At 68.2% G+C, this 57,553-nt stretch carries 48 protein-coding genes, 1 tRNA gene, 1 other RNA gene and 1 pseudogene (1 of these 51 cut by a window edge); 17 read left to right on the top strand and 34 right to left on the bottom strand.

From position 1 onward, the window contains the following. The 6 genes from FS845_RS13625 to FS845_RS13605 all read left to right on the top strand — a co-directional run. Nucleotides 1-618: the 3' portion of an amino acid ABC transporter ATP-binding protein gene (locus FS845_RS13625; RefSeq protein WP_144635977.1), read on the top strand. Its footprint begins 111 nt before the window's first position; the window shows 618 of its 729 coding nt (coding positions 112-729); the start codon falls outside the window, past its left edge; it ends in the stop codon at nt 616-618. A gap of 51 nt (nt 619-669) precedes the next feature. Next, nucleotides 670-1,464: a transporter substrate-binding domain-containing protein gene (locus tag FS845_RS13620; RefSeq protein ID WP_144635974.1), complete on the top strand. Its 795-nt coding sequence runs from the start codon at nt 670-672 to the stop codon at nt 1,462-1,464. A gap of 344 nt (nt 1,465-1,808) precedes the next feature. After that, nucleotides 1,809-1,934, top strand: a complete 126-nt coding sequence (locus FS845_RS26830) for a hypothetical protein (protein ID WP_260986297.1) — start codon at nt 1,809-1,811, stop codon at nt 1,932-1,934. Between the two features lie 28 nt (nt 1,935-1,962). Further along, nucleotides 1,963-4,215 carry a phosphocholine-specific phospholipase C gene (locus FS845_RS13615; RefSeq protein ID WP_144635971.1) on the top strand — a complete coding sequence of 751 codons (2,253 nt, stop codon included), beginning with the start codon at nt 1,963-1,965 and terminating at the stop codon, nt 4,213-4,215. 281 nt (nt 4,216-4,496) lie between these two features. Then, a complete protein-coding gene (locus tag FS845_RS13610) occupies nt 4,497-4,820 on the top strand; it encodes a helix-turn-helix domain-containing protein (protein WP_144635968.1) in 324 nt (107 codons plus the stop codon). Then, entirely contained in the window at nt 4,804-6,057 is a 1,254-nt protein-coding gene (locus FS845_RS13605) for a type II toxin-antitoxin system HipA family toxin (RefSeq protein ID WP_260986280.1), read from the top strand. The genes FS845_RS13610 and FS845_RS13605 overlap by 17 nt, the downstream gene beginning before the upstream one ends. Nucleotides 6,058-6,142: 85 nt before the next feature. Here the strand turns inward: FS845_RS13605 and FS845_RS13600 are convergent, their stop codons facing one another. From FS845_RS13600 to mnmC, 8 genes and pseudogenes are all read right to left on the bottom strand, one after another. Then, the gene (locus tag FS845_RS13600; RefSeq protein ID WP_144635965.1) at nt 6,143-6,409 is read right to left on the bottom strand and encodes a DUF883 family protein; all 267 of its coding nucleotides are present in this window, start codon (nt 6,407-6,409) and stop codon (nt 6,143-6,145) included. Nucleotides 6,410-6,579: 170 nt separating this feature from the next. Then, nucleotides 6,580-6,963 carry a DUF1090 domain-containing protein gene (locus FS845_RS13595; RefSeq protein WP_144635962.1) on the bottom strand — a complete coding sequence of 128 codons (384 nt, stop codon included), beginning with the start codon at nt 6,961-6,963 and terminating at the stop codon, nt 6,580-6,582. A 197-nt stretch (nt 6,964-7,160) separates the two neighbouring features. Continuing rightward, nucleotides 7,161-7,236: transfer RNA gene (locus FS845_RS13590), tRNA-Lys, on the bottom strand. Between the two features lie 74 nt (nt 7,237-7,310). Beyond that, nucleotides 7,311-8,108 (bottom strand): MetQ/NlpA family ABC transporter substrate-binding protein, encoded by a 798-nt coding sequence (locus tag FS845_RS13585; protein WP_144635959.1) that lies wholly within the window; start codon nt 8,106-8,108, stop codon nt 7,311-7,313. A gap of 44 nt (nt 8,109-8,152) precedes the next feature. Next, the gene (locus FS845_RS13580; protein WP_144635956.1) at nt 8,153-8,806 is read right to left on the bottom strand and encodes a methionine ABC transporter permease; all 654 of its coding nucleotides are present in this window, start codon (nt 8,804-8,806) and stop codon (nt 8,153-8,155) included. Further along, nucleotides 8,766-9,894, bottom strand: a pseudogene (locus FS845_RS13575) (methionine ABC transporter ATP-binding protein); the annotation flags it as partial. The pseudogene FS845_RS13575 and the gene FS845_RS13580, both read right to left, overlap by 41 nt. A 297-nt stretch (nt 9,895-10,191) precedes the next feature. Further along, nucleotides 10,192-12,417 carry a glycoside hydrolase family 31 protein gene (locus FS845_RS13570; RefSeq protein ID WP_144635950.1) on the bottom strand — a complete coding sequence of 742 codons (2,226 nt, stop codon included), beginning with the start codon at nt 12,415-12,417 and terminating at the stop codon, nt 10,192-10,194. Nucleotides 12,418-12,773: 356 nt separating this feature from the next. Next, nucleotides 12,774-14,639 (bottom strand): FAD-dependent 5-carboxymethylaminomethyl-2-thiouridine(34) oxidoreductase MnmC, encoded by a 1,866-nt coding sequence (mnmC, locus tag FS845_RS13565; RefSeq protein ID WP_144635947.1) that lies wholly within the window; start codon nt 14,637-14,639, stop codon nt 12,774-12,776. A gap of 145 nt (nt 14,640-14,784) precedes the next feature. Between mnmC and FS845_RS13560 the strand changes: the two genes are divergently transcribed. Then, complete coding sequence (locus FS845_RS13560; RefSeq protein ID WP_144635944.1) at nt 14,785-15,675, top strand: inositol monophosphatase family protein; 891 nt, start codon at nt 14,785-14,787, stop codon at nt 15,673-15,675. 5 nt (nt 15,676-15,680) lie between these two features. Here the strand turns inward: FS845_RS13560 and FS845_RS13555 are convergent, their stop codons facing one another. Beyond that, on the bottom strand, nt 15,681-17,375 hold the full coding sequence (locus tag FS845_RS13555; RefSeq protein WP_144635941.1) for an AMP-binding protein: 1,695 nt from the start codon (nt 17,373-17,375) through the stop codon (nt 15,681-15,683). A gap of 74 nt (nt 17,376-17,449) precedes the next feature. Here FS845_RS13555 and FS845_RS13550 point away from each other — a divergent pair, with 74 nt between their 5' ends. Then, nucleotides 17,450-18,649 (top strand): M20 aminoacylase family protein, encoded by a 1,200-nt coding sequence (locus tag FS845_RS13550; protein WP_144635938.1) that lies wholly within the window; start codon nt 17,450-17,452, stop codon nt 18,647-18,649. 75 nt (nt 18,650-18,724) lie between these two features. Here the strand turns inward: FS845_RS13550 and FS845_RS13545 are convergent, their stop codons facing one another. Further along, nucleotides 18,725-19,621 carry a LysR family transcriptional regulator gene (locus FS845_RS13545; protein ID WP_144635935.1) on the bottom strand — a complete coding sequence of 299 codons (897 nt, stop codon included), beginning with the start codon at nt 19,619-19,621 and terminating at the stop codon, nt 18,725-18,727. 128 nt (nt 19,622-19,749) lie between these two features. Here FS845_RS13545 and FS845_RS13540 point away from each other — a divergent pair, with 128 nt between their 5' ends. The 3 genes from FS845_RS13540 (at nt 19,750) to mgtE (ending at nt 22,808) form a co-directional block, all read left to right on the top strand. Beyond that, on the top strand, nt 19,750-20,796 hold the full coding sequence (locus FS845_RS13540; protein WP_144635932.1) for a YeiH family protein: 1,047 nt from the start codon (nt 19,750-19,752) through the stop codon (nt 20,794-20,796). A gap of 121 nt (nt 20,797-20,917) precedes the next feature. Beyond that, nucleotides 20,918-21,328, top strand: a complete 411-nt coding sequence (locus FS845_RS13535; RefSeq protein WP_144635929.1) for an acyl-CoA thioesterase — start codon at nt 20,918-20,920, stop codon at nt 21,326-21,328. A gap of 10 nt (nt 21,329-21,338) precedes the next feature. Continuing rightward, entirely contained in the window at nt 21,339-22,808 is a 1,470-nt protein-coding gene (mgtE, locus tag FS845_RS13530; RefSeq protein WP_144635926.1) for a magnesium transporter, read from the top strand. Between the two features lie 87 nt (nt 22,809-22,895). On the opposite strand, the gene FS845_RS13525 is transcribed toward mgtE, so the two are convergent. Next, a complete protein-coding gene (locus FS845_RS13525) occupies nt 22,896-23,516 on the bottom strand; it encodes a gamma-glutamylcyclotransferase (protein WP_144635923.1) in 621 nt (206 codons plus the stop codon). Between the two features lie 89 nt (nt 23,517-23,605). On the opposite strand from FS845_RS13525, the gene FS845_RS13520 reads away from it, so the two are divergent. Together FS845_RS13520 and FS845_RS13515 are read left to right on the top strand one after the other, a co-directional pair. Further along, the gene (locus FS845_RS13520) at nt 23,606-23,917 is read left to right on the top strand and encodes a hypothetical protein (RefSeq protein WP_144635920.1); all 312 of its coding nucleotides are present in this window, start codon (nt 23,606-23,608) and stop codon (nt 23,915-23,917) included. A 121-nt stretch (nt 23,918-24,038) separates the two neighbouring features. Beyond that, the gene (locus tag FS845_RS13515; protein ID WP_144635917.1) at nt 24,039-25,619 is read left to right on the top strand and encodes a vWA domain-containing protein; all 1,581 of its coding nucleotides are present in this window, start codon (nt 24,039-24,041) and stop codon (nt 25,617-25,619) included. 344 nt (nt 25,620-25,963) lie between these two features. Here the strand turns inward: FS845_RS13515 and FS845_RS13510 are convergent, their stop codons facing one another. After that, nucleotides 25,964-26,422: an Lrp/AsnC family transcriptional regulator gene (locus FS845_RS13510; RefSeq protein ID WP_144635914.1), complete on the bottom strand. Its 459-nt coding sequence runs from the start codon at nt 26,420-26,422 to the stop codon at nt 25,964-25,966. Between the two features lie 360 nt (nt 26,423-26,782). Between FS845_RS13510 and FS845_RS13505 the strand changes: the two genes are divergently transcribed. Next, nucleotides 26,783-27,310: a cysteine dioxygenase family protein gene (locus FS845_RS13505; protein WP_144635910.1), complete on the top strand. Its 528-nt coding sequence runs from the start codon at nt 26,783-26,785 to the stop codon at nt 27,308-27,310. A gap of 1 nt (nt 27,311) precedes the next feature. On the opposite strand, the gene FS845_RS13500 is transcribed toward FS845_RS13505, so the two are convergent. The 3 genes from FS845_RS13500 to FS845_RS13490 all read right to left on the bottom strand — a co-directional run bounded on the left by FS845_RS13500 (nt 27,312) and on the right by FS845_RS13490 (nt 31,963). Continuing rightward, nucleotides 27,312-28,031 (bottom strand): VOC family protein, encoded by a 720-nt coding sequence (locus tag FS845_RS13500; RefSeq protein WP_144635907.1) that lies wholly within the window; start codon nt 28,029-28,031, stop codon nt 27,312-27,314. 14 nt (nt 28,032-28,045) lie between these two features. Beyond that, on the bottom strand, nt 28,046-30,781 hold the full coding sequence (gene secA, locus FS845_RS13495; RefSeq protein WP_144635904.1) for a preprotein translocase subunit SecA: 2,736 nt from the start codon (nt 30,779-30,781) through the stop codon (nt 28,046-28,048). A gap of 177 nt (nt 30,782-30,958) precedes the next feature. Further along, a complete protein-coding gene (locus tag FS845_RS13490) occupies nt 30,959-31,963 on the bottom strand; it encodes a M23 family metallopeptidase (protein ID WP_144636737.1) in 1,005 nt (334 codons plus the stop codon). A gap of 105 nt (nt 31,964-32,068) precedes the next feature. On the opposite strand from FS845_RS13490, the gene FS845_RS13485 reads away from it, so the two are divergent. Continuing rightward, nucleotides 32,069-32,497 carry a flagellar hook-length control protein FliK gene (locus FS845_RS13485; RefSeq protein WP_260986279.1) on the top strand — a complete coding sequence of 143 codons (429 nt, stop codon included), beginning with the start codon at nt 32,069-32,071 and terminating at the stop codon, nt 32,495-32,497. Nucleotides 32,498-32,580: 83 nt separating this feature from the next. On the opposite strand, the gene lpxC is transcribed toward FS845_RS13485, so the two are convergent. From lpxC to rnpB, 16 genes are all read right to left on the bottom strand, one after another. After that, nucleotides 32,581-33,504 carry a UDP-3-O-acyl-N-acetylglucosamine deacetylase gene (gene lpxC / locus FS845_RS13480; RefSeq protein WP_144635899.1) on the bottom strand — a complete coding sequence of 308 codons (924 nt, stop codon included), beginning with the start codon at nt 33,502-33,504 and terminating at the stop codon, nt 32,581-32,583. A gap of 240 nt (nt 33,505-33,744) precedes the next feature. Continuing rightward, entirely contained in the window at nt 33,745-34,938 is a 1,194-nt protein-coding gene (ftsZ, locus tag FS845_RS13475) for a cell division protein FtsZ (RefSeq protein ID WP_144635896.1), read from the bottom strand. Nucleotides 34,939-35,111: 173 nt separating this feature from the next. Next, nucleotides 35,112-36,338, bottom strand: a complete 1,227-nt coding sequence (ftsA, locus tag FS845_RS13470) for a cell division protein FtsA (RefSeq protein ID WP_066123541.1) — start codon at nt 36,336-36,338, stop codon at nt 35,112-35,114. Between the two features lie 4 nt (nt 36,339-36,342). Beyond that, nucleotides 36,343-37,155 carry a cell division protein FtsQ/DivIB gene (locus FS845_RS13465; protein WP_144635893.1) on the bottom strand — a complete coding sequence of 271 codons (813 nt, stop codon included), beginning with the start codon at nt 37,153-37,155 and terminating at the stop codon, nt 36,343-36,345. Between the two features lie 11 nt (nt 37,156-37,166). Continuing rightward, the gene (locus FS845_RS13460) at nt 37,167-38,129 is read right to left on the bottom strand and encodes a D-alanine--D-alanine ligase (RefSeq protein ID WP_144635890.1); all 963 of its coding nucleotides are present in this window, start codon (nt 38,127-38,129) and stop codon (nt 37,167-37,169) included. Continuing rightward, nucleotides 38,126-39,535, bottom strand: a complete 1,410-nt coding sequence (murC, locus tag FS845_RS13455; protein ID WP_144635887.1) for a UDP-N-acetylmuramate--L-alanine ligase — start codon at nt 39,533-39,535, stop codon at nt 38,126-38,128. The genes FS845_RS13460 and murC overlap by 4 nt, the downstream gene beginning before the upstream one ends. Next, entirely contained in the window at nt 39,532-40,584 is a 1,053-nt protein-coding gene (murG, locus tag FS845_RS13450) for an undecaprenyldiphospho-muramoylpentapeptide beta-N-acetylglucosaminyltransferase (protein ID WP_260986295.1), read from the bottom strand. The genes murC and murG overlap by 4 nt, the downstream gene beginning before the upstream one ends. Before the next feature lie 26 nt (nt 40,585-40,610). After that, entirely contained in the window at nt 40,611-41,804 is a 1,194-nt protein-coding gene (gene ftsW, locus FS845_RS13445; protein WP_144635881.1) for a putative lipid II flippase FtsW, read from the bottom strand. Further along, nucleotides 41,801-43,330, bottom strand: coding sequence for a UDP-N-acetylmuramoyl-L-alanine--D-glutamate ligase (murD, locus tag FS845_RS13440; protein WP_144635878.1), 1,530 nt, complete (start codon nt 43,328-43,330; stop codon nt 41,801-41,803). The genes ftsW and murD overlap by 4 nt, the downstream gene beginning before the upstream one ends. Next, a complete protein-coding gene (gene mraY, locus FS845_RS13435; protein WP_144635875.1) occupies nt 43,327-44,496 on the bottom strand; it encodes a phospho-N-acetylmuramoyl-pentapeptide-transferase in 1,170 nt (389 codons plus the stop codon). The genes murD and mraY overlap by 4 nt, the downstream gene beginning before the upstream one ends. Beyond that, the gene (gene murF / locus FS845_RS13430; RefSeq protein WP_144635872.1) at nt 44,486-47,326 is read right to left on the bottom strand and encodes a bifunctional UDP-N-acetylmuramoyl-L-alanyl-D-glutamate--2,6-diaminopimelate ligase MurE/UDP-N-acetylmuramoyl-tripeptide--D-alanyl-D-alanine ligase MurF; all 2,841 of its coding nucleotides are present in this window, start codon (nt 47,324-47,326) and stop codon (nt 44,486-44,488) included. The genes mraY and murF overlap by 11 nt, the downstream gene beginning before the upstream one ends. Beyond that, the gene (locus tag FS845_RS13425; protein ID WP_144635869.1) at nt 47,323-49,056 is read right to left on the bottom strand and encodes a peptidoglycan D,D-transpeptidase FtsI family protein; all 1,734 of its coding nucleotides are present in this window, start codon (nt 49,054-49,056) and stop codon (nt 47,323-47,325) included. Before FS845_RS13425 ends, murF begins: the two co-directional genes overlap by 4 nt. Beyond that, nucleotides 49,053-49,349 carry a cell division protein FtsL gene (gene ftsL / locus FS845_RS13420; RefSeq protein WP_144635866.1) on the bottom strand — a complete coding sequence of 99 codons (297 nt, stop codon included), beginning with the start codon at nt 49,347-49,349 and terminating at the stop codon, nt 49,053-49,055. The genes FS845_RS13425 and ftsL overlap by 4 nt, the downstream gene beginning before the upstream one ends. After that, nucleotides 49,349-50,428 (bottom strand): 16S rRNA (cytosine(1402)-N(4))-methyltransferase RsmH, encoded by a 1,080-nt coding sequence (rsmH, locus tag FS845_RS13415; RefSeq protein WP_144635863.1) that lies wholly within the window; start codon nt 50,426-50,428, stop codon nt 49,349-49,351. The genes ftsL and rsmH overlap by 1 nt, the downstream gene beginning before the upstream one ends. A 7-nt stretch (nt 50,429-50,435) precedes the next feature. Continuing rightward, a complete protein-coding gene (gene mraZ / locus FS845_RS13410; protein ID WP_144635860.1) occupies nt 50,436-50,864 on the bottom strand; it encodes a division/cell wall cluster transcriptional repressor MraZ in 429 nt (142 codons plus the stop codon). A gap of 303 nt (nt 50,865-51,167) precedes the next feature. Further along, nucleotides 51,168-51,590, bottom strand: an RNA gene (gene rnpB / locus FS845_RS13405) — RNase P RNA component class A. A gap of 126 nt (nt 51,591-51,716) precedes the next feature. On the opposite strand from rnpB, the gene FS845_RS13400 reads away from it, so the two are divergent. Further along, entirely contained in the window at nt 51,717-53,555 is a 1,839-nt protein-coding gene (locus FS845_RS13400; RefSeq protein WP_144635857.1) for an ABC-F family ATP-binding cassette domain-containing protein, read from the top strand. A 381-nt stretch (nt 53,556-53,936) separates the two neighbouring features. Here FS845_RS13400 and pyrC read toward each other — a convergent pair whose 3' ends face one another. Both pyrC and FS845_RS13390 read right to left on the bottom strand, forming a co-directional pair. After that, nucleotides 53,937-55,010 carry a dihydroorotase gene (gene pyrC / locus FS845_RS13395; protein WP_409929295.1) on the bottom strand — a complete coding sequence of 358 codons (1,074 nt, stop codon included), beginning with the start codon at nt 55,008-55,010 and terminating at the stop codon, nt 53,937-53,939. A gap of 11 nt (nt 55,011-55,021) precedes the next feature. Further along, a complete protein-coding gene (locus tag FS845_RS13390; protein ID WP_144635851.1) occupies nt 55,022-56,215 on the bottom strand; it encodes a M20 aminoacylase family protein in 1,194 nt (397 codons plus the stop codon). Nucleotides 56,216-56,364: 149 nt separating this feature from the next. On the opposite strand from FS845_RS13390, the gene FS845_RS13385 reads away from it, so the two are divergent. Further along, entirely contained in the window at nt 56,365-56,643 is a 279-nt protein-coding gene (locus tag FS845_RS13385; protein WP_066123589.1) for an SWIB/MDM2 domain-containing protein, read from the top strand. A gap of 168 nt (nt 56,644-56,811) precedes the next feature. Here FS845_RS13385 and FS845_RS13380 read toward each other — a convergent pair whose 3' ends face one another. Beyond that, nucleotides 56,812-57,174, bottom strand: coding sequence for a DUF4870 family protein (locus tag FS845_RS13380; RefSeq protein WP_144635848.1), 363 nt, complete (start codon nt 57,172-57,174; stop codon nt 56,812-56,814). Nucleotides 57,175-57,553: the final 379 nt, after the last annotated feature.

Genomic DNA, 57,553 nt, shown 5'->3' with positions numbered 1-57,553 from the left:
GCCAGCGGCTCGGGCAAGAGCACGGCGCTGCGCTGCATCGACCGCCTGGAAACCATCGACGAAGGCTCGATCGAGGTGTGCGGCATCCGCGTCGAGGATCCCGACATCGACCTGCACAGGCTGCGCCGCGAGGTCGGCATCGTGTTCCAGAGCTACAACCTGTTCCCCCACCTGACCGTGCGCGAGAACATCACGCTGGCGCTGCGCCACGTCAAGGGCATGAAGCGCGGCGAGGCAGACGAGATCGCCCGCAAGGTGCTGGACCAGGTCGGCCTGGGCGACAAGGCCGCCAGCTATCCCGAACAGCTGTCGGGCGGCCAGCAGCAGCGCGTTGCCATCGCGCGCTCGCTGGCCATGTCGCCCAAGGTGATGCTGTTCGACGAGGTCACGTCCGCGCTGGACCCGCAGTTGACCGGCGAGGTGCTGCGCGTGATGGAAGACCTGGCGTCGGGCGGCATGACCATGGTGCTGGTCACGCACGAGATGGCCTTCGCCAGGCGCGTGGCCGACCAGATCATCTACATGCACCAGGGCAAGGTGTGGGAGGTCGGACCGGGCGAGATGCTCGACGCACCCCGCACGCCCGAACTGCGGGCCTTCCTCAGCAACGGCCTCTGACCCGCGGCCGCTCCCCTTCACCCCCACACACAACAGTACACGGAGACAACCATGAAACCCACCCGACTGCTGCTGCGCGCCTGCACCGCCGCCCTGCTGATGGCCGGCCTGGCGCACACGGCCATGGCGGACCAGCTCGACGACATCAAGAAGGCCGGCAAGATCCGCGTGGCCATCGCCATGGGCACGCCGCTGTTCAGCTTCACCGACGCCAACCTGCAGCCCGCCGGGTCGGACGTCGACACCGCCAAGCTGTACGCCAAGGACCTGGGCGTGCAGCTGGAGATCGTGCCGGTGACCAACGCCGCGCGCGTGCCCACGCTGCAGGCCAAGCGCGCGGACGTGGTCATCGCCGACCTGTCCATCACGCCCGAGCGGCAGCAGGTGATCGATTTCTCGGTGCCCTACGCGGTGATCTCCATCATCGTCGGCGGCGTCGCGGACGCCAAGGTGAAGGGCTACGAAGACCTGTCCGGCAAGCGCATCGGCGTCACGCGCGCCACCGTGAACGACTCGCTGACCACGCAGAACGCCAAGGGCGCCGAGATGGTGCGCTACGAGGACGACGCCACGCTGATCACGTCCATGGTCACGGGCCAGATCAACCTGTTCTCCAGCACGCCGTCGAACCTGGCCGAGATGCAGAAGCGCGCGCCCGGCAAGAAGTTCGAACTGAAGTTCGAACAGACCAACTTCGACCTGGGCATCGCGCTGAACAAGGGCGAGCCCAAGCTGAAGGAATGGACCGACCAGTGGGTGAAGACCAACCTGCAGAACGGCACGCTGAACGAGATCTACAAGAAATATCATGGCCGCGACCTGCCGGCGAAACTGACCGGCAAGTGATGGACAGGCGCGCCGGCCCAGGCCGGCCGCCCTTGCAAGCACGTACCAGGGCCGCGCGCGTGCGCGGCTTTTTCGTGTGCGCGGCCGCGCGCGCCGCAATGGCGCCGGGATGTCCTCGCAATGGGGTTATCGGCACATCGGCGTGACAACACTATTGCAATTACCAGCAATATCTTTGCGCCTCACTGCAACAAATTCAGCTAGCTTTCACCCTGCTGTCACCTGCTGTTCTTAGGCTTGCACCGTCCCGATGCCTGTCGCATCCGGCCCGACGCATCCATTCAAGCAAGCCCTATCCCATGCCCATACCTCATTCTGTGCGCGTCCTTGCCGCGGCCCTTGCCATGGCCGCCCTCCTGACTGCCTGTGGCGGCAGCGACGACGACGACAAGCCGTCCACGCCCTCCGATCCCGGCACCGAGCAGCCGTCGAATCCGAAGCCCGAACCCGAACTGCGCTGCGCGCCGTGACCGCCCCACGAACCCGTACAGAACACTCATGACCTCCCGCCGCCAATTTCTGCAGAACACCGCGGGCGCCGGCCTCGCCGCCGCCGTGCTCGCCACCTTCCCGCCCAGCATCCGCCGCGCGCTGGCCATTCCCGCCAACAACAAGACGGGCACCATCAAGGACGTCGAGCACGTCGTCATCCTGATGCAGGAGAACCGTTCGTTCGACCACTACTTCGGCACGTTCAAGGGCGTGCGCGGCTTCGGCGACCGCTTCACCATCCCGATGATCAATGGCCGCAAGGTCTGGCAGCAAGAGCGCAGCAATGGCGCGCTGCTGACGCCCTATCACCTGGACGGCACGGCCAACAACGCGCAACGCGTCGGCGGCACGCCCCACGACTGGGGCGACAGCCAGAGCGCGTGGGACAACGGCCGCATCTCGCAGTGGGCACGCTACAAGACCGACAAGTCCATGGGCTATTTCAAGGAACAGGAAGTGCCGTTCCATTTCGCCCTGGCCGATGCCTTCACGCTGTGCGACGCCTACCACTGCGCCATGCACACCGGCACGGACGCCAACCGCTCGTTCTTCCTGACCGGCACCAACGGCCCCACCGCGCAGAACGTGGCCTTCGTCACGAACGAGTGGGACGCGATCAACGGCGTGGCCGGCGACCAGAACACCGGCTACACCTGGAAGACCTACGCCGAACGCCTGGAACAAGCGGGCGTCAGCTGGATCTGCTACCAGAACATGCCCGACGAATGGGGCGACAACATGCTGGGCGCGTTCCGCCAGTTCCGCGCGGCCAACCTCGCATCGGGCTTCCCGGTGTCCAGCGGCGGCTCGCCGAATGCGCCGTATTCCAACACGGGCCAGCCGCTGCCCTACAAGGCCTATGACGCGGCCACCGACAACCCCGGCAACCCGCTGTACAAGGGCATCGCCAACACGCTGCCCGGCACGACGCCCGACACCTACCTCGACGCCTTCCGCCGCGACGTGATGCAGGGCAACCTGCCGCAGGTGTCGTGGGTCAACGCCCCGTCGATCTATTGCGAGCACCCGGGCCCCTCGAGCCCGGTGCAAGGCGCCTGGTTCATCCAGGAGATCCTGGACGCGCTCACCGCCAATCCCGAGGTTTGGAGCAAGACGGTCCTGCTGATCAACTTCGACGAGAACGACGGGTACTTCGACCACATGCCGTCGCCGTCGGCGCCCTCGCGCAACGCCGACCTCAGCCTGGCGGGCAAGACCACGCTGTCGGACGCGGACATGGCGTACGAGTACTACACGCAGCCCGCGCCGGAAGGCAGCGCCCCGCGCAAGCAGCCCACCCCCGACAATCGCGTGTTCGGTCCGGGACCGCGCGTGCCGATGTTCGTGATCTCGCCGTGGAGCCGCGGCGGCTGGGTGAACTCGCAGGCGTTCGACCACACCTCGGTGCTGCGTTTCCTGGAAGCGCGCTTCGGCGTCGAAGAGCCGCACATCAGCCCGTTCCGCCGCGCCGTGTGCGGCGACCTGACCAGCGCCTTCAACTTCGCCACGCCCAACGACGAGGCGCTGCCGATGCTCAAGGGCCGCCTGACGCGCGCCGACGCCGACCAGCTGCGCAACACGCAGGCGGCCCTGCCCGCCGTGCCGCTGCCCACCGACCTGCAGATGCCGATCCAGGCCAGCGGCACGCGCCCGTCGCGCGCCCTGCCCTACGAGCTGCACACCAGCGCGCGCGCCAACGCCAACGGCCAGGTCCAGCTGCTGTTCTCCAACACCGGCACGCAGGCCGCCGTGTTCCACGTGTATGACCGCCACCACCTGAACCGCCTGCCGCGCCGCTACACCGTGGAAGCCGGCAAGACGCTGGACGACACGTGGAACGCCGGCCTGGACAACCTGGGCCGCTACGACCTGTGGGTGCTGGGCCCCAACGGCTACCACCGCCAGTTCACGGGCGACACCGCGCGCATTGCCGACAGCGGCGCGCAACCCGAGATCCGCGTCTGCTACGACATCGCCAACGGCAACGTCTACGCCGAGCTGATGAATGGCGGCGACAAGGCCTGCACGTTCACGGTCTCGCCGCTGGCCTACCGCGAGGACGGCCCCTGGACCGTCACCGTGGCCGCCGGCAAGCAGGAGTCGCTGCACTGGGAACTGGCCGACAGCGGCCGCTGGTACGACTTCGAGGTCAAGAGCAGCAGCGACGCGCAGTTCGTGCGCCGCTTCGCCGGCCGCGTCGAGACCGGCGAGCACTCGGTCAGCGATCCTGCGATGGGCGGCCAGGGCACGTCGGCCTGATCCTCCCTGCATCGCAGGCAGGGGCCGCGTCACGGTGAACGGTCTTCGACGGTTGGCGATCTGGCCAGCATGCGAGGGCGGTTCATCGGGGCGCGGCCTCTTTTTCATGGCAGATCAGGGCATGGGCCGTATGCGGAAGGATAATGAAGAGTGATCCATAGATGTTGCTTTATGGCCGATAAAGTACTTTCTATTGATCAGTCAGCTCGATATAGATTGCATAAGCTTGATCCATAGATGTATCTTTACCCCCAATAAAGGCTTATCTATAAATCACCGGCATGCCCAGAAAGATCCGATCCTCCGCATCCCTGCCGCCCCCTGTCCTGCACAGGCTGGCCACGTGGGGCCGCGCCGTCCGCGCACAGCGCGTCAACCAGGGCCTGTCCGCCGCCGACCTGTGCGCGCGCATGGACATCTCGCGGGGAACGTTGCAGCGTCTCGAACGCGGCGATCCCGGCGCCGCCATGGGCTCGTACCTGACCGCCTTATGGATACTCGGGCTGCTGGATCAGGCCGCGCCGGCGCTCGACGCTGCTCTCTGGAACACCGATCCGCTGTCCCGCGTGCGTCATCCTTCGGACTCCGATGATGACGATTTCTAAACTGCCCCGATTCTATGTCTACCTTCAGCACCCCCATACCGGCGACTGGGTGACCGTCGGCCGCTGGGAACTGCTCGAGGCCGACACGAGAGGAACCTTCCGTTATGCGCCCAGCTATCTGGCCAGCGGCGCGACCCTCGCCATCGATCCGGTCAATCTGCCCAACGTAGTCGACACGCGATACGTGTCTCACCGTTACCAGGGCCTGCACGACGTGCTGCGCGATGCGAGCCCGGATGCATGGGGCCGGCTGGTCCTGCAGCACAAGCATGGCTTCGTGGACGGAACGCCCGACTACAAGTACCTGCTGGCATCCAGCAATGGCGATCGGTGGGGCGCGCTCGCGGTCGGTACGCAGCCCAAGCCGTCGCCGGCCAACCTCAATAGTCCTCGCCTGCCGCAGCTCGATCTGCTGACCGAGGAATTGCTGGCGATCCACGAGCGGCGGGCGCCCGTCAGCGCATCATTGCGGCGCACCTTGCTCAATAGCGCCGGCCTGGGCGGCGCACGGCCCAAGACCACGCTGCACGATGGCACGACATTCTGGCTGATCAAGCCCCACCTGTCTTCGGATACGCTGGATGTCCCGCGCCTGGAACATGCGGCGATGACCTGGGGCCACGCGGCGGGAATGAACTTCGCGCAGTCCAGGCACCATCAGGTCAAGGGCGGCCTGAGCGTGGTGGCGGTCAAGCGTTTCGATCGTGTCGACACGCGCCGGGTCATGACCCTCAGCGCCGCATCGCTGCTGAGCACGGAGTATCCCAATGGGCACGAGCGCGCACTGTGGAGCTACCCGTTGCTGGCCCAGATGCTGATCCGTATCGGCGCGCCGAAGGAAGACGCGATGGAACTGTTCGACCGCATGGTGTTCAACGCCATCGTGGGCAATGACGACGACCACCCGCGCAACCACGCCGCCATCTACGGCGCGGCGGACAAGCGATGGCGGCTGTCTCCCGCGTTCGACGTCGTGCCGGAGCCGTCGGACGAAACGCCTGGATTCCTGTCCATGCAGCTCTCGCTGGGCCGCTTCGACATCTCGCGCGACGCCGTCCTGGCCAATTGCGAGCAGTTCGGCCACAAGGACAGGCGGGCGGCAGCGGTGCACCTCGATGCGTTGCTGGCACGTATCGAAGCCGCCTTCCCGCGTGAGTTGGACCTGCCCGGAGAGTTGGAGACTTTGCTGCGCAACCGGCTGGCTACTGGCCTGGCCCGGCTTTCGGCGGCGAAATAGCACGACTGCGAGCCGACACCGTCCGCTACCCAATGAAAATGGCCCGCAAGCGCGGGCCACTTCTACACGCGCTCGCGGCCGTGCATCAGCCGCGGATGCGGCCCCACAGATACGCGACCGCGGCAACGGCGGCCACGGCGGTGAAGGGATTCTGGCGGATGAAGTCCTTGGCGCACAGCACCGCGTTCTCGACGGCGTCGCCGCCTTCGTCCAGCGTATTGTCCAGCAAGTCCTGGGCTGCGCGCGTGCCGCGGCGAGCGGAATGGGCCACCTGGTCGATGGCGGACTCGGCCGCGTCAGCGCCGTCGTCGACGAGTTCCTTCGCTTTGTCGCTTGCTTTTTCGATGGCCATGATTCGACTCCTGTTGGGGGTTGAGACTATGTCCTTCGATCTTACCCGCCACAGCGGATCGCGCTGATACGGGAATGTTCTCGAGGTGACGAGGCGTGAATGCGTGCGCGCCGTGTCAGGCGGCATCGGCGCGGATGACTCGCTGAAGGCCCGCGCCCCCCGTGGCGCGATCACCGCACCGCGGTGGCCTCCGCGCGCTCCAGCTCCGCCCGCGCCTCGTCGACCTTGCGTTGCCGGTCGGCAAGCTTCCCGGCGTCGCGGCCTTCGTCCTTGGCCTCCTGCAGTCCGCGCTGGCGCTCGGCCAGCTTCTGCCGGGCCTTGTCGACCTTGTCCTGCGCGTCGCGGCGCAGCGACGCATCCGTGCAGCTGGCCTTGACGTTGGCCAGCGCGCTTTCCAGGCCGCCGACGCGAGCGCGGTTGCCCTGGGCCTTGGCCGCGGCAAGCTGCTGCTCGATTTCCTGGCGTTTCGCTTCGCAGCCCGTGGGCTGCGACCACGCCGGCGAAGACAGTGCCGCCAGGCAGGCCAGCACGCTCGCCTTGTAGAAGATATGCATGTCCCATCTCCTTGAGTCGCCCAGGCAGGGCTGCAGACATCATACCCACAGGCCATGACGGCCCCGGCGCGGGGCATCGGCGCCACGGGCATTCGCCCCCCCGCGCGGCACGCCCGCACATCGACGAAGGCCGCGCACATGCTCGCCGCAAAGAAAAAACGCCACGACGTGCGTCGTGGCGTTTTTCCTGGATTCACTGGTGGGTCGAGCGAGACTCGAACTCGCGACCAACGGATTAAAAGTCCGCTGCTCTACCGACTGAGCTATCGACCCAGAAACCTAAGCCCGCGATTATGGCATAGCCGGCCGAGACCCGTCAACGGGCCTGGCGGCCATCACCGCGACGCTTACCAGGCCGCGATCACCGCGCCCTTGAACTTGCTCAGGATGAAGTCCTTCACGGGCTGGCTGTGATAGATGCCGGCCAGCTTCTGCAGGTCCGCGCGGTCCTTGTCCTTCTCGCGCACCACCAGCACGTTGGCGTACGGCGAATCCGGGGATTCGGTGGCGATGGCGTCCTTGGTGGGATCCAGGCCGCCTTCCAGCGCGAAGTTGGTGTTGATGGCCGAGGCATCGGTGTCGGCCAGCGAACGCGCCAGCTGGGCCGCGTCCAGCTCGATGAAGCGCAGCTTCCTGGGGTTCTCGACCACGTCGATCGGGGTGGCCTTCAGGCCGGCCTCGGGACGCACCTTGATCAGGCCCTTGGCCTGCAGCAGCAGCAGCGCGCGGCCGCCGTTGGTGGGATCGTTGGGCAGGCCGAACTTGGCGCCCTGCGGCAGCGCGTCCAGGCTCTTGATCTTCTTGCTGTAGATACCAATGGGATAGATCACGGTCTTGCCGATGCTGACCAGCTTGTAGCCGCGGTCGGCGTTGGCGTTGTCCAGGTAGGGTTGGTGCTGGTAGCTGTTCATGTCCAGGTCGCCCGAGGCCAGCGCCATGTTCGGCTGCACGTAGTCGCTGAACTCGATGATCTGCACGTTCAGGCCCTGCTTGGCGGCCTCCTGCTTGACCACTTCGAAGATCTGGGCGTGGGGGCCCGCGGTCACGCCGACCTTGATCGGCTTGTCCTGCGCCAGCGCGGGCTGCGCGAAGGCGGCGACGCCCAGGGCCGCCACGGCCAGGGACTTGAGAAACGAGATACGCATGATGGAAAACTTCCGAGGCAGAAAAGAAAAGAAAGGAGCAGCTTTCAACGATGCGACATGCGTCGCACCAGCCAGTCGCCCAGGCTTTGCACGGCCTGGACCAGGACGATCAATACGACCACCACGGCCAGCATCACTTCGGGCAGGAAGCGCTGGTAGCCATAGCGGATGCCCAGGTCGCCCAGGCCGCCGCCGCCGATGGCGCCGGCCATGGCCGAGTAGCCGATCAGGCTGACCAGGGTGACGATGGTGCCCGCCAGCAGGCCGGGCAGCGCCTCGGGCAGCAGCACCTTGCAGATGATCTGCAGGGGCGACCCGCCCATGGCGCGCGCGGCGGTGATCAGGCCGGGATCGACCTCGCGCATCGCGTTCTCGGCAATGCGCGCCATGAACGGAATGGCGGCCACCGACAACGGCACGATGGCCGCGGTGGTGCCGATGGAGGTCTGGGCCACCCAGCGCGTGAATGGGATGATCGCGACCATCAGGATCACGAACGGCACCGAGCGCGTCGCGTTCACGATCAGGCCCAGCACGCGGTTCACGCCCAGGTTCTGCAGCATCGCGCCGCGCGCGGTCACGATCAGCGTGACGCCCAGCGGCACGCCGACCAGCACGGCGATGCCGCCGGACACGCCCACCATCAGCAGCGTCTCCAGCAGCGAGGTGATGAGCAGGTCGATCAGTTGCGGGCTCATTCGGCCACCTCCTTGCTGCGCGCGGCATCCGATCCATCGGACTCGGCGGCGATTTGTTCCACGTTGATGTTGCGGCGGGCCAGGTCGGCCAGCGCGCCTTGCATGGCTTGCGGGGCGCCTTCGGCGAACACGAACAGCGTGCCCACCGCGACGCCCTGGATGTCTTCGACGCGTGCCTGCACCAGGCCCAGCGCCAGCCCGTAGGCGCGCGTCAGGTCGGACAGCAGCGTGTCGGCGCCCCCGCCGGTCAGTTGCAGGCGCAGCAGGCGCACGGCCTGCCCCGGCCGCGCGGCGGCCCGCTCGGCGACGCGCTGGCGCGCGGCGGCCAGCGTGGCCTCGGTCAGCTCGGAGGCCGTGGCGGCCGACACCATGCCGCGGGTGACGTCGTGGCGCGGCGAGGCGAACACGTCCTGCGTGCGGCCCATCTCGATGACCTGGCCGTCGGACAGCACCGCCACGCGGTCGCAGATCTCGCGCACCACTTCCATCTGGTGCGTGATCATCACAACGGTGACGCCGGTCTTGCGGTTGATGTCGCGCAGCAACGCCAGGATGTTGTGCGTGGTCTCGGGGTCCAGCGCCGAGGTGGCCTCGTCGCTGAGCAGCACGTCGGGATCGTTGGCCAGGGCGCGCGCGATACCTACGCGCTGCTTCTGCCCGCCGCTGATCTGGCTGGGATAGCGGTCCCGCAGATGCTGCAGGCCCACCAGCGCGAGAAGGCGCTCGACCTTGGCCGGGATCTCGGACGACGGCACGCCGGCGATCTCCAGCGGCAGCGCCACGTTGGCGTACACCGTGCGGCGCGACAGCAGGTTGAAGCCCTGGAACACCATGCCGATGCGGCGGCGCTGGTCGCGCAGCTGCGACTCGGACAAGCCCGTCAGCACCTGGCCATTCAGGGTGATGCTGCCCCGGTCGGGACGTTCCAGCAGGTTGATGCACTGGACCAGCGTACTCTTGCCCGCACCGCTCGGCCCGATGATGCCGAAGACCTCGCCCTGCTCTATCCGCAGGTCGATGCCCTTCAGCGCCTCGAACCGGCCGTGCGGCGTGGCGTACGTCTTGTATAGATTTTCGATATGAATCATGGCGGTGGATTTTCTAACGCCGCTCTTCTGATGAGAACGACTGTTTATTCCGTCTTTAATGACTTTTGGAAATATAAAGGCGGGACGTGCTGGCCGGATCCGACCCGGGCTTGCCACCGGAGTCCACCTGTCCGCCGGGCCCTTCGTTCCGGGCCGCGAGATCGCGTCGGAACAACGGCCGGCGGCGGGCGTCGCCGGTTCCGGGCAAGGGGATGCGGCAGGCATGCGGCGGCACGGACCGGGCCGCCGGAGTGCAGGCCAGCCGCCGCGTACGCCGCGGCCGGCCCGATGGTGCGGTCAGCGCGCGCGGGAGATGCGTACCTCGGCGCCGCGACGCTTGACCTCGAGCCCTTCGGACGGAAGGATGCGCAGCCCTTCCAGGCCCTTGATGTAGCTGGACCCCTGCATCTGCATGACGCGGATCTTGTTGCGCATGACCACCGGGTTGTGCATCGGCATGCCGAACATCCAGACTTCGTCCAGGATGCGGGCCGAGTTGAACTCGCCGGCGTGCTGGGCCATGGGACCCAGGCACAGCATGTGGCCCTCGCGGCCGAACACCGGGAACTGGTCCAGGCCGCAGGTCAGAGTCCAGGTGGTACCGCCTTCGTAGCGGTGGCCGGTGGCCAGGTCCCACCAGGCCTCGCCCTTGGGCAGGTACACGCGCGCCTCGCTGCCCGGCTGGGTGATGGGCGCCACCAGCAGGGCCGGGCCCAGCAGGTATTGCGTATCCCAGGCATGGGCCTCGACGTCGCCGGGGAACGCAAGGGCCATCGAACGCTGCACCGGCAGGCCGGTGCGCACCGAGTCTTCGATGGCGCCCAGCACATACGGGATCAGGCGATAGCGCCAGTTCATCCAGGTGCGCACGTGGCCCAGCGTTTCATCGCCGAAGGCCCACGGCAGCAGCCCGGGCGCGCCCTGGAAAGTAAGGTTGGCGGAGAACACCGAGGCCGCCAGCCAGCGCACGTACAGCTCGGCATCCATCGCGTCCAGGGGCGCGTCGATGTTGCCCAGGTTGTGCGTCTGCACCGGCACGCCGCTGGCGCCGATGGACAGCGCGGTGCGCAGGCTGTGCTGCAGGCCGGCCCAGTCGTTGGTGACGCGCGGGCCCGCCTGCCACGGCAGGCGCTGGGCGGCCGGGAACAGGTCGGTGCTGGGCACCACGCCCTCGGGCGGCACCTTGTGCCCGGCGACCGCGTCGAACAGCGCGCGACGGGCCAGCAGCGGGTACATGCTGCGCAGCGCCGGGCCGGTTTCGCCGTTGCGGGCGCTGACGCCGTCGGGAATGTCCAGCTGCGCGTCGCACGCCGGCGCGTCCAGGCCGTCGTCGACCAGTTGGCGGTGGCGCTCGACCCACAGGTTGTAGGCGTCGCGGTAGGTCAGGTCGAGCAGGCCGAAAGGCTGGCCGCTGGTGGCAGGCGTGCCGTCGAACACCTGCGCGCTGCCGTCGTCGCGGGTCAGCAGCCAGCCGCGGTCTTCCAGTTCCTCGAACAGCGGGCTGGACTTCAGCACGCCGGGAAAGCCGGTGCCGCAGACGTGCACGTTGTGCTTGTGGAACAGGGCCAGCATCTGGCGCGCGTCGGGAAAGCGGCTGGCGTCCCACTCGAGCGCGGGCTTGTCCGCCTGGAAGCCCCAAGCTGCCGGCAGCGCCAACGACACGGCGTCCAGCGGAATCTGGGCCTGGCGCATCTGCTCGACCAGCGCGACCGTCTGGGTGGGCATCTCGCCCGCGGCCTGCTGCAGCCAGGCCCCCATGGCCCACAGGACGGGCTGGCCGGCGCGGCCGGTGAGCGCGGTGTATTGGTTCAGGATCTCACCCGGTTCTCCGGCGAACAGGAACAGATCGAGCACCGAATCGTCGATGGTCAACACGTAGGCGCCGTCCGCCGGCTCGATGCCGGGCGCATGCTGCACGCGGCGCATGGTGTTGGCATAGATGCCCCACCCGCGCGGGCTCCAGGCCAGCGGCAGGGCGCGATGCTCGGGATCGTCGGACACGACCTCTTCGCCCCGGCGGTTCAGGTCTCCGGGGGTTTCGCCCAGGCCGTAGATGCCTTCATTGCCCTCGAGCGCGAAGCCGGCCGTCCAGACGGCATGGTCGGGTTCGTCCAGCGCGTTGTGGCCGAACGCGGCCGTATGCTGCGAGACTTCGGAGGACAGCACCGGCTGCTCGCCCCGGTAGAGCACGATGCGGACCGGATCGGTCAGCACCTCGATGGCGATGTCGCCCTGCGCGATGCGCCAGCCGTCGGCGGCGTCGCGCGGCGCGATGGTGGCTTCCCCGACCGCCTCCTGGCGCGCCAGCAGCATCTCGGCCACGGCACGCGCGCGGCTGCTGGTCTTTTCATCGGTAAGCAGGCCGGGCTCGCCGCAGCGCAGGCGGAACACCCCCGGCGCATGAGCCTCGACCACCAGGTGCAGCCCATCGCCCACGTCGAAGTCGATACGGCTGGGACGTGACGTCAGCAGCTCGACCGTATCGAGCGGATTGGTATGGGCAAAGTCGAACTTCGGCGGCACAGAGCATCCCCCGGCTTAGCGGTATAAGCCAAAAATGCATCAAAAGACGCTATTTTGACGGATTTGGCGTTTGAAATAAACTCGGGCCCCTTTCGACCGGCCGGGAGCCCCGAAAGCGGGGCTTCAACGAGGGCGCGGCGTGCGGCGAAGCGGCCACTTACTCAAGGGCTCCGCGCGCCGCGAAGCCGCGCCAGCCATGGCGCGGCGGGCAGCGCGCCGTGCCGCGGCTGGGCCCGCGTGGCGCGTCGATGGCCGCGACGGGGCCCGGTTGGCCGATGACGCGAAGGCGCCTGCGCGCTGCCTGGCCTCGCCTGCGGCGCGCCATCGCCAGGCCGGAAAAGCGCCCCGCCCTCGCATCACCGGGGCGCCAGTTGTCCGATCAGGTCCTTCTCCAGGGGCAGCGGCTCGCCGCACATCTGCGCGGCGATCAGGTCGCCGGCCAGCGCCGACCAACTGAGCCCGCGCGAGGCGTATCCCGTCGCCACCCACAGGCCCGGCGCCCGCGGCAGCGCCCCCACCGCCGGCAGCCGGCCCGGCAGCACCGCACGCCAGCCCGCCCAGCCCGGCAGGGAGCCCGGCTGCAGCGCCTGCAACGCCTCGTCGCCGCCGGCCAGCAGGCCCGCCGCCTTGTCCAGGTTGACGCGCTGTCCCGCTACGCCCACCCGGCTCTCGGCCGCGCCATGCACATAGGTGCTGCCCGCGACGCACCAGCCGTCCACGGCCGGCAGCAGATAGCCCTCGCCGCCCACCACGCAGCGCGGCCCGCCGCCCAGCGCCTGCGCGGGCAGCAAGGTCACCTCGCCGGCCAGGGCATGCATCTGGGCCATGCGCGGCAAGCCCTCCAGCAGCCCGCAGGCCCGCAGCAAGGCGGGCGTGCCCGCGGCATTGGCCAGCACGACCTGCGGCGCCTCGCCCAGCAAGGCGCCGTCCGCAGCGCGCGCCTGCCAGGCGTCTGCCACCCGGACCAGGCCGGCCACGTGTCCCGCCGATCGCGCGATGCCGGGGGCGGCCAGCAGGGCTTCGACCAGCAGCTCGGGCCGCACCCGCATGCCGTCCGCGAAGAAGACACCGCCGCGCGCCACCGCCAGCCCCGCCAGGCGCGCCGCTTCGGCCGGATCGACGGCGCGCACCCAGTCCGACGGAAAACCCAGCGCGGCGATCGTCTCGGCCAGTACGACCGCCCGGCCCGCGTCGCGCTCCAGCTGCAGCGTGCCGCAGCGCCAGGCGACGGCCTCGCCCAGCGCGGTCCAGCGCCGCAACGCGCGCTGGCTGCCGGCCCGGGACAGCCGCGCGCGCGGGTTGTCGTCGCGCGCGATCACGGGCGTCAATGCGGCGGCCACGTGGCCCATGTGCCCGCTGCCGGACGCCGCGGGGTCGATCACCGTCACCCGCCGGCCCCGCAGCGCCAGCGCATGCGCCGCGCCCGCGCCTGCCAGGCCCGCGCCGATCACCAGCACCGGCGCGCCGTCGTCGTCCGGCAATTCGGGCCCCGGGCCGGCCTGCGGCACGCGGACGCCTTCGATGCGATGCCACTTGCCGCCATAGCCCGGCTCACGCCGCACGGCGAAGCCTGCGTCGGCCAGCGCGCGGCGCACGTGCCCCGCGCTGGCCCACGTGGCCAGCGTGGCATCGGGCGCGGCCAGGCGCGCCAGGCTGGCGAACAGCCCGGGCGTCCACATGCCGGGATTGCGATCGGGCGCGAAGCCGTCCAGGAAAAACGCATCGACCCGCGCCGACAGGCGCGGCGCCATCGTTTCGGCGGGCCCGAAGCCCAGCGTCAGCGTGACCGCGCCGTCCTCGAATTCCAGCCGGTGCAGGCCGGGCAACAGCGCGGGCCACTGGTCCGCCAACTGTTCGGCGAGGGACCGCAACGCGGCCGGCGCGTGGCCGCGCAACACCTGGCGCAGCACCTCGCGCTCGAAGGGATGGCCTTCGATGGATACCACGTGCAGGCGCTGCGGCCGCTGCGCATCGTCGCGCCACGCCTGCCACAGCGCCAGGAAATTCAGCCCCATGCCGAAGCCGGTCTCGCACACCGTGAATCGGTCGCGCCCGCGCCAGCGCCGCGGCAGGCCGTTGCCGCGCAGGAAGACCTCGTGCACCTGCCCCAGCGCGTCCTCGACGGGAGAGTGATAGACGTCGCCGTAGATCGCGCTGTAGAGCCTGCCGCTGTCGTCCAGCGCGAACGGGGCGGGCTGCAAAGGCGTGGGAAATGAAGACATGAAGAATGTAGAGGCGGCGATTGGCCGCAAACTTAACAGAAGTCTGAAAGATGACGGGGCGCGGCCGTTGGCCGCGCGCCACGGCGGCGTGCGCGATCGTGACCGATCCGTCACCCCGCGCGGGACACGGGCTTACACTGAAGCCATGCAGACCGCCGACCCCCGCCCCGCAGCCTTGCCCATCGACCTGGGCGCCGCCATCGACGTCGCCGTGAGCGCGGCGCACGCAGGCGCCGCCCTGTTGCAATCCTACGCCCACAACCGGGACGATCTCGTCATCGACCGCAAGGCGCGCAACGACCTCGTGTCGCAGGCCGACCGCGAGGCCGAGCAGGCCATCCTGGCCGTGCTGCGCGCCCGCACGCCCGAGTTCGGCATCGTGGCCGAAGAGACCGGCGGCGCCGCGTCGGGCCCGGCCACCTGGTACATCGATCCCCTGGACGGCACCACCAATTTCCTGCACGGCATCCCGCACTATGCCGTGTCGATCGCGCTGGTCGCGCATCTGGGCACCCGCCTGAAGCTGCCGGGCGACCAGGGCATCACCGAGGACACGCCCGTCATCGGCGTGGTCTACGACCCCAGCCGCGAAGAACTGTTCACCGCGGTGCATGGCATCGGCTCGTGGCTCAACGGCCGCCGCATCTCGTGCTCGCGCACCGAGACGCTGGACGACGCGGTGGTGGCCACCGGCTTCCCGTTCCGCGACTTCTCCTTCGCCTCGCAGTACATGCCCATGCTGCACGACGCCATCAGCCGTACGCGCGGCGTGCGCCGCATGGGCGCGGCCGCGCTCGACCTGGCCTGGACGGCCTGCGGCCGCTACGACGGCTATTGGGAAATGGGCCTGGCGCCCTGGGACGTGGCCGCGGGCACGGTCATCCTGCGCGAGGCCGGCGGCGTGTGCACCGACATGCACCTGCGCGACGCCTGGCCCGTCGGCGGCCGCCTGGTGGCGGGCAATCGCAAGATCCACCAGGCGCTGCGGGACATGGTGACGCCGCACCTGGGCGGCGCGCCGCCACCCGCCGCCTGATACGCCTAGGCCGCCACCGCCTGCTTCGGCTCTTCGGGCCGCAGCTCGCGACGCAGGATCTTGCCCACGTTGCTCTTGGGCAGTTCGTTGCGGAACTCGACGTGGCGCGGCCGCTTGTAGCCGGTCAGCTTGTCCTGGCACCACTGCAGCAGCTCGGCCTCAGTCAGCGAGGCATCGCGGCGCACCACGAACGCCTTGACCGACTCGCCCGAATGTCCGTCGGGTATGCCGACCACCGCGCATTCCAGCACGCCCGGATGCGAGGACAGCACGGCCTCGACTTCGTTCGGATAGACCTTGAAGCCCGACACCGCGATCATGTCCTTCTTGCGATCGACGATGCGTGTGTAGCCGTCCGCATCCATGATGCCGATGTCGCCCGTGCGGAAGAATCCGTCCTGCGTCATCACGGCGCGCGTTTCCTCGGGCTTCTGCCAATACCCCAGCATGACCTGCGGCCCGCGGATGCAGACCTCGCCGCGCTCGCCCAGCGGCACTTCCGCGCCCGCCTCGTCCAGGATGGCCACGTCGGTGGACGGCAGCGGCAGCCCGATCGAGCCCGTGTAGTCGGTGGCGTCGGTGCGGTTCACGGTGGCCACCGGCGAGGTCTCGGACAGTCCATAGCCCTCGATCAGGGGACGCCGCGTCAGCTTCAGCCAGCGCTCGGCCACCGACGGCTGCACGGCCATGCCGCCGCCCAGGGTCAGGCGCAAGCCGGAGAAATCCAGCTTGGCGAACTCGTCGTTGTTGGCCAGCGCGTTGAACAGCGTGTTGACGCCCGGGAACACATTGACCGGCACCTTGCGCCACGCCTGGATCAACGCGGCCTGGTCGCGCGGGTTGATGATCAGAAGGTTGCGCATGCCCGCATGCATGCCGAACAATCCGCACACCGTCATCGCGAACACGTGGTACAGCGGCAGCGCGCTGATGATGGTCAGCGGCGGGCCGGACAGGTCGCCCAGCGCGGGCCGGGCCACCTCCTGCACCTGCAGCACGTTGCTGACCAGGTTGCCGTGCGACAGCATCGCGCCCTTGGGCGTGCCGGTGGTGCCGCCCGTGTACTGCAGCACCGCCAGGTCGCTCATGCCCTGCGTGACGTGCGCATACGTCTCGCGCGCCCCTTCGATCAGCACTTGCGGCAGGCGCACGGCGCCCTCGATGTGCCAGGCCGGAATCATGCGCTTGACGTAGCGCGCCGCGAAATTGATCAGCGGCGCCTTCAGGCCGCCCAGCAGGTCGCCGGGCGCGGCGATCACCACGTGGCGCAGCGAGCCGCGCTCGCGCACGTTTTGCAGCGTGTGCGCGAAATTCTCGAAGATGACGATGACTTCGGCGCCGCTGTCGCGCAACTGGTGGCCCAGTTCGTCGGGCTTGTACAGCGGGTTGACGTTGACCACCACCATGCCCGCGCGCAGCGTTCCCAGCATGGCGACCAGGTAGGCCGGAACGTTGGGCATCATCAGCGCCACGCGCGCGCCACGTCCCAGGCCCAATGACTGCAGCCATGCGGCGAAGGCGCGCGCGTGCGTGTCGATCTCGGAATAGCTGATGTCGCTGCCCATCGAGGTGCAGGCAATGCGGTCGGCGTGATGCCGGCAGGCTTGATCGAGCAGGTCGGTCAGCGACGTGTACCCCTTCAGGGAAACTTCCGCGGAAACCCCTTCCGGATAGTGGTCGAGCCAGGGACGCGATGACATGATGTTTGCCTCCGTTCTTGTAGGGTTTTGATTGATGATACCCTTGACTCGACCCTCCCTTCCATGAGTCCGTCATGAACCTGCTCGAGCCCATCGTCACCTGGCAGCAGGATCTCGCCGTGCTGCGCCGCGACATCCATGCCCATCCCGAACTGTCGTTCGAAGAGTTCCGCACCGCCGACCTGGTGGCGGCCAAGCTACAGGAATGGGGCATCGAGATCGACCGCGGCCTGGGCGGCACCGGCGTGATCGGCATCATCCGCGGCAACCGGCCGGGCAAGGGCACGGTGGGCCTGCGCGCCGACATGGACGCGCTGCCCATGCAGGAGATCAACACCTTCGACCACGCCAGCCGGCACGCGGGCAAAATGCACGCATGCGGCCACGATGGCCACACCGCCATGCTGCTGGGCGCGGCGCGATACCTCTCGCAGCACCGCGATTTCGCGGGCACCGCATACGTGATCTTCCAGCCCGCCGAAGAAGGCGGCGGCGGCGCCAAGCGCATGATCGACGACGGCCTGTTCCGCCGCTTCCCGATGCAGGCCGTGTTCGGCATGCACAACTGGCCCGGCGTGCCGGCCGGGCACTTCGGGCTCACGTCCGGTCCCATCATGGCGTCGGCCAACGAGTTCCGCATCGTCATCCGCGGCAAGGGCGCGCATGCCGGCATGCCGCACCTGGGCGTCGACCCGGTGATGACGGCCGTGCAGCTGGCGCAGTCGCTGCAGACCATCATCACGCGCAACCGCGACCCGCAGGACGCCGCCGTGCTCAGCATCACGCAGATCCACACGGGCAGCGCCGACAACGTGGTGCCCGACGACGCCGAGATGCGCGGCACGGTGCGCACCTTCACGCTGGAAACGCTGGACCTGATCGAGCGCCGCATGCGCGAGATCGCGCAGCACACCTGCGCCGCGATGGATTGCGAGATGGAGTTCGAGTTCGAACGCAACTATCCGCCCACCATCAATCACCCGGCCGAGTCGGCCTTCTGCGCCGAGGTCATCCGCGACATCGTCGGCGCCGCCAACCTGGACGACAACGTCACGCCCACCATGGGCGCCGAAGACTTCGCGTTCATGCTGCAGGAACTGCCCGGCTGCTACGTGTGGATCGGCAACGGCGACGGCTCGCATCGCACCCAGGGCCACGGCATGGGGCCATGCATGCTGCACAACGGCAGCTACGATTTCAACGACGACCTGCTGCCGCTGGGCGCCACGTACTGGGTGCAGCTGGCCACGCGCTGGCTGGCGCGCGAGGGCTGACGGCATCGGCGTCGCGGCACCTGCATACGAGTTCATCGAACATGCGCGTCGCGTGCCGGTGGCCCCGATCGGGCATCACGCCCACGTGTCCTGCTCGTCCAGCGCCAGGCAGCTGTCCAGGAACTGCCGCGCCGCGCGCGCGGCGGTATCGGCATGCGGCACCAGGATGCTGAGCCGACGCGTCAGCGCGCGCGGCGCCACGCGCACCACGGCCAGCGTGCCGTCCTCGTGGCGCATCGACATCACCGACACGAAACCCACGCCCAGTCCCGCGCGCACGGCCTGCTTCACGCCCTCGACCCCGGCCAGTTCCAGCGCGGCCTCCGGCGCCAGGTCCGCTGCCGCGAAGGCGCGCTCCACCAGCTGGCGCACGCCCGAGCCCGGCTCGCGCATCACCAGCGGCCAGGCCGCCAGGTCGTGCAGCGTGGCCGCCGCCTGCCGCGCCAGCGCATGGTCCGCGCGCACCACCGCCACCACTTCGTCCTCGCGCCACGCGTGCACGGCCGTGCCGTCGGCCAGCCCCGCGGGCACGTCGCCCTCGATGAAGGCCAGGTCCAGTTCGGGCAGCCGCTCGACGATCTGGCGGGTATTGCCATCCGACAGGTGCAGCCCCACCGCGGGAAAGCGCTGGTGAAAGCGCGCCACCAGCCCCGGCAGCAGATAGCTGGCGGGCGTGGTGCTCGCGCCCAGCCGCAGCACGCCCGCGTCCAGGCCGCGCCACGCATCCCGCTCGGCCTGGGCGCGCAGGTAGATCTGGCGCAGCAGCCGGGCCTGCTCGGCCAGGCGTTCGCCGGCCGCAGTCAGCGCGATGCCGTGGCCCTGGCGGCGATACAGCGGCTCGCCGAACCAGTCCTGCAGCGCCCGCAACTGCCCCGACACGGCGGGTTGCGACAGATGCAGCAGCCCGGCCGCCCGGCTGATGTTGCCGGTATCGGCCACGCAGGCGAAGGTCAGCAGTTGGTCTGGGGTCATGGAGGACGACGGTGAACGACGGATCTATCAATATTTCGGATAGTAGCTATCTGGAATAACCATTTTTCAGATAGTACCCAGGACTTTAATATTTCCACAAGTAATTTGGATATACGCAAAACAAGTCCATGGAAGCCTCGCTCCCCCTCTCCACCCCCACCCCCTGGCGCGACAAACTCAATGGGGTGCTGTTCGTCGCCCTGATGGCCGGCGCGGTCGTGCAATTGGCCGACCTGCCCGCCATCCGCGCGCTGGGTTTCTCGCCGCTGGTCGTGGGCATCGTCTGCGGCATGCTGTACGGCAACTTCCTGCGCGGCACGATGCCGGCCGAATGGGGCGTGGGCGTCAACTTCACCGCGCGTCGCCTGCTGCGCATCGCCGTGGCGTTCTATGGTTTGAACATCAGCATCCAGCAGATCATGGCCGTCGGCCTGCCCGGCCTGGCCGTGTCGGTCGCGGTGGTGCTGGGCACGCTGGCGCTGGGCGCATTCGTGGGTCAGCGCCTGCTGGGCCTGGACCGCGACACCGCCGTGCTGACCGCGGCCGGCAGCGCCATCTGCGGCGCCGCCGCCGTGCTGGCCTTCGAGCCCACGCTGCGGGCCGCGCCGCACAAGAGCGCCGTCGCGGTGGCCACCGTGGTGCTGTTCGGCACCCTGTCCATGTTCCTCTACCCGGTGTTCTATCACGCCGGCTGGCTGCAGTTCGACACCCAGGCGCTGGGCATCTACATCGGCGGCACCGTGCACGAAGTGGCGCAGGTCGTGGGCGCCGCCAGCAACATCGACCCGGCCACCACCGAGGTCGCCACCATCGTGAAGATGACGCGCGTGGCGCTGCTGGTGCCCGTGCTGCTGGCGCTGGGCCTGTGGCTGCGCAGCCGCGTCGCCAGCCCGGACGAACAGGGCGAGCGCAAGGGCAAGCTGCCCATTCCCTGGTTCGCCGTGGGCTTCCTGGCGCTGGCCATCGTCAACTCGCTGAACGTGCTGCCGCCCGACGTCGTCACCGCGGTCCGCAAGCTCGACGTGTTCGCCCTGACCATGGCCATGACCGCGCTGGGCATCGAGACCCGCTTCGCGCAGATCCGCAAGGCGGGCCCCCGCGTGCTGGCGCTGGGCGCGGTGCTGTATGCCTGGCTGCTGTTCGGCGGCTACGCCATCGTCAAGATGGCGGCCTGAACGGCGCCGCGGCGCCTGCCGCGACGCCGACGCGGACGGCACGAAAACGCGGTGTGCACTGCCGCACCGCCTTCACGTTTTTCCTGCATAATCGACCGGTTCCCGCTCCGGAGCCGGCCGCATGACGTCCCCCGCACAAGTTTCCTCGATCCGGCTGCCGGAAGGCCGCGACCCCGTCCTGCGGGTCATGCCGATGCCCGCCGACGCCAACATCCACGGCGACGTGTTCGGCGGCTGGATCATGTCCCAGGTAGACATCGCCGGCTCGGTGCCCGCCGCGCGCCGCGCCGCCGGCCGGGTAGCCACCGTGGCCGTCAACGCCTTCCAGTTCAAGCAGCCCGTCTTCGTCGGCGACCTGCTCAGTTTCTACGCCACCATCGTCAAGACCGGCGCCACCTCCATCACGGTCTCGGTCGAGGTCTACGCCGAACGCCAGCGCCTGGACGCCGAAGTCGTCAAGGTGACCGAAGCCACGCTCACCTACGTCGCCACCGACGAAGCCCGCCGCAGCCGCCCCCTGCCCACGATCTGAAGCAACCAGCATGACCGACACCGTCGCGCAGAAAACGGCCGCCGCCCCCCGCCGGCTCGATCCCGAAGACGCCCAGCACGCGCTGGCCGCGGTGCAGGAATGCCTGCGCCGCCAGATGCTGGTCGAGAACCTGGTGCACCGCCAGGAACAGGGCGACGCCAAGGCCACGCTGGTCGAAGACCTGGTGCACCGCCAGCACACGGCCGAACTGAAGGCGCTGGTCGATGACCTGCATCCGGCCGACATCGCGTTCATCCTGGAATCGCTGCCCAAGGAAGAGCGCCAGCTGGTCTGGAACCTGGTCAGCTCCGAGCACGACGCCGACGTGCTGCTCGAGGTCGAGGACTGGGTCCGGGAATCGCTGATCGAGGCAATGGACCGGCAGGACCTGGTCAAGGCCACCGGCAACATGGACGCCGACGAGCTGGCCGACCTGGCGCCCGACCTGCCGCCCGACGTGGTGGCCGAGGTGCAGAAGGGCCTGACCGAGGAAGAGCGCGCGCAGTTGCTCGAGGCCATGGGCTACCCCGAGGACAGCGTCGGCGCCATCATGGACTTCGAAATGGTCCGGGTGCGCGAGGACGTCACGCTCGAAGTGGTGCTGCGCTACCTGCGCCGCCTGCACGAGCTGCCCGACCACACCGACCAGATCTTCGTGGTCGACCGCCAGGACAAGCTGCAGGGCGTGCTGCCCATTTCGGTATTGCTGGTCAGCGAACCCGACTCCGAGGTGCACGGGGTCATGAACACCGACTTCCTCACGCTCAACCCGCTGGATTCCGACGCCGACGCGGCCGGCGCGTTCGAACGCTACGATCTGGTGTCGGCGCCCGTCATCGACGACCAGGGCCGCCTCATCGGCCGCGTCACCATCGCGGACGTGGTGGACGTGATGCGCGAAGACTCGCAGGAACAGGCCCTGTCGCGCGCCGGCCTGCAGGAAGAGGACATCTTCGCCCCCATGCTCAGCGCGCTGCGCAACCGCGCGCCCTGGCTGCTGTTCAACATCTGTACGGCGGCCACGGCCTCGTTCGTCGCCTCGCAGTTCGAGGCCACCGTCAGCCACATCGTGGTGCTGGCCTTCCTGATGTCCATCGTCGCCGGCATCGGCGGCAACTCGGGCAACCAGACCATGACGATGATCATCCGGGCCCTGGCCATGGGGCGCATCACCGGCCGCAACCTGTGGCCGCTGGTCAAGCGCGAAATGACCATCACCCTGATGGTCGGCCTGTGCGGCAGCCTGATGGCGGCGCTGTTCGCATGGATCATCTCGCGGTCGTTCGCGGTGGCCTTCGTGATGATGGCCGCCATGATCTGCAACATGCTGGTGGGCGCCGGCATCGGCGTGCTGGTGCCGATGCTGCGCGCGCGCTTCGGCCGCGACCCCGCCATCGGCTCGTCGGTGCTGCTGACCTTCGCCACCGACTCGCTGGGGTTCTTCATCTTCCTGGGCCTGGCTACGGTATTCCTGCTGTAGGCCCGGCGCGCCTGCCGGCAAGGCCTGGCGCCTGAAGAACCAAGGGCCTGCGATCCGCAGGCCCTTGGCTTTTGAAAGCCGGCTCGATCAGGCCGCGGCCGGCTGCAGCGCCATGCCCAGCTTGCGCACCAGCGCCCCCAGGCGGCCGTCGTCGATGCCGCAGGCCCGCAGCGCCCGGTCGGTCTCGATCACGTAATCCAGGCAGGCGCCCGACTGTCCCACGGCGCGGCGCACCGAGGCCATCAGGTGATCCTCGCTGATCTCTCCCGCGTAATGGCTGCATCCCCGGTTGAGCAGGAACACCAGTCCACGCACCGGCCCGGCCTCGGTCGAACAGGCCAGCCAGCGCGGCACGTACGCGCCATTGGGCATTTCGCGCTGCCATAGCGCGTGGAAGACGGGGACGACGTCGGCCGCGGCCACGCGGAACGCTACGCCGCGGCAACAGCCGCCACGATCCAGGCCGAACACCAGGCCCGGCGCGTCGGGCGACCCGCGGTGGTCATGCGACCACAGGCAAAGCGAACGGTGATAGCCGCGCACGGTGGCCAGGCGGCGTTCCTGCCAGGCGAAGGCGGGACGCCAGATCAGGGACCCGTAGCCGAAGACCCAGATGTCGTCGATGCCGTTCCAATCCGCCAGCAACGCCTCGACCGACGACGGGGGCCATGCTGCGCCGCTGCATGCGGCCGTTACTTCCGACGACATGATCCTGCCTGGACCTCGTACCAGAAAACAATGTCGATAATGCTACGCCTGTGGGCCGGGAAAAATATTGCGCGATGAGGCCATGTGGCGTGGACCCGACGCAAGCGGCGACGCATTCCTCCCGACAAACCGGGAAAAATTTTCCGGAATGTGCGCTGCATCATTACTTTGAAAAAAGTTCCTCTGAATCAGCCGTTTCCAACAAAACCTTTCCAAATTCACATTTGTGCAGCAGGGCCGGCAAGGAATGCATCTCCAACTGGCCAAAAAGCTTTTTTATTGCAATAGCTTGGCGTCGCCGTGACGCCATGGCCATTCTGTGCATATCAGATACATTTGTCACATCAACCATGGATTTGACGGCCGATCCCCGGAAATCGCCCTCAATTACACAAATTTGAAATCTTTCAGACACAACTCTTTGGAATCCTTCGGCCCCGGCATCGCACCCGTATCGCGAATCATTGCCGAGCCGGCCGCACAGAGGGGCGCCGGCCTTCTTCCATTCCAACGAGAATCAACATGCAGAAGATGATGAAATTGCGTGGCCTGGCCGTGGCATTGCTGATCGCGGGCATCCTGACCGGATGCGGCGGCAGCGATGACGACGACGATGACAATCCCAGCGAGACCCCCACCCAGCCGGGCAACGGCGGCGGCAATGGCAACGGCGGCACGGATCCCGGCCAGCCCAGCACCGGCACGCGGTCCTTGTCCGGCACCCTGGTCGTGCCCGAGTCCGCCCGCGCGCAGACCGCCAGCGTGATGTCCGCCCGCAGCAGCCTGCGCGCCAGTTCGCTGGCCGCCGCGGTGACCTGCGACGCCGTGCCCACCAGCTATCAGCCGCTGGCCCAGGCCACCATTTCGTTCACCGACGCCGGCGGCAATCCGGTCAACGCCACCCTGACCACCGACGATTGCGGTGCGTTTTCGGGCACGGTGCCCGACACCGCCGCCTTCGCCATTGCCAAGGGCGCCGGCTACCGCGACCTGACCGTGCCGGTGGCCTCGTTCGACGCCAACTCCGCCGATCCCACCAACCTGACGTCGCTGCTGCCCGACGTCGCAGGCGCGACCTACCGCGTCGCGTCGGTGCAGTGGACGGGCGCCGACCTCTCCTTCACCGTGGTCGATTCCGTCACGGGCAAGGCCGTGCTGGGCATCCCGAAAAGCGCGGTGCAATACACGGTGGCGGGCGGCAATGCCACCGACCTGTCATCGCTGGTGTATGCCGCCGCGCAGGCCGGCGCGGCCAGCGTCGTGCTGGCCCTGGACGCGAGCGGTTCGATGGACAGCCCCGTCTACGACAGCACCGGCACGCCGGTGAAGGACGCCAATGGCCTGACGATGACCCTGACGCGCATGGCCGGCCTGGCCTCGCACGTCTTCATCGACGGCAAGAATGCCGACGATGAAGTCGGCATCGTGGTGTTCGACGACCGCACGGACTGGATCGACAAGACGTATTTCGACGGCGCCGGGCTGAAGAGCGCGGGCGGCGCGTACGACGCGGGCTATCCGGCGGATGGCTTCTCGAAGGATCCCAACGTGCTGCGGCTGCCCGTGGACTACTACAACGACCGATCGCAGATCTGGGGCGACAGCGCGCCGGACGCCCTGCACGCGCCGCTGCCCGCCGACCTGCGCGCCACCGGTTCCTACCCGTGGGGCGGCACCACCGCAATCTATGACGCCGGCAAGCTCGCCCTGGACCACATGGACGGCCGCAGCAACCCGCGCAAGGTCGCTGTGCTGATGACCGACGGTTCCGACAACGACAGCAGCATCAGCGCTGCCACCCTGGTCCAGGAATACCAGGCGAAGAACATTCCCCTGTGGACGGTGTCGTTCGGCCTGGGCGCCAGCACGACCGTGCTGCAGGAACTGGCTGACCAGACCGGCGGCAACTACGTCTCGTCCACCGACGCCAGCCAACTGGCCGCCGCCTTCGCGGGCATCCAGACCGGCATCGTGTTCCAGTACACCGGCGACCTGGGCCTGAGCGACGCGGACTTCAACGCGGCGCGCGGCAAGGAGCTGACGCTGTCCGTGACCTACAGCGGCCTGGCCGCCGCGCGCACCGTGCAGGTGCCGCTGCAGTAAGCAACCCGGGCGGCGCTCGCGACGAGCGCCGCCCGCCGGCCCGGCGGGCTGATGAGGAAGCCTTCATGCTGCGCACTCCGGCATCGCCCTTGGGGCGGCCCGGCGGGCTGATGAGGAAGCCTTCGTGCTGCGCACTCCGCCATCGCCCTTGGGGCGGCCCGGCGGGCTGATAGGTAAGCCTTCATGCTGCGCACTCCGGCATCGCCCTTGGGCCGGCCCGGCGGGCTGATAGGTAAGCCTTCATGCTGCGCACTCCGGCATCGCCCTTGGGCCGGCCCGGCGGGCTGATGAGGAAGCCTTCATGCTGCGCACTCCGGCGTCGCCCTTGGGGCGGCCCGGCGGGCTCAAGCCGCGTTCAGCGGCAGCTCGGTGGTGCTCTTGATGATTTCCATCGAGAAGCTGGCGCTGACGTCCAGCAGGTCCACCGTCTCGATCAGGCGCCGGTAGAACCGGTCGTACGCCGCCATGTCCTCGACCACGACTTTCAGCAAGTAGTCGATGTCGCCCGCCATGCGATGGAACTCGACCACGTTGGGCAAGGCCGTCACGGCGCCGACCAGGCTCTGCGTCCATTTGGCGTTGTGCTGGCTGGTCTTGATCGATACGAAGACGGTCAGGTTCAGGCCCAGCGCCTTCGGGTCCAGCAGCACCGTCTGGCGCGCGATGACACCGTCGTCCTTGAGCTTCTGGATACGACGCCAGCACGGCGTGACGGAAAGATTCACCTGCTCGGCGATGTCCGCGACCGAACACGTGGCGTCCTTCTGCAGCAGCCTGAGTATTTTGATGTCCGTCTGATCCACAGTTTTCCCCTGGAAGGCAACGCCCGGTATGCGCCGGCGGATTGGCGGCGACGGCCCTGCCGCGAGACTGCGGTCCGTGCGGGCGTCATCTTGCCCTTTCCACGAAGCGGCGTCCACCAGTGCGCCATCGCGTTGCGCGCGACGACCACGGAATCCGCGCGCCGCGGCTTCTTCTCCACCAGCAAGCGTTTATCCTGGATTGCAGACGTTTGGGCATGCCCGCACCGTGGCAAACCGCCCATGACGAAAATTTTTTCTAATCCGCCAGTCGACCACCCCGGATTGCGCAAAGCCATTCCGCCCGTGGGGACATAGCATGGACGTATCGACACACGCCGCGATCCGCCCTGCCCCGTACCCATGCCTCTGTCCGCCACCCCGGCCCCGCTGCAAGCCCTATGCGCCTCCGTCGAGCACGCGCAACGCAAGGCCGCCCAGGCCCTGCTGCACGAGTTGAATGCCAGCGTGGCGGATGCCGGGGCGGACGCGCTGGCGGGCCTGCCGCCGGCATTGCGGCAGGGCTGCCCCGAACGCTACACGCGCCACGTGGCATATGCCGATCCGCACGGCAGCTTCACCATCGTCTACCTGATCTGGCGCCCCGGCCAGTTCAGCCCGGTGCATGGCCACAAGACCTGGTGCACGTACCGCGTGCTGCAGGGCGAGCTGACGGAAACGCATTACCGGTGGCATCCCGCGAGCCGGCAGGCCGAGGCCTGCGGCCAGGCGCTGCGCCGCGCGGGCGACATCGTCACCGCGGCGCCCGGGTTGCAGCAGATCCACCGCCTGGGCAACGCCGGCGACGGGATCGCGATCTCATTGCATATCTATGGAGTGGCCGAGGCGGACATCGCCAGCGGCGTGAACCACCTGGTGCAGACCGCCTGAGCTACAGGCCGGTGTCCAGCGTGTAATGCGCGCCGCTGCGGTTTTCCAGCGTCAGCGTGGACAGCGCGGGCGTGAGGGCGGCGGCGTCCCGCGCCACATGCAGCTTGAGGTTGCCCAGCGCCAGGTCCCAGCCGTCGCCCGCCGCTTCGGCCGGCACGTCCACCACCTGCGCCAGGCGCTTGGCGACGTCCTCGGCCTGCGCCGCACGGGCGTCGATGCGAAGAATGGATTGCGCGCCGTTGGGATGGTCCATCAAGGACGGCACCCACACGCACTCGGGCGTGAGATGGCGGCAGAAATACATGCGGATGCCGGGAATCGGCTGTTGCGCGAAGCGCACGGTATGGAAGCGCGCCTGCACCGTCTGGCCATCGACCTGCGCGGGGCGCGTGAGCTCCTGCACCGGATTGACGGCGAAACCCGCCGCCAGCAGGCGCTGGTAGGTGGCCTCGGCGTCGTAGGTGCGGAACACCAGGGCCTCGAGCCCGAATGGCGAGTCGGCGATTTCCTTGCGCGCCGGCGGCGCGCCCGGTGGCCAGCCCAGCAGCTCGACGTAGGTGCCGTCCAGCGCGATCAGACGGTTGCACGACCCCAGGTTGTGCACCGAGAGGTCGCTGAGCAGGAAGCCCTGGCGCTCGAAGTGCGGCGCCAGTTCTTCCAGGCGGTCACGCACCATGATGACGGCATGATCGAATTCGGTTCGTCCCACGGCGTGCAGCATGGCGTCGTCTCCGGTCAGGTCAGTTGGCCGTGGCACTGCTTGTACTTCTTGCCGCTGCCGCACGGGCACGGATCGTTGCGGCCCACCTTCGGGACCACGTTGCGCAAGGGCTCGGCGGCCGGCGCGTCGGCATTGGCGGCCGCCAGCGCCTCGTCGTAGTCGGAGTGGTGGTACTGCACGTTCTGCACGTGCGATTGCTCGGCCTCGGTCACCTGCTCGACCTGCTCGGGCGATTGCACCCGGACGGTCATCAGCACGCGCACGACGTCGGCGCGGATGCGGTCCAGCATGCCCGAGAACAGTTCGAAGGCCTCGCGCTTGTATTCCTGCTTGGGATTCTTTTGCGCGTAGCCGCGCAGATGGATGCCCTGGCGCAGGTAATCCAGCGACGACAGGTGCTCGCGCCAGTGCGTGTCGATGGACTGCAGCATGATCGAGCGCTCGAACTGGCCCCAGGACTCGGCGCCCACCAGCGCGACCTTCGCGGCGTACGCGGCGCGCGCGGCTTCGATCACGCGCTCCAGCAGTTCCTCGTCGGTCAGGTTGGGTTCCTTCTCGACCATGTCCAGCAGCGGCATCTCGAGGTTCCAGTCGCCGGCCAGCGCCTGCTGCAGGCCCGCCACGTCCCATTGCTCTTCGACCGACTCGGCCGGGATGTAGGTGCGGAACAGCTCGGTGGCGGCGCCGTCGATCAGGCTCTCGACCGTGGAGCCGATGGCCGAGGCCTCCAGCACGTCGTTGCGCTGGCTGTACAGCACCTTGCGCTGGTCGTTGGCGACGTCGTCGTATTCGAGCAGCTGCTTGCGGATGTCGAAGTTGCGGCCTTCGACCTTGCGCTGCGCGGTCTCGATGGAGCGCGTGACCATGCCTGCCTCGATGGGCTCGCCCTCGGGCAGCTTCAGGCGCTCCATGATGCCGCGCACGCGGTCGCCGGCGAAGATGCGCATCAGCGAATCTTCAAGCGACAGGTAGAAGCGCGACGAACCCGGATCGCCCTGGCGGCCGGCACGGCCGCGCAGCTGGTTGTCGATACGCCGCGATTCGTGGCGCTCGGTGCCGATGATCCGCAGGCCGCCGGCGGCCTTGACCTGTTCGTTCAGGGGTTTCCAGTCGCCGCGCACCTTCTCCACGCGGGCCTCGCGCTCGGCCTCGGACAGGGACTGGTCGGCGCGGATCAGCGCGACCTGCTTGTCGACGCTGCCGCCCAGCACGATGTCGGTGCCGCGGCCCGCCATGTTGGTGGCGATGGTGATGTGGCCCGGCTTGCCGGCCTCGGCCACGATCTCGGCCTCGCGGGCGTGCTGCTTGGCGTTCAGCACTTCGTGCGGCAGGCGCGCCTGGGTCAGCAGGCCGGCCAGCAGTTCGGAGTTCTCGATGCTGGTGGTACCCACCAGCACGGGTTGGCCGCGCTTGTGGCAGTCGCGGATGTCCTCGAGGATCGCGTTGTACTTCTCTTGCGTCGTCTTGAAGACCTGGTCGTTCTGGTCCTTGCGGACCATGGGACGGTTGGTCGGGATCAGCACGGTCTCCAGGCTGTAGATTTCCTGGAATTCGTAGGCTTCGGTGTCGGCCGTCCCCGTCATGCCCGACAACTTGTCGTACATGCGGAAGTAGTTCTGGAAGGTGATCGAGGCCAGCGTCTGGTTCTCGTGCTGGATCTTCACGCCTTCCTTGGCCTCGACGGCCTGGTGCAGGCCGTCGGACCAGCGGCGGCCCACCATCAGGCGGCCCGTGAATTCGTCGACGATGACCACTTCACCGTCCTGCACCACGTACTGCTGGTCGCGGAAGAACAGCGTGTGGGCACGCAGCGCCACCATCAGGTGGTGCATCAGCGCGATGTGGCGCGGGTCGTACAGCGATTCGCCCTCGGGCAGCAGGCCGACGCGGGTCAGGATCTGCTCGGCGTGCTCGTGACCGGCCTCGGACATGTGCACCTGCTGGCTCTTCTCGTCGACCCAGTAGTCGCCCTCGGGTTCGGGCTCGTGCGGCTTGGGTTCGGATTCCATGCGCTTGAGCAGCGGCGGCACCGTGTTCATGCGGATGTACTGCTCGGTGTGGTCTTCCGCCTGGCCCGAGATGATCAGCGGCGTGCGCGCCTCGTCGATCAGGATGGAGTCGACCTCGTCGACGATGGCGTACGACAGGCCGCGCTGGCGACGGTCCTCGACCCGGTACTCCATGTTGTCACGGAGATAGTCGAAGCCGAACTCGTTGTTGGTGCCGTAGGTGATGTCGGCCTTGTAGGCCGCGATCTTCTCTTCGTTGGCCTGCTGCGGCACGACCACGCCCGTGGTCAGCCCCAGGAAGCCGTACAGGCGTCCCATCCATTCGGCGTCGCGGCGGGCCAGGTAGTCGTTGACCGTGACCACGTGCACGCCGCGGCCGGACACCGCGTTCAGGTACACCGGCAGCGTGGCCATCAGCGTCTTGCCTTCGCCCGTGCGCATTTCGGCGATCTTGCCGTTGTGCAGCGCGATGCCGCCCAGCATCTGGACGTCGAAATGCCGCATGCCGAACACGCGCTTGCCGGCCTCGCGCACCACGGCGAAGGCCTCGGGCAACAGGTCGTCCAGCGACGTGCCCTGCTGATGGCGGTTGCGGAACTCCTGCGTCTTGGCGGACAGCGCCTCGTCGGAGAGGGCCGAGATCTGCGGCTCCAGGCCGTTGATCTGGTTGACCAGCTTGCGGTACTGCTTGAGCAACCGGTCGTTGCGGCTGCCTATGAGCTTTTTGAGCAGAGAAACCATGCTTGTCGTAGTCGGCAGGAGCGCCGGCCGCGCAAGGCGCCGGCCGTCGCCCCATGTCTTATATGAGCGTGCGGTTGAGCGGGAAGGGTCCGCCGGGAAACGATCGAGTGTAACGCACCTGGGGGTCGATGACCTGCAACAGACCCGCCCGGGAACGGCCGTGCGGCCGCGTGCGCGTCAGTGCGCGCCGGCGCCGGCAGGCGGGGCGGTGGACGAGGCCGAGCCCGAGGCGGTGGTCTGGGCCACCGCGGGAGGAACTTCACGGGGGGCGCCCAGGAACAGGCGCGGGTCCAGCGGCTGGCCGGCCAGCCGCACCTCGAAATGCAGGTGCGAGCCGGTGGAGCGGCCGGTGGAGCCGACGCGCGCCACTTCCTGGCCGCGCTCGACCAGATCGCCCTGCCGCACCGTCAGGCTGGAGGCATGGGCGTAGCGGGTGATCAAGCCATCGCCATGATCGATCTCGACCATGTTGCCGTAGCCCTGCTGGAACTTGGACTCCAGCACGACGCCTCCGGCCGCGGCCAGGATGGGCGTGCCGGTGGGCGCGGCGAAATCCAGGCCTTCGTGCATGGCGTAGCGGCCGGTGAAGGGGTCGCTGCGCCAGCCGTAGGAAGAACTGAGATAGGGATAGTCGACCACCGGCGAGGTGGTCGGCAGGCGGGCCTGGTCGGCCGAACGGCGCGTCAGCGCCACGTCGAGCAGGCGCAGCGTGTCCGACTGCTGGGTCATGCGGGCCTGCAGTTCGTCCAACTGGCGGCCCAGGGCCTCGGCCGACTCGACGCTGGGCGGCTGGCGGTCGGTGAACAGTTCGTCCATGACCTCGGTGGCCTGGTCATGCTTGGGCACGGCGGCAACGGCCAGCTCGGGATCGGAATACGCCACGCCGGCCACTTCCGCCACGCGCTTGCCCATGCCATCCAGGCTGGCCAGGCGGGCCTGCAGGGTGCCGACCTTGGCGGCCAGCATGTTGACGGTCTCGCGCAGGAAGGCGGCTTCGCGCTCGGGATGCGGCGTGCCGGCATAATCGGGCATGCCGTCGGTGGTGACCGTGGTGGACTGCGCCAGGTAGCGCTGCAGCGAGGCCCCGAAGACCGCGGCGGCGACCAGCAGCACACCCAGGATGGCGGCCAGACGGACGCCTTCCAGGATGAGGTGCCCGTTGTGTTCGCCCCGGGCGTGCATAATCACGATCTTCAAGGTTTATATCCTGTAATTCGAGCCGGCATGGTAAGACCTGCCCCACCCTCTTCGCGTTCCCGACCCAGCCGCCGCGCCGGCGAAACCGCCATGGGCTGGCTGGGCTCGGACACGCGCGGCGCGGGCGTGCTGGCCACGGCGCGCGTGCATCTGCAGATCCAGCATGCCGTGGCGGCGATCCTGCCGCCCGGGCTGGGCGCGGTGTGCGTGGTGGCCAAGCTGGAAAGCCAGCGCCTGTACCTGGCCGTTCCCGGCCCGGCGCATGCCGCCAAGCTGCGTCAACTGGCCCCGCGCATCGCGCAAACCCTGTCCGCACAAGGCTGGAACCTTAACGAAATAAACGTGAAGGTTCAAGCCGGCATGCCGCGTCCCGGCGCCAAGGCGCCCCGTCCGCCGAAGCTTGCGCAACCGCTGGCGTCGTCGGCGCTGGACGCCTTCGAGGAACTGGGACAGAACGTGCGCCCGGGGCCGCTGGCCGACGCCATCGCCCGCCTGCTGCGGCATCACAAGGAAAAATAGCGCGGCGTCCGGTGACGGAAGTTCCGGACCTTTTTACCGCCGCCGATGCCGGACGAAACGTGCCGGCTGCCGCCCGACGTGCGTCAGGCGAGCTGCCACTCGTGGCGGAAGGCCTGCGGCGCCTCGTCCTGGGATTCGTAGGTGACCAGTTCCCAGGCGTCCTGCTGGGCCAGCAGCGCGCGCGCCAACTGGTTGTTCAGGGCGTGGCCCGACTTGGAGGCCACGTAGCGCGCCACCAGCGGCTTGCCCACAAGATACAGGTCGCCGATGGCGTCCAGGATCTTGTGCTTGACGAACTCGTCGTCGTAACGCAAGCCGTCGCTGTTCAGGACGCGGTATTCGTCCATGACGATGGCGTTGTCCAGGCTGCCACCGCGGGCCAGGCCCATGGAACGCAGCGCCTCGACTTCGTTGACGAAGCCGAAGGTACGGGCGCGAGCGATCTCGCGCACGTAGGAATGCGTGGCGAAGTCGATTTCGGCGAAATTGGCCGTGGAATCGATCGCGGGATGGCGGAAATCGATGGAGAACGCCAGCGCGTAGCCTTCATGCGGCTCCAGGCGCGCCCACTTCTCGTTGCGGCCCTCGCCTTCGCGGATCTCGACGGGCTTGAGCACCCGGATGAAGCGCTTGGGCGCGTTCTGTTCGACGATGCCGGCCGAGCGCAGCAGATAGACGAACGTGGCCGCGCTGCCGTCCATGATGGGAACTTCTTCGGCCGTGAGGTCGATGTGCAGGTTGTCGATGCCCAGGCCGGCCAGCGCCGACATCAGGTGTTCGACGGTGGACACGCGCACGTTGCCCTGCTGCAGCACCGACGCCATGCGCGTGTCGCCGACCGCGTCGGCACGGGCCGGAAGGTCGACGACTTCGGGCAGGTCGACACGATGGAAGACGATGCCGGTGTTGGCTTCGGCAGGACGCAGGGTGAGCTCGACCCGGCGACCCGAGTGGACGCCCACACCGGTCGTGCGAACGAGATTCTGGATGCTGCGCTGTCGGAACATGTCGTATGGAATCAACTGAGCTCGCGGCCCGCAATACAGCAGGTTCGCCAGCAAGAGTCAAACATTGTAACCCGGGTGGAACATGGCTGCCATTTCTCCGTAATACGACGAAATGGTTTCAACGGATGCGGCCCCGTTTTTCATCGCGCGGACAGCTCCGCGTCCGGCCCGCCACGGGAAGGCGGGCCGGAGCTGAGGGAGTTACTACTTTAGCCCGTCAGGGCCTCGGCGTGGAGCCGGTCAGTCGGCTTGCTTGCGCAGGAACGCCGGGATGTCGAAATGGTCCATGCCCGAGCTTTCCAGCGCACGCACCTGGGCAGACGCCTGGCTGCGCGGGTTGCGCATGACCGAGGGCATGTCCAGGTTGCGGTAGTCGCCGCCCTGCTGCCCGGCGGCGGCCATCATGCCTGCCAGCGGCAGGTTGTCGGTGCCGGTGCGCAGCGCTTCTTCCGTGCTCTGCACCAGCTGCGGACGCGCGACGGCGCGGCCCAGGCCGGTGGCGACCACGGTCACGCGCAGCGATTCGCCCATGGTTTCATCGTAGGCGGTGCCGAAGATCACGGTGGCGTCATCCGAAGCATAGCTGCGGATGGTTTCCATGATTTCGCGCGTTTCGCGCATCTTCAGCGAGCGGCTGGCGGTGATGTTGACCAGCACGCCGCGCGCGCCGTTCAGGTCCACGCCTTCCAGCAGCGGGCATGCGATGGCCTTTTCGGCGGCCACGCGGGCGCGGTCGGCGCCCGAGGCGGTCGCCGTGCCCATCATGGCCTGGCCCTGCTCGCCCATGATCGTCTTGACGTCTTCGAAGTCGACGTTGACGTTGCCTTCGACGTTGATGATCTCGGCGATGCCCGCGCACGCGTTGTGCAGGATATCGTCGGCGGACTTGAAGCAGTCTTCCTGCGTCGCGTCCTCGTCCATCAGCTCGTACAGGTTCTCGTTGAGCACCACGATCAGCGAGTGGACGTGCTTGCCCAGTTCGCCGATGCCGTCCTCGGCCATCTTCAGGCGCTTGTTGCCTTCGAAGGTGAAGGGCTTGGTGACCACGCCCACCGTCAGGATGCCCAGTTCCTTGGCCACTTCCGCGACCACGGGACCGGCGCCCGTACCCGTACCGCCGCCCATGCCGGCGGTGATGAACACCATGTGAGCGCCGTTCAGGGCCGAACGGATCTCCTCGCGCGCCGTCTCGGCGGCGGCACGGCCCTGCTCGGGCTTGGCGCCGGCGCCCAGGCCGGTGCGGCCCAGACGGATCTGCACGGGCGCGTTGGTCGCGGCCAGTGCCTGCGCATCGGTGTTGGCGCAGATGAAATCCACGCCGCTCACGCCGCTGCGAATCATGTGCGCCACGGCGTTGCCGCCGGCGCCGCCCACACCAACGACCTTTATCACGGTCCCTTTGGTGTTGTTCTCAAGCATCTCGAAATTCATCATGATGACTCCCTCACAAGTCAGAATTGCAAATCACAAAATTCCCGATTACTGCCTATTTTTGTGAATCGCCTCAAAGCAGAAGCCGACCGGGTTGTCCGCTACGGGTTTGAAGCGCCTCCTTCGGGCCTGCCTTCGTGGGCAGGCCTCCGGCGGGCCGCAAGGCCTACCGTTCCCTAATTCATGAACCATTCCTTCATGCGCTGCAGCAGCGACTTGAAGTTGCCGGTCTGCGCGGCCACCTTGCGGCCGCGCAGGCGCTGCATGCGCGCCTCCTGCAGCAAGCCCATCACGGTGGAGAAGCGCGGATTGCGCATCACGTCGGCCAGGCTGCCCTCGTATTCGGGCACGGCCACGCGCACCGGCTTCAGGAAGACGTCCTCGGCCAACTCGATCATGCCGGGCATCTGGGCGGTGCCGCCCGTCAGCACCACGCCGGAGGCCAGCAGGTCTTCGTAGCCCGAATCGCGCACCACCTGCTGCACCAGGCCGAACAGCTCTTCCACGCGCGGCTCGATCACGGCGCCCAGCGCCTGGCGCTTGACCTGGCGCGGGCCGCGGTCGCCCAGGCCGGGCACTTCCACGGCCTCCTCGGGACGCGCCAGCACCTGCTTGGCCACGCCGTAGCGCAGCTTGATCTCTTCGGCGTCCGGCGTCGGGGTGCGCAGCATGGCCGCGATGTCGTTGGTGATCTGGTCGCCGGCGATCGGGATCACGGCGGTGTGGCGGATCGCACCGCCGGTGAAGATCGCCACGTCGGTGGTGCCGCCGCCGATGTCGACCAGCACCACGCCCAGTTCCTTCTCGTCCGAAGTCAGGCAAGCCAGGCTGGAGGCCAGCGGCTGCAGGATCAGGTCCTGCACTTCCAGGCCGCAGCGGCGCACGCACTTGACGATGTTCTGCGCGGCGCTGACGGCGCCGGTGACGATGTGCACGCGTACTTCCAGGCGCAGGCCGCTCATGCCGATGGGCTCGCGGATGTCTTCCTGGCCGTCGACGATGAATTCCTGCGTCAGCACGTGCAGCACCTGCTGGTCGGTCGGGATGTTGACGGCCTTGGCGGTCTCGATCACGCGCGCCACGTCGGTGGCGGTCACTTCCTTGTCCTTGACCGCGACCATGCCGCTGGAGTTGAAGCTGCGGATGTGGCTGCCCGCGATGCCCGTGTAGACGTCGCGGATCTTGCAGTCGGCCATCAGCTCGGCCTCCTCCAGCGCGCGCTGGATGGAGTTGACGGTGGTCTCGATGTTGACGACCACGCCCTTGCGCATGCCGCGCGATTCGTGCTGGCCCAGGCCGAGCACTTCGAAACGGCCTTCGGGCAGGATTTCGGCGACGACCGCGACCACCTTGCTGGTGCCGATGTCGAGCGCGACGATGAGGTCCTTGATGTCACGGGTCATGGCGTTATCGTTTCTTCGGTGGTTTCGTATGAGGTTGCGGTTCGGGCAGCGGAGCCAGCGCCAGCGCGAAGCCGTTCGGATAGCGCAGGTCGGCCTGCGTCACCGTGCGGCCTTCCAGGCGCGTGGTGACGGCCGGCCAGGCCTGCACGAAGCGTTGAATGCGAGCGGCGAACGGCAGCGCGCCAGGCAGGCCCAGTGGGTCGGGCGCGTCGGCAGCCGGATCGCGCCCCAGGTCCAGCAGCAGCTCGTTGGACAGCTTGGCACGCCACGCATAGCGCGGGCTCAGTTCCAGTTCCTTCACGCGCAGGTCCAGCGGCGCGAACCAGCGCGCCAGCTCGGCGTAGCGCTGCACCACCAGTTCCTGGCTGCCTTCCGGCCCGGAGAACTGCGGCAGGTCCGCGTCGTCGTCCAGCTCGCCCGTGTTGGCCGTGAACGCCTCGCCCCAGGTGTTGATCATCTGGTTCTCGTTCCACAGCGCCAGCGGCTGCTGTTCCTCGATGCGCACGCGCAGCGTGTTCGGCCAGATGCGCCGGATCGTGGCGTGCCGCACCCACGGCACCGACTCGAACACCTCGCGGGCCTCGTCCAGGTCCATCGTGAAGAAGTTGCCCCGGAAGCGGCCGGCGATCGAGGCCCGCACCGAGCCCGGCGACACGTAGTGCAGCTGGCTGTCCGGCATGGGTTCCAGTTCGATGGCCGCCAGCGTGAAGTACGGACGCTGCGCCACCCATGCCACCCCGCAGGCGAGCATGACCGCAACCGCCAGCACGGCCAGCGTGTTGGCGATCAGGTTGATGGTGCGCGCGTCGTTCCACACGGAGTGTCCTGTCAGTCCTTGCGAGCCGGGCTGCGCACCTTGCAGGTGGCGCCGGCCAGAATCGTCACGCACAGGTCGGCATAGCTCATGCCGACCGCCTGCGCGGCCATGGGCACCAGCGAATGGCTGGTCATGCCCGGTGAAGTATTCATTTCCAGCAGCCAGGGCCTGCCCTGGCGGTCAAGCATGAAGTCGGCGCGCCCCCAGCCCTCGCAGCCCAGGGCGCGATAGGCCAGCACCGCCAGCTCGCCCATGTGCCGTGCCAGCTCGGCCGGCACGTCCGCGGGGCAGAAGTACTGGGTCTCGTCCGAGTAGTACTTGTGTTCGAAGTCGTAGTTGCCGCCGGGGGCCGCGATCTCGATCACCGGCAGGGCGCGGGCTTCCGTGCCGCTGCCCAGCACCGCCACCGTCATTTCGCGGCCGGTGATGAAGGCTTCGGCCAGCACCGTGCTGTCCAGGCGCGCGGCCTCGGCGTAGGCGGACTTCATGTCCGAATAGCCCACCACCTTGGTGATGCCCACCGACGAGCCCTCATGCGGCGGCTTCAGGATCAGGGGCAGCTGCAGGCGGTCGGGCACCAGGCGGAGGTCCGTCGTGGCGTCCAGCACCTCGAAGGCCGGCGTGGGCAGGCCATGCTGCTGCCACACGCGCTTGGTCATGATCTTGTCCATGGCCAGCGCCGACGCCATCGGGCCGCTGCCCGTGTACGGAATCTCCAGCAGCTCCAGCGCGCCCTGGATCGTGCCGTCCTCGCCATAGCGGCCATGCAGCGCGATGAAGACGCGGTCGAAACCTTCTTGCGCCAGGTCGGCCAGGGTGCGCTCGCCGGTGTCGAACAAGTGGGCGTCCACGCCGGCCGACAGCAGCGCCTGGTGCACGCCGTTGCCGGACATCAGCGAGACCTCGCGCTCGGCGGAACGGCCGCCATACAGCACGCCGACCTTGCCGAAGGATCTGGTGTCGATGGGCGTCATGCCTTTCCTCCCAGCTGAGCCGGCACGCGGCTGATGGAGCCCGCGCCCATCACGATGACCACGTCGCCGTCGCGCACGAAATCTCGCACGGCCTGGGGCAGTTCCTTCACGTCTTCCACGAACACCGGCTCGACCTTGCCGGCCACGCGCAGCGCGCGCATCAGCGCGCGGCCATCGGCGGCCACCAGGGGCGACTCGCCGGCCGAGTACACCTCGGTCAGCACCACGCCGTCGGCGGTGCCCAGCACGCGCACGAAGTCCTCGAAGCAGTCACGGGTACGGGTGTAGCGATGCGGCTGGAAGGCCAGCACGATGCGGCGCTCCGGCCAGGCGCCGCGCGCGGCGGCCAGCGTGGCGGCCATCTCGACCGGATGGTGGCCGTAGTCGTCGATCAACGTGAACGTGCCGCCGCCGTGCTGGGCAGGCACCTCGATCTCGCCCCATTGCGTGAAGCGGCGGCCCACGCCCTTGAAGGCGGCCAGGGCCTCGGCGATGGCGGCGTCGGGCACGCCCAGTTCGGTGGCGATGGCGATCGCGGCCAGGGCATTGCGCACGTTGTGCAGGCCCGGCAGGTTCAGCGTGATGGCCAGTTCGGGCAGCTGGACCTGGTCGCGGTCCAGGCGCTGCACGCGGAAGTGCATGCGCGTGCCGTCGGGCTGCACGTCCAGGGCGCGCACCTGCGCCTCGGGATTCAGGCCGTAGGTGGTGATGGGACGCGACACGAACGGCATGATCTCGCGCACGTTGGCGTCGTCCACGCACAGCACGGCGCTGCCGTAGAACGGCAGGCGCTGGGTGAATTCGATGAAGGCGCTCTTCAGGCGCGCGACGTCATGGCCATAGGTATCCATGTGGTCGGCGTCGATGTTGGTGACGATCGCCATCACCGGCAGCAGGTTCAGGAACGAGGCGTCCGACTCGTCGGCCTCGACCACGATGTACTCGCCCTGCCCCAGCTGGGCGTTGGCGCCGGCGGAGTTCAGGCGGCCGCCGATCACGAAGGTCGGATCCATCCCGCCGGCGGCCAGTACGCTGGCCACCAGGCTGGTCGTGGTGGTCTTGCCGTGCGTGCCGGCCACGGCGATGCCGCGCTTCAGGCGCATCAGTTCGGCCAGCATCACGGCCCGCGGCACCACGGGAATGCGCGCGGCGCGGGCGGCGATCACCTCGGGGTTGTCGCCCGCCACCGCGGTGGAGGTGACGATGGCGTCGGCGTCGGCCACGTTGGCCGCGTCATGGCCGATGGCCACGCGCATGCCCAGGCTGGCCAGGCGGCGCGTGACGGCGGAATCGTTCAGGTCCGAGCCGCTGACCTGGTAACCCAGGTTCAGCAGCACCTCGGCGATGCCGCTCATGCCCGAGCCGCCTACGCCGACGAAATGGATGTGTTGGATGCGGTGTTTCATTGTTTTTGCCTGGACGCCAGTTGTTCGCAGACGTCGGCGATATGGGCGGCGGCCTGGGGACGCGCATGCGTGCGCGCCAGCTCGGCCACGGCCTGGAGTTCTTCTCGGTTGCGCTGGCCCAGCCACTGCGCCAGCCATTCGGGCGTCAGGCCCGGCTGCGGCTGCAGCCAGGCGGCCTGGCCGTCGGCCAGGAAGCGCGCATTGGCGGTCTGGTGGTCGTCGATGGCATGCGGGAACGGCACGAACAGCGCGGCGATGCCCGCGGCCGCGACCTCGGACACCGTCATCGCGCCCGCGCGGCACACCATCAGGTCGGCCTGCGCCATGGCGCCCGCCATGTCTTCGATGAAGGCACGGCAGTCGGCCCGCACGCCCGCCTCGGCGTAGGCACGCGCCAACGCCTGGATGTGCTGCTCGCCCGCCTGATGCACGACCTGCGGACGCTGCTCGGCGGGCAGTTGCGCCAGCGCGCGCGGCAGCGTCTCGTTCAAGGCCTGCGCCCCCAGGCTGCCGCCCACCACCAGCAGGCGCAGCGGGCCGGTGCGGCCGGCATAGCGTTGCGCCGGTTCGGGCAGCGCGCAAAGATCGGCGCGCACCGGGTTGCCCAGCGCATCGCCGCCCGGCAGCACGCCGGGAAAACCACTGAGGACGCGGCGCGACAGCCGCGCCAGCCAGCGGTTGGCCGTGCCGGCCACGGCGTTCTGTTCATGCACCACCAGCGGCATGCCGCGCAGCGCGGCAACCACGCCGCCCGGGAAGGCGACGTAGCCGCCCATGCCCAGCACCACGTCGGGCCGCACGGCGGACAGGCGGCTCCAGGCCTGGCCCAGCGCGCTGGCCAGCAGGAACGGCAGGCGCAGCATCGCGCCCGCGCCGCGGCCGCGCAGGCCCGCGAAGCGCAGCGGCACCAGGTCGAAGCCGCGCGACGGCACCAGGCGGCCTTCCATCTTCTCGGGGTTGCCCAGCCACATCACGCGCCAGCCGCGCTGGCGCAGCACGTCGGCCACCGCGAGGCCGGGCATGATGTGCCCGCCGGTGCCGCCGGCCATGATCAGGATGGTCTTGGCGGACGCGTTCACACTCGCCCTCCGCGCATCATCACCCGGTTCTCGATGTCCACGCGCAGCATCAACGCCAGCGCGCACAGGTTCATCACGATGCCCGAACCGCCGTAGCTCATCAGCGGCAGCGTCAGGCCCTTGGTGGGCAGGAGGCCCAGGCACACGCCCATGTTGATGAAGGCCTGCACGCCGAACCACATGGCCACGCCATGCGCCACCAGGCCCGCGAAGGTGCGTTCCATGGCGATGGCCTGGCGGCCGATGTCGAAACCGCGCTGGACCACGATGGCGAACAGGCCGATCACCAGCATCACGCCGGCGAAGCCCAGCTCCTCGCCCACCACGGCCATCAGGAAGTCGGTGTGCGCCTCGGGCAGGTAATGCAGTTTCTCGACGCTGGCGCCCAGGCCCACGCCCAGCCATTCGCCGCGGCCCAACGCGATCAGCGAGTGCGACAGCTGGTAGGCGCTGCCGTAGGCATTGGCCTCGTTCCAGGGATCCAGATACGCGAACAGGCGGGCGCGGCGCCACGGCGACGCCCAGATCAGCAGCAGGAACATGCCCAGCAGCACGGCCAGCAGACTGCTGAAGTACTTGCCGTTGATGCCGCCCAGGAACAGGATGCCGATGGCGATCGCCACGATCACCATGAAGGCGCCCAGGTCGGGCTCCAGCAGCAGCAGCATGCCCACCCCGCCCAGCGCGGCCGCCATCGGCAGGAAGCCGCGCGCGAAGGCCTGCATGTGTTCCTGCTTGCGCACCGTGTAGTCGGCGGCATACACCACGGCCGCCAGCTTCATCAGCTCGGACGGCTGGAAGTTGATCGGGCCCAGCGGAATCCAGCGGTGCGCGCCGTTGACCTCGCGGCCGATGCCCGGCACCAGCACCGCGGCCAGCATGACCAGCGACACCATGAACAGCGGCACGGCCAGGCGCTGCCAGACACGCACGGGAATCGTCAGCACGATCAGCGCCGCCACCACGCCGGTGGCCATGAAGATGCCGTGGCGCAGGATGAAGTAGTAGCGGCCGTACGACGCGTAGCGCGGACCGTCGGCCAGGCCGATCGAGGCCGAATAGACCATCAGCAGGCCCAGCAGCAGCAGCGTCGACGCGGCCACGATGAGGGCCATGTCGCAATTGCGCATGCGGGTGCGGCCCGGCGGGACGGCGTTGACGCTGGCGGTCAGGTCGGCGAAAAGGCTCATATTTCACCTTTGTCCAAAGCCAGCTCCGCCACTTCGTCGGCGAACACCTGGCCGCGGTGCGGATAGTTGCGGAACATGTCCAGGCTGGCGCAGGCGGGCGACAGCAGCACGGCGTCGCCGGGCTGCGCCAGATCGGCCGCGGCGCGCACGGCGCCACGCATGTCGGACGCGCGCTGCAGCGTCACGCCGGTCGGTTCCAGCACGCGGGCGATCTCGTCGGCGTCGGCGCCGATCAGCACCACGGCGCGCGCGTAGCGCGACACCACGGGCACCAGCGGCGAGAAATCCTGGCCCTTGCCCACGCCGCCGGCGATCAGCACCGCCTGCTGTCCCAGGCCTTCCAGCGCGGCCACGGTGGCGCCCACGTTGGTGCCCTTGCTGTCGTTGATGTAGTCCACGCCGCCGATGCTGCGCACGAAGGCAGCACGATGCGGCTCGCCCGCGTAGTCGCGCAGCGCGCGCAGCATCGCGCCCCAGCCCAGGTCCAGCGTGCGCGCCAGCTGCAGCGCGGCCAGCGCGTTCATCGCGTTGTGCATGCCGCGGATGCGCAAGGCGTCCACGGGCATCAGGCGGCTCAGACGGCCGGCCGGCCGCACGGGCGGCGGCGCGTCCTTCTTGCGGCGCGTCGTCGCGGGAGGCGGTTCGTAGAAATCGTTGGGCTCGCACGCGGCCAGCCAGGCCACACCCTGGCCCTGCTCCAGGCCCATGTCGCCCACCAGTTCGGGCATGTCGCGGCCGAAGCTGCGCACGCGCTCGGCCTGCAGCGTGTCGACCATGCGCATGGTGAGCGGATCGTCGCGGTTGACGATGGCGATGCGGGCCATCGGCAGCAGGCGCGCCTTGGATTGCGCGTAGGCATCCATGCCGCCGTGCCAGTCCAGGTGGTCCTGCGTCACGTTCAGCACCACCGCGGCGTCGGCAGACAAGGTGCGCGTGGTTTCCAGCTGGAAGCTGGACAGCTCCAGGACCCACACCTGCGGCAGGTCGTCGGCGTCCAGCGCGTCCATCAGCGCGGTCAGCGCGGCCGGGCTGATGTTGCCCGCGGCGCGCGCGGTCAGGCCGCTGGCCTCGACCAGCTGGCGCGTCATCGCGGTGACGGTGGTCTTGCCGTTGGTGCCGGTGATGGCCAGCACGCGCGGCCGATATTCGCGCACCTGGGCCAGTCCGGCCAGGGCGCGCGCAAACAGTTCGATCTCGCCCACGACTTCGATGCCCAGCACGGCGGCCTCGGTCAGCAGGTCCAGCGCGGGCGCCTGTCCCGGCGCCAGGCCGGGGCTCAGCACCACCTGGCCGACGCCGTCCAGCAGGCCGGCGTCGAAGGCATTGCCGCAGCCAAGGCGATATTGCACGTCCGCCTGTGCCAGCGACTGCTTCAGCACTTCCAGCCCGGCAGGCTCGGCGCGCGTGTCCGCGATGCGCAGCGGCGCCCCCTGCCGGGCGCACCAGCGCGCGGCAGCCACGCCCGTCTCTCCCAATCCGAGGATCAGGATGCGGCGGGCATCGGGGGAGGCATCGATCGCGTTCATCGCAGTTTCAAGGTGGACAGGCCAATCAGCACCAGCATCATCGTGATGATCCAGAAGCGCACCACGACCTGGGTTTCCTTCCAGCCGCCCACCTCGAAGTGGTGGTGCAGCGGCGCCATGCGGAAGATGCGCCTGCCTTCGCCGTAGCGGCGCTTGGTGTACTTGAACCAGGTGACCTGCACCATGACCGACAGCGTCTCGACCACGAACACGCCGCCCATGATGAACAGCACGATTTCCTGCCGCACGATGACGGCGATGGTGCCCAGCGCGCCGCCCAGCGCCAGCGCGCCGACGTCGCCCATGAACACCTGCGCCGGATAGGCGTTGAACCAGAGGAAGGCCAGCCCCGCCCCGCCGATGGCCGCGCACAGCACCATCAGTTCGGACGCGCCGGGAATGTAGGGGAACAGCAGGTACTTCGAGTAGTCGACCCGGCCCACCACGTAGGCGAAGATGCCCAGCGCGGCGCCCACCATCACGGTCGGCATGATGGCCAGGCCATCCAGGCCGTCGGTCAGGTTCACCGCGTTGCTGGTGCCCACGATCACGGCCCAGGTCAGGCCCACGAAGCCCACCACGCCCAGCGGATAGCTGACGCTCTTGAAGAACGGCACGATCAGGTCGGCGCGGGTCGGCAGCGGCATGATGAAGCCGCTGGTCACCCAGGCCTTGAACAGCGGCCACAGTTCGGCGTTGGCCGGCGCCGACACGGCGAAGGCCAGGTACACGGCGGCGATCATGCCGATGGTGGCCTGCCAGAAGAACTTCTGGCGCGCCGGCATGCCCTCGGGATCGCGGTGCACCACCTTCTTGTAGTCGTCTATCCAGCCGATCCAGCCGAAGCCGAACGTGACCAGCAGCACCACCCACACGAAGCGGTTGGTCCAGTCGGCCCAGAACAGCGTGCTGATGGCGATGGAGATCAGGATCAGCGCGCCGCCCATCGTTGGCGTGCCGGTCTTGACCAGGTGGGTCTGCGGACCGTACGAACGCACGGCCTGGCCGATCTTCATTTCGGTCAGCTTGCGGATCACGCGCGGACCGGCAACCAGGCCGATGATCAGCGCGGTCGCGCAGGCCAGCACCGCGCGCAGCGTGATGTATTCGAACACGCCGATGACGCGGACGTCATCGGACAGCCAACGGGCGATCTCAAGCAGCATGCCGGTCTCCTGCCCCTTCGGGCATATTGTTGTTATTGGAAGAAAAACCCTGCACCACCCGCTCCATGCGCATGAAGCGCGAACCCTTCACCAATACACTGGCGGGCGCCGCCTTGCGCAGCGCCGCCACCACTTCTTCCACCGAGCCGCAGGCCTGCGCCCCCGGACCGAATGCCTGCGCGGCCAGCGTGCTGGCCTCGCCCAGCGTCACCAGCAGGTCGATGCCGCGCTCGCGCGCATAGGCGCCCACTTCCTGGTGCATCGCCGGGCCGTTGCCGCCCACCTCGCCCATGTCGCCCAGCGCCAGCGCGCGCGGGCCGGGCAGCTGCGCCAGCACGTCGATCGCCGCGCGCACCGAATCCGGATTGGCGTTGTAGGTGTCGTCGATCAGCAGCGTGCCGTCGGCCATGGGCTTGCGCTGCATGCGCCCGGCCACCGCGCTGAAACCCGCCAGCGCGCGCAGCGCGGTGTCCAGCGGCGCTCCCGCGGCCAGGCCGCAGGCGATGGCGGCCAGGGCGTTGCGCAGGTTGTGCGTGCCCGGCACCGGCAGATCCAGCCGCGCGCACCCGGCCGGCGTCACCACGCGGCAGCGCGTGCCGGTCACGTCGGCATCGATCTGCTCGGCATAGACGTCCAGCCCCGGCTGCAGGCCGAAGCGCAGCACGCGGCGCGCGCCGGCCAGCGCTTCCCAGATGGGCGCGTAGGGCTCGTCGCCGGGATACACGGCCACGCCGTCGGCGGGCAAGGCCGCCAGGGCCGCGCCGTTCTCGCGCGCCACGGCCTCGACCGTATGCATGAACTCCTGGTGCTCGCGCTGCGCGTTGGTCACCACGGCCACGCTGGGCGCGGCCAGCGCCGCCAGATAGGCGATCTCGCCGGGATGGTTCATGCCCAGCTCGAGCACGGCGGCACGATGCGCCGGCCGCAGCCGCAGCAATGTCAGCGGCACGCCGATGTCGTTGTTGAAATTGCCGGCCGTGGCCAGGCGGTGCGCCTCGCCCTGCCAGCCCGCCAGGATGGCGGAAATCATTTCCTTGGTAGTGGTCTTGCCGTTGCTGCCGGCGACGCCCACCAGTGGCAACGCATGGCGCGCGCGCCAGGCGGCGCCGATGCGGCCCAGCGCCAGACGCGTATCGCCCAGCACCAGTTGCGGCAGGCTGCACGAATCCACCCGATGCGCCACCACGGCCGCGCACGCGCCGCTGGCCTGGGCCTGCTGCAGGTAGTCGTGGCCGTCGAAGTTGTCGCCGGACAGCGCCAGGAACAGTTCGTCCGCGCCGATGCGGCGCGTGTCGGTGGACAGCGCCGGCACGTGCGGCAGCAGCAGCGCCAGACGCGCCCATTCGCGATCGTCGAACGGCAGCTTGGCGCCGGCAATTTCCTGATAGGTCTCGTGGCCCTTTCCGGCCAGCAGCACCACGTCATCGGGCGCGCTGCGCCAGATTTCACGCATGATGGCCAGCGCGCGGTCGGGCTGCACGTCGGCGCGCGCGCTGCGCGGCATGCCGGCCAGAATCTGCGCGATGATGGCTTGCGGATCTTCGCCGCGCGGGTTGTCGCTGGTGACCAGCACGCGGTCGGCGTGCTCGGCCGCGATGCGGCCCATCTCGGGCCGCTTGCCCGGATCTCGCTCGCCGCCGCAGCCGAATACGCAGGCCAGGCGGCCGCCACGCGCCTGGGCCACGGGCCGCAGCGCGGCCAGGGCGCGCTCCAGCGCATCGGGCGTGTGCGAATAATCGACCACCACCAGCGGGCCGCGCGCCGCGCCGCTCAGGTTGCTCGAAGGCAGCGCCGTCACGGCCTGCATGCGGCCGTCCACCGGCTGGGCCGCCGCCAGTTCGCGGGCGACGTCGGACAAGGCATAGCCCAGCCTGTCCAGCACGCCGGCCACCAGCAGCAGGTTGGCGATGTTGTGCAGGCCGAGCAGGCGCGTGACGATCTGCGCTTCGGCGCCGCGCGAGGCCAGCGTGAACACCTGCCCGTGGGCGGTGACTTGCAAGTCGCGAGCCTGGATGTCGGCCGCGGCGCCGCCCAGCGAATACGACAGCGCCACGCCCGCCGGCAGGCTGGCCAGCAGGCGCTGCCCGGCCGGGTCGTCGGCGTTGATCACGGCACCGCCCAGCTCGGCGCGGCGGAACAGCAGGGCCTTGGCCGCTTCGTACCGTTCCATCGTGCCGTGGTAATCCAGATGATCGCGCGTCAGGTTGGAGTAGCCGGCCACGGCGATGCGCACGCCATCCAGCCGGCCCTGCTCCAGGCCGATCGACGAGGCCTCCAGCGCCACCGCCGCGGCGCCCGCCGCGCGCATGGCCGCCAGGGTGCGATGCATGGACAGCACGTCGGGCGTGGTCAGCACGCCGCCCAGTTCGCTGCCGTCGGGCAGTTGCGCGCCCAGCGTGCCGATGGCGCCGCAGGGCCGCTGCAGGCGCGTCAACGCGCCGGCCAACCATTGCACGGTGGAAGTCTTGCCATTGGTGCCGGTGACGGCCACCACCGTCAGCGCCGCGGACGGCTTGCCGTACCACTGGTCCGCCAGTCCGCCCAGCATGGCGCGCAGGCCGCGCACCGCCAGCACGGCGGCGCCAGCCGGCACCTGCGGGGCGCCGTCGGCTTCGTACAGCACCGCGCCCGCGCCCCGGGCCAGCGCCTGCTCGATATAAAGGCGGCCATCGGAACGATGGCCGGGGCATGCCACGAACACATCGCCCGTGGCCAGCGCGCGCGAATCCAGATGCAGATGGGCGCCGGACGCGGCGTGCGCGCGCAACCACTCCAGCACCTGCGTGCAATCGGCGTGCGGCGTGGGCGGGGTGGCGGCGCGCATGTTCATCGACCCAGTTCCGGGTTGCCGGCCACGATGGTCGACTCGAACGGCGCGTCGGGCTGCACGCCCATCAGGCGCAGCGAACCGCTGACCACGCGCGAGAACACCGGCGCGGCGATCGCGCCGCCGTAATAGCCGCCGACCTTGGGCTCGTCGATGGAAACCGCCACCACGATCTTGGGATTGGACACCGGCGCGAAGCCCACGAACGAGCTGCGATAGCGTTGCGTGCTGTACTTGCCGTCCACGATCTTGCGCGCCGTGCCGCTCTTGCCGGCCACCCGATAGCCTTGCACCATGGCGGCCTTGGCGCCGTCGGGGCCCGCGGCGCCCTCGAGCATGCCGCGCACCATCTGGGCAATCTTGGGCGGATAGACGCGAACGCTGGTGGGATCGCTGTCGCGCTTGACCAGCGTCAACGACACCATGTCGCCATCGCGCGCGAACACGGTATACGCGCGCGCCACCTGCAGCAACGACACCGACAGGCCGTAGCCGTAGGCCATCGTGGCCTTCTCGATCAGGCGCCACCGGTCCCACGGACGCAGGCGACCCGGCGCGGCGCCGGGAAAACCCAGTTGCGGCGCCTGCCCCAGGCCCAGTTCGGTGAAGCGGTCCCACATCTCGCGCGCTTCCAGGCGCTCGGAGATCATGGTCATGCCGATATTGCTGGAGCGCAGCAGGATGCCCGCCACGTTCAGCGTGCCGTTGTGGCGGCTGACGTCGGTAATGGTGCTGCCCTGGTACTGGAACCGGCCGTTGCCGGTGTCGAACATGGTGCTGGGCGTGATGCGGCCCAGGTCCAGCGCCAGCGCGGCGGTGAACGGCTTCATGATCGAGCCGGGCTCGAAGGTGTCGGTGATGGCCTGGTTGCGCAACTGCGAGACCTGGAAGGTCTCGCGATGATTCGGATCGTAGGTCGGCAAGCTGGCCATGGCCAGGATCTCGCCGCTCTGCACGTCCAGCACCACCGCCGTGGCGGCGCGGGCCTCGTGCTTCTGCATGGCTTCCTGCAATTCCTTGTACAGCAGGTACTGCACGCGGGTGTCGATCGACAGGCGCAGGTCGCGGCCGTCGACGGGCATCGTCACCGCCTGCACGTCCTCGATGACGCGGCCCAGGCGGTCCTTGATGACCCGGCGGCTGCCGGCGCGGCCGGACAGCAGTTCGTTGAAGGCCAGCTCGACGCCTTCCTGACCCTTGTCCTCGACGTTGTTGAAGCCCACCACGTGGGCCGTCACTTCGCCTTCAGGGTAATAGCGCAGCGATTCGGGCTGCTGATGGATGCCCGACAGGTTCAGCTGCTTGATCTTGTCCGCCACGTCCATCGGCACCTGGCGCTTCAGGTAGACGAAGTTGCGGTCCTCGTCGGCCAGGCGGCGGCGCAGGTCGGCCATCGGCATGCCCAGCAGATCGGCCAGGGCCGCGAGCTGGCTGTTGTCGGACTGCTTGGCATCTTCGGGAATCGCCCAGATGGCGCGAGCGGGCACGCTGGACGCCAGCACCACACCATTGCGGTCCAGGATCTTGCCGCGGGTGGCCGACAGCGTCAGGGTGCGCTCGTAGCGGCGCTCGCCCTGCTGCTGCAGGAACTCAGTGGACAGGCCCTGCAGGAACAGCGCCCGGCCGGCCAGCACGACGAAGCCGCCGAACAGCAGGATCAGCACCAGCCGCGCGCGCCACATGGGCAGCTGGCCGCGCAACACGGGATTGTCGAAGAAGGGCAGACGCTTCATTGCGTGCCTCCCGCTGACGGCTGGACGATGGGAGCCTGGTTCAGGTAGATCGTGCGGTCAGGCACGATGGGAATCATCTTCAGGTCGCCGCGGGCGGCCTGGTCGACGCGCGCATTGCGCGCCAGTTCGGCGCGCTCGAGCTGCAGGCGGCGCCAGTCGGTATCCAGATCGCGAGCCTGCGCCTGGCCGCGCCCCAGCTCGATGAAAAGCTGGCGCGACTGATAGCGGGCGGTGACCAGCGACACCGCGGCCAGCATCAGCAGGGCCGCCACGACCAGGCTCACGCGGGCCATCAGTGCGCCCTCCGCCTGCCTGCGGGACGGCGCGCCTGCGCGCCCGGCACGCCGGGAACGAAATCGCCGCCGCCCGGGGGCAGCGGCTCGGCGGTGCGCTCGGCCACGCGCAGCACCGCGGAACGCGCGCGCGGATTGCCCGCGACCTCCTCATCCTCGGCCAGCACGCGGCCCAGGGACTTCAGGATGGGCTGGGGCATCTCGCTTTCGCGCAGGGGCAGGCGCGAGTACGCAGCGGCCGGCCGGGCAGCCGCCGCGATGCACTGCTTGACCATGCGGTCTTCGAGCGAATGAAAGCTGATCACCGCCAACCTTCCCCCTGGCGCAAGCAGGCCTAGAGCTGACGCGAGGGCGCCAGCGAGCTCTTCGAGTTCCCGATTGAGGTAAATCCGTAGAGCCTGAAAGGTGCGTGTGGCCGGATGCTGCCCCTTTTCGCGCGTGCGGACGGCGCTGGCGACGCACTCGGCAAGCTCGAGCGTGGTGCACAGCGGCCGTGTTGCGCGGCGAGCAGCAATCGCCTTTGCAACCTGAAAAGCAAACCGTTCTTCGCCATAATCCGCAATGACCTCCCGCATTTCATCCACGCTGGCTTCCGCCAGCCATTCCGCAGCCGTCGGACCGCGGGTGGTATCCATCCGCATGTCCAGCGGGCCTTCCCGCATGAACGAGAAACCTCGTTCGGCATCATCGATCTGGGGCGACGACACGCCCAGATCCAGCATCAGGCCATCGATCTGCCCGATGCCCAATGCCTCCAATTCCTGCCCCACGGTGACGAAGCCGCCGTGGACCACCGTCACCCGGGCATCCGCCGCGGCCAGCTCGCGCGCCACGGCGATGGCCTGCGGATCCTTGTCGAACACCACGAGCCTGGCCTCGCGCCCCAACCGGGACAGCAGTTCGCGGCTGTGACCGCCGCGGCCGAAGGTGCCGTCGACGTAGATGCCGCGCTGCACCCGCTGCTGCGGTTCGGCGTCGTCCGCCGCCGCCGACCGGTCCGCGCGCTTGTCGCCGAATCGCGGCAACACCAACGCGTCCACCGTCGGCGCCAGCAGCACGGGCCGATGCTCGAGGTTCATAGAGATTTCAGAAAGAAAACTGGTTCAACACGTCCGGCATCCCCTGAGCCAGGTCCGCCTCTTCACGGCGGGCCAGGGAAGCGGCATCCCACAGCTCGAAGTGCGTGCCCATGCCCAGCAGCATCACATCTCGCGTCATACCGGCGGCGTTGCGCAGTTCAGGGGCGATGAGGACCCGGCCGGAACCGTCGATCTCCACATCCTGGGCGTTACCCAACAGCAAGCGCTGCAGACCCCGGGCGGCCATGGGGAAGCTGGCGATCTGCTCGCGCTTCTTTTCCCACTCGGGCCTCGGGTACATCAGCAGGCAGCCATCGGGGTGGCGGGTCAGTGTCAGGCAACCGTCAGCCTGAACCGCGAGCGCGTCCCGATGCCGGGTCGGAATCGAGATCCGTCCCTTGGCATCCATCGTCAGCGCGCTGCTTCCCTGGAACACCCTTTCGCCCCACTTAGTTGCACAAAATCCTACTTTTTCCCACTCTACGGTAATGGGCAAACCCGGTCAAGCGAGCGGTTGCAATTTTTTCAATCAAACCAAGGACTTAGGGCAATTGCTACAACGGGCCATAAAAAAACCCCCTGAAAAATCAGGGGGTTGGTGAGGCATCTCAAAGTCTTTCTTCAGAAAAAGCCCGGAAAGTACGCTGGTTCAGCGTGTTATGTCCCTATGAAACACCCCGTACTTTTTGTTACTATTCGGTAACAGGCCACGGCACCACCCGTGGCCGTGCGGAATTCAAGGCAGGACAGATCTATAGGCCGGATTCTGTACGCCGGGTCGCCCCGGCGGGCAATCATTCCTCTGCGCCGGCCATTGCTGGACGGCTGTAGCCACCTACCCGCATGCTCGAACGGAGCCGCCCTTCCCGGCCCGAAGGCCGTGCGCATGCCTATTTGATGTTGCTCCGGATAGAGGTTGCCGCGTTTCACCCTGCCGCGCCGCCCGCCGTTGCCGGTGGACGAAGCACGGAGATGGCCGTGCCTGTGCGCGCCGAAGCGCGCCCGCGCCGCAGACTCGTCTCTGTGGCCCTGTTCCTCGAATGAACAAGGCGGGGCAATGCCCCGCCTGCATCCGGACGGCCGTTAGCCGCTATCCTGCCCTGTGGAGTCCGGACCTTCCTCGAGGCGCCCGAAGACGCTCCGCGATTGCCCGATCTGTCCTGCGGCCGCTATTTTACTAGACAAAAAAAGGGGGTCGCCGCCGAGCGACAAAGGCGGCGGTCAGCACCGATCCGCCCTTCCTGCGAAAATACGAATCTCTTCCGCTTTCCGCAGCAGATCGCCCTACATGGCAGCCTCTTCCCTCATCGCCCTCACCGACCTGCAACTGGCCTTCGGCCATCATGCATTGCTCGACCACGCCGACCTGTCCATCCAGCAGGGCGAACGCATCGGCCTGATCGGCCGCAACGGCGCCGGCAAGTCCTCGCTGTTGCGCATCCTGTCCGGCCAGGCCGAGCCCGACGACGGCACCGTCTCGCGTACCAGCGGCCTGAAGGTCTCGGTCGTCACGCAAGAACCCGAACTGGACGAGACGGGCACGCTGTACGACGCCGTGTTCGGCGAGATCGACCTCGACTCCGAAGATTGGCAGCGGCCCGCCCGCGTGCGTGCGCTCATCGAGAAGCTGGGCCTGGATCCCGACGCGCCCGCGTCCGGCCTGTCGGGCGGCACGCGCAAGCGCCTGGCGCTGGTGCGCGCCCTGGCCGACCAGCCCGACCTGCTGCTGCTGGACGAGCCCACCAACCATCTCGACTTCGACGGCATCGCCTGGCTGGAAAACATGCTGCGCGAAGGCAGCTACGCCGTGCTGTTCATCACCCACGATCGGCGTTTCCTCGACGCCGTGGCCACCCGCATCATCGAACTCGACCGCGGCAAGCTGCTCAGCTTTCCCGGCAACTTCAGCGCCTGGCAGGTCCGCAAGGCCCAATTCCTGGAAGCGGAACGCCTGGAGAACGCACGGTTCGACAAACTGCTGGCCCAGGAAGAGGTCTGGATCCGCAAGGGCGTGGAGGCCCGCCGCACCCGCAACGAGGGCCGCGTGCGCCGCCTCGAACGCCTGCGCGTCGAACGCGGCGAACGCCGCGAACGCGTTGGCGACGTCACCCTGGCGGTGGCCGAAGGCCAGCGCTCCGGCAAGCTGGTGGCGGAGCTGGACCAGGTCGGCAAGTCCTTCGGCGGCCGCCCCGTCGTCGAAGACTATTCCACCACCGTGCTGCGCGGCGACCGCATCGGCCTGATCGGTCCCAACGGCGCGGGCAAGACCACGCTGCTCAAGCTGATCCTGGGAGAACTGGCGCCCGACACCGGCACGGTCAGGATGGGCACCAACGTATCGGTGGCCTACTTCGACCAGATGCGCAGCCAGCTGGACGAGAACGCCACGCTGGCCGAGGTCATCAACCCCGGCAGCGAATGGATCGAGATCGGCGGCCAGCGCAAGCACGTGATGAGCTACCTGGGCGACTTCCTGTTCTCGCCGGCGCGCGCCGGCTCGCCGGTCAGCAGCCTGTCGGGCGGCGAGCGTGCCCGGCTGCTGCTGGCGCGCCTTTTCGCACGGCCCGCCAACGTGCTGGTGCTGGACGAGCCCACCAACGACCTGGACATCGAAACGCTGGAGCTGCTCGAAGAGCTGCTGCAAGACTACTCCGGCACGGTGCTGCTGGTCAGCCACGATCGCGCCTTTCTCGACAACGTCGTCACGCAGACCATCGCCAGCGAGGGCAATGGCCGGTGGCGCGACTACGTGGGTGGCTATGACGAATGGCTGGCGCAACGGCCTGCCGCGCCGGCGCCGGTGCTGGCACGCGCGGCAGTGCCCGACACCGCCACGGCTCCGTCGACCTCACCCGCGCCTGCTTCCGCGGCCGCTGCCCCGCCCGCCAAGGCTGCCAAGCGCCTGTCCAGCTGGGAAGAGCGAGAACTGGACGGCCTGCCCGACGCCATCGCTGCCAACGAAGCGCGACAGGCCGCCATCGCGGCGCAGCTGGCCGATGGCAAGGTCTATCACGAAGACCCCGCACAGGCCGCCCGCCTGGGCGAAGAGCAGACGCGCCTGGAAGCCGAGCTGGAAGAGAAGTTCGCCCGCTGGGAAGCGCTGGAGGCGCGCCGTACGGCTACCTGACGCGACATGTAGCCTTGGCCGTCTCGGATCGGCCCTTAGCGCCGCTCTGCTATGAGCGCCAACGCATTCGGCGGTCACGATGCCTGCTCCGTAAAGCGCCGATCGCGGCGCGCCGGGCTCCACCCTCGGTTGGTGGAGCAGGTCGCCGTTCACTTGCGCGCTGACGCTTGCCAGCGCGCTTCGGCCCCGGCAACGAGTAGCGCAACCGCGGCGCCGATGTCTCCGCTCGAAATAACCGGATCGCGGGTCATCTTTCTTGTTCTGAAGAACGAAAAGGCCATCCACGCGGATGGCCTTTCATTTCGAATATACGCAGGGGCCTCGCAACCACAAACCCCGGCCGCGGATCAACGCGAACCGGCGCGCGTCCCTCCGCGGTGTTCAGCCCGCCACCGCCATGCGCCAGGGCAAGGTTTCGCCGGCCGCCAACGGGACCAGCGTGGTCTCGCCGAACGGGACTTCCTGCGGGATCTGATATTCCGCGCGTTCCAGCGTCAGCGTGCCGGTGTTGCGCGGCAGGCCATAGAAGTCTGGACCGTGGAAGCTCGCGAAGCCTTCCAACTTGTCGATGGCGCCCACCATGTCGAATGCCGTGGCATACAGCTCCATGGCGTGCAGTGCGCTGTAGCAGCCGGCACAGCCGCAGGCGTGCTCTTTCAGATGGCGCGCATGCGGCGCGCTGTCGGTGCCCAGGAAGAAACGCGGGCTGCCGCTGGTGGCCGCCTCGACCAGGGCTTGGCGATGCGTCTCGCGCTTGAGGATCGGCAGGCAATACCAGTGCGGCCGCACGCCGCCCTGGAAGATGGCATTGCGGTTGTACAGCAGATGCTGCGGCGTGATGGTGGCGGCGATCGGCCCCTCGGCGTCGCGCACATAATGCGCGCCTTCCTTGGTGGTGATGTGCTCGAACACGACCTTCAGGCCGGGAAAGGCCCTGCGCAGCGGTTGCATCACGCGCTCGACGAACACGGCTTCGCGATCGAACACGTCGATGCCCGGATCGGTCACTTCGCCATGCACCAGCAACGGCATGCCGCAGCGCTCCAGCGCCTGCAGCGCCGGGGCGCACTTGCCCAGCAGGTCGGTCACGCCGGCGTCGGAATTCGTGGTGGCGCCCGCGGGATACAGCTTCACCGCATATACCTGGCCCGACTCGTGCGCGCGCACGATCTCGGCGGCGGGCGTGTTGTCCGTCAGGTACAGCGTCATCAGCGGCGTGAAGACCTCGGCGCCGATGCCTGCCTTGCGCACCGCGGCGTCGATGCGCGCGCGGTACTCCAGGGCCTGCGCCGTGGTCGTGACCGGCGGCTTCAGGTTGGGCATGACGATGGCGCGCGCGAACTGGCGCGCCGTGTCGGCCACCACGGCCTCGAGCGCGGCGCCGTCGCGCAGGTGCAGATGCCAGTCGTCGGGACGGACCAGCGTCAGGGAAGAAACAGCAGCGGAATCGGACATGAAGGACAGGCTCAATCGGCCAGGGGCATGCCACGTTCGGCCAGGGCGCAGAACATGGCGCTGCCCAGCGGAATCACGGCGTCGTTGAAATCGAAATTGGAATTGTGCAGCAGGCAGCCGGATTCGGCCCCGCCCTGCCCCAGACGGAAATAGGCGCCGGGCCTGGCCTGCAGCATGAAGGAAAAGTCTTCGGAGCCCATGGACGGCGTCAGGTCGCGCACCACGTTCTCCTTGCCGATCATCTCGGTGGCGATGTCAGCCACCAGGTTGGCGTGCTGCGGCGTGTTCAGCGTGGCCGGATACAGGCGCTCGTACTTCAGCTGCGCGGTGGCGCCGAACGCCGCGGCAATGGCCGAAGCCAGGTCGCGCATGCGCGTCTCGACCATCTCCTGCACGGACTTGCGGAACGTGCGCACCGTACCGACCAGTTTGGCCTCGCGGGGAATGACGCTCATGGCGCCCGGATGCCCGGCCTGCAGCGACCCGATGGACACCACCGCGGAATCCAGCGGATTGACGTTGCGCGAGACGATGGTCTGCAGCGCGGTGATCAGTTGCCCGGCCACGGTGACCGGATCGATGGTCTGGTAAGGATGCGCGCCATGGCCGCCGCGGCCTTCGATGGTGATCTCGAAGCGGTCGGCCGCGGCCATCATGGGCCCGGGATTGATGCCGATGGTGCCGGGACGCAGGCCCGGCCAGTTGTGCAGCGCATAGATCGCATCGCACGGGAAAGTATCGAACAGGCCATCGTCGATCATGGCCTTGGCGCCGCCCCTGCCTTCCTCGGCCGGCTGGAAGATCAGCACTGCCGTGCCGTCGAAGTTGCGGGTCTGCGCCAGGTAGCGGGCGGCGCCGATCAGCACGGCTGTGTGGCCGTCGTGGCCGCAACCGTGCATCAGGCCGGGCTTGCTGGACTTGTGCGCGAAGCTGTTGTCTTCGGTCATCGGCAGCGCGTCCATGTCGGCGCGCAGCCCGATCATGCGGCCACTGTCGCAACGCTTGCCGCGGATGACGCCCACCACGCCCGTCTTGCCGATGCCGCGGTGCACTTCGATGCCCAGGGCCTCGAGCGAACCCGCGACGATGCCGGAGGTGCGCACCTCTTCGAAGCCCAGTTCGGGATGCGCGTGCAGATCGCGCCGCAGCGCGGTCAGTTCGTCATGGAAGAGCCGGATCGACTCGAGAGGAGAGCGTGCGTACATGGGAAGTTACAGGATACCGCAATGCGGGAAAGACACTGTCTATTTTAGTTGCTACAGAGGATAAATGGCTTTGTCTTTAGAGGAGAGACACGTTATGCTGCGGCCCGCAAGGACACTTTTTCCAACCACCAGAGAAGGAGAGCCGCAACATGGCCACCACCTCCAAAACCGCGACTGCACGCAAGCCTAACGCCGCGTTCATGAAGCCGCTGACCCCCAGCCCCGAACTGGCCGCGGTCATTGGCGACGCCGCCGTGCCGCGTACCGAGGTCACCAAGAAGATCTGGGACTACATCAAGCAGCACAACCTGCAAGATGCGAGCAACAAGCGGAACATCAACGCCGATGCCAAGCTGCGCCCCATCTTCGGCAAAGACCAGGTCACGATGTTCGAATTGACCAAGCTGGTCAACGCTCACCTGAAGTGATCAAGGTCGAGGGCGTACCGCGTACGTCCCTGCCTTTCCCATTCGCGACCCTCGCCGCCTGCGCGGGTTCGCATCCCCTTCTCTCTCCTTCGCCAGGCACGCAGACAGCGTGACAAAACGGCCGGCTTGCTCGACGCAAGCCGGCCGTTTCTGGTGGACGGCACTTCCTCAGGCGTAGGCGTTGGGCGTACGGCCTTCCAGCAATGCCAGCCAGCCCTTGATGAGCCGATAGACGGCCCAGACGAACACGATCGGGAAGCCGACGTAGCCGATGAAAATGACCGTAGTGATGAAGCTGATGGCCAACCACAGCACGGACCACCAGAAGGTGCGCAGCAGCCAGTCGAAATGAGCCGCATACATGGTGCCGGCGGCATCCGAACGCTTGACGTAGATGAGCACGACGGCGGCGATGGCTGCCACGCCGAAGATCCCGGCCGTCAGCAGCGAAAACGCGAACAGGCCATACGCCACGTGCGTCAGGGTGCGCAGGTCCGGCGAGGTCGCCGAGGGGATCTGGGGATCTGTCACGATCGCTGCTCCATCGAATAAGTTAGGGCAATCTTACCGCACAAAGCAGGGTCTCCGGCCCCAACTGTTGCATGCGGACGATGCTTGCAAGACTATGCTGCAAGACCCGGATTGACAGCACGGGATGCGCGCTTGCCACCGAGCGTATGCGCCCGTCGAAACACGAGCAGCGATGCAAAAAGGCCATCTCCGGGATGGCCTTTTGCATGCACGTTCGAGGCTGCCACCTGAGCTGGTGACGTCCCCGTGGCCCATTTGGCGCCAGCGTTTTTCGTTGCCGCAAAAGCAAAACCCCGCAGACATTGAGTCTACGGGGTTTTGGGGATAAGAGCCTGACGATGACCTACTTTCACAGATGTACATCCACTATCATCGGCGC

Source organism: Bordetella genomosp. 13, assembly GCF_007679965.1.
GTDB lineage: Bacteria > Pseudomonadota > Gammaproteobacteria > Burkholderiales > Burkholderiaceae_B > Bordetella.
Note: the sequence above shows the minus strand (reverse complement) of the source record. Positions and strands in the feature narration are given on the sequence as shown.

Coding starts and splice junctions, on each gene's coding strand:
- mraY (WP_144635875.1), bottom strand. CDS start 44,496: ATGCTGCTTGAGATCGCCCGTTGGCTGTCCGATGACGTCCGCGTCATC.
- ftsA (WP_066123541.1), bottom strand. CDS start 36,338: ATGACCCGTGACATCAAGGACCTCATCGTCGCGCTCGACATCGGCACC.
- FS845_RS13620 (WP_144635974.1), top strand. CDS start 670: ATGAAACCCACCCGACTGCTGCTGCGCGCCTGCACCGCCGCCCTGCTG.
- FS845_RS13615 (WP_144635971.1), top strand. CDS start 1,963: ATGACCTCCCGCCGCCAATTTCTGCAGAACACCGCGGGCGCCGGCCTC.
- FS845_RS13390 (WP_144635851.1), bottom strand. CDS start 56,215: ATGTACGCACGCTCTCCTCTCGAGTCGATCCGGCTCTTCCATGACGAA.
- murC (WP_144635887.1), bottom strand. CDS start 39,535: ATGAAACACCGCATCCAACACATCCATTTCGTCGGCGTAGGCGGCTCG.
- FS845_RS13460 (WP_144635890.1), bottom strand. CDS start 38,129: ATGACGCCCATCGACACCAGATCCTTCGGCAAGGTCGGCGTGCTGTAT.
- FS845_RS13400 (WP_144635857.1), top strand. CDS start 51,717: ATGGCAGCCTCTTCCCTCATCGCCCTCACCGACCTGCAACTGGCCTTC.
- FS845_RS13515 (WP_144635917.1), top strand. CDS start 24,039: ATGCAGAAGATGATGAAATTGCGTGGCCTGGCCGTGGCATTGCTGATC.
- FS845_RS13545 (WP_144635935.1), bottom strand. CDS start 19,621: ATGACCCCAGACCAACTGCTGACCTTCGCCTGCGTGGCCGATACCGGC.
- ftsL (WP_144635866.1), bottom strand. CDS start 49,349: ATGGCCCGCGTGAGCCTGGTCGTGGCGGCCCTGCTGATGCTGGCCGCG.
- murD (WP_144635878.1), bottom strand. CDS start 43,330: ATGAACGCGATCGATGCCTCCCCCGATGCCCGCCGCATCCTGATCCTC.
- FS845_RS13490 (WP_144636737.1), bottom strand. CDS start 31,963: ATGCACGCCCGGGGCGAACACAACGGGCACCTCATCCTGGAAGGCGTC.
- FS845_RS13580 (WP_144635956.1), bottom strand. CDS start 8,806: ATGAGCCCGCAACTGATCGACCTGCTCATCACCTCGCTGCTGGAGACG.
- FS845_RS13610 (WP_144635968.1), top strand. CDS start 4,497: ATGCCCAGAAAGATCCGATCCTCCGCATCCCTGCCGCCCCCTGTCCTG.
- FS845_RS13500 (WP_144635907.1), bottom strand. CDS start 28,031: ATGCTGCACGCCGTGGGACGAACCGAATTCGATCATGCCGTCATCATG.
- FS845_RS13540 (WP_144635932.1), top strand. CDS start 19,750: ATGGAAGCCTCGCTCCCCCTCTCCACCCCCACCCCCTGGCGCGACAAA.
- rsmH (WP_144635863.1), bottom strand. CDS start 50,428: ATGAACCTCGAGCATCGGCCCGTGCTGCTGGCGCCGACGGTGGACGCG.
- FS845_RS13555 (WP_144635941.1), bottom strand. CDS start 17,375: ATGTCATCGCGTCCCTGGCTCGACCACTATCCGGAAGGGGTTTCCGCG.
- FS845_RS13535 (WP_144635929.1), top strand. CDS start 20,918: ATGACGTCCCCCGCACAAGTTTCCTCGATCCGGCTGCCGGAAGGCCGC.
- FS845_RS13560 (WP_144635944.1), top strand. CDS start 14,785: ATGCAGACCGCCGACCCCCGCCCCGCAGCCTTGCCCATCGACCTGGGC.
- FS845_RS26830 (WP_260986297.1), top strand. CDS start 1,809: ATGGCCGCCCTCCTGACTGCCTGTGGCGGCAGCGACGACGACGACAAG.
- FS845_RS13385 (WP_066123589.1), top strand. CDS start 56,365: ATGGCCACCACCTCCAAAACCGCGACTGCACGCAAGCCTAACGCCGCG.
- FS845_RS13585 (WP_144635959.1), bottom strand. CDS start 8,108: ATGCGTATCTCGTTTCTCAAGTCCCTGGCCGTGGCGGCCCTGGGCGTC.
- murF (WP_144635872.1), bottom strand. CDS start 47,326: ATGAACATGCGCGCCGCCACCCCGCCCACGCCGCACGCCGATTGCACG.
- mnmC (WP_144635947.1), bottom strand. CDS start 14,639: ATGTCTTCATTTCCCACGCCTTTGCAGCCCGCCCCGTTCGCGCTGGAC.
- FS845_RS13600 (WP_144635965.1), bottom strand. CDS start 6,409: ATGGCCATCGAAAAAGCAAGCGACAAAGCGAAGGAACTCGTCGACGAC.
- lpxC (WP_144635899.1), bottom strand. CDS start 33,504: ATGTTCCGACAGCGCAGCATCCAGAATCTCGTTCGCACGACCGGTGTG.
- FS845_RS13605 (WP_260986280.1), top strand. CDS start 4,804: ATGATGACGATTTCTAAACTGCCCCGATTCTATGTCTACCTTCAGCAC.
- mgtE (WP_144635926.1), top strand. CDS start 21,339: ATGACCGACACCGTCGCGCAGAAAACGGCCGCCGCCCCCCGCCGGCTC.
- pyrC (WP_409929295.1), bottom strand. CDS start 55,010: ATGTCCGATTCCGCTGCTGTTTCTTCCCTGACGCTGGTCCGTCCCGAC.
- murG (WP_260986295.1), bottom strand. CDS start 40,584: ATGGCCGGCGGCACCGGCGGGCACATCATGCCCGGCCTCGCGGTGGCC.
- FS845_RS13525 (WP_144635923.1), bottom strand. CDS start 23,516: ATGTCGTCGGAAGTAACGGCCGCATGCAGCGGCGCAGCATGGCCCCCG.
- FS845_RS13595 (WP_144635962.1), bottom strand. CDS start 6,963: ATGCATATCTTCTACAAGGCGAGCGTGCTGGCCTGCCTGGCGGCACTG.
- ftsW (WP_144635881.1), bottom strand. CDS start 41,804: ATGAGCCTTTTCGCCGACCTGACCGCCAGCGTCAACGCCGTCCCGCCG.
- secA (WP_144635904.1), bottom strand. CDS start 30,781: ATGGTTTCTCTGCTCAAAAAGCTCATAGGCAGCCGCAACGACCGGTTG.
- FS845_RS13425 (WP_144635869.1), bottom strand. CDS start 49,056: ATGAAGCGTCTGCCCTTCTTCGACAATCCCGTGTTGCGCGGCCAGCTG.
- ftsZ (WP_144635896.1), bottom strand. CDS start 34,938: ATGATGAATTTCGAGATGCTTGAGAACAACACCAAAGGGACCGTGATA.
- FS845_RS13550 (WP_144635938.1), top strand. CDS start 17,450: ATGAACCTGCTCGAGCCCATCGTCACCTGGCAGCAGGATCTCGCCGTG.
- FS845_RS13485 (WP_260986279.1), top strand. CDS start 32,069: ATGGGCTGGCTGGGCTCGGACACGCGCGGCGCGGGCGTGCTGGCCACG.
- FS845_RS13505 (WP_144635910.1), top strand. CDS start 26,783: ATGCCTCTGTCCGCCACCCCGGCCCCGCTGCAAGCCCTATGCGCCTCC.